Raw genomic sequence first — 46,162 nt, 5'->3', positions numbered from 1 at the left:
TTCTGCAGCTTCAGGATCTCAAGCGGGGAACAGCCGTCGATTTCGATCACGGTATTATTGGAAATCTTCTTGTGCTTTGTCAGCTTCCGTTTCCGGTTCTCCTCGATCACACGCCGGACTTTGTCCATGCCTTCCACCACAAACATCCTGGCATCCCCAAGATCGTATTTCGGTCCATACCCGTTTTCATGCAGAAGTGCATTGTAAGCTGCATAAAGGGCATCAATGGTGTCCAGAAGCCCCGCAAGATGGTAGTTTAAGCTTCCCCGCCAGACAAAGGTATAACGGTTGGCGTTTGCTTCTATTTTAGTGCCATCGATAAAAAGCTCTCTGAGTGTGAGCAGGCCTTCCTTTTTCAAACGGCGCAGGAACTGGTAATTCAGTTCATCCAGGATCTCACCGGTCAGTTTTTTCCCCTTAAAATCATAAAAAGCATCCCGCCTGGGTCTCTGGCCTTTGGTCAGCCAGATGAATGCCAGGTCCCGTTCACACAGTTCCACGATCCGGTCAACGGCCCGGATGCCACGCATGTTTGCGTAGGTAACAACAGCATACAGCATGATTGGATTGTACCCGGTTCTTCCCTGGTCTGAACAACAGGCCAGCAGGCCTGAAAAATCCAATTCCTCCATTACTTTTTTCAGGGTATAGACAGGATCGTCGTCGGGTAAATGCAATTCGAAGAAGCTGAAGTTAATTTTCTGTTGCCCAAAATCAAAAAAGTCGTTATAATACCTGACTTCCGTCGTTTCTCTCAAAACATAGTACTCAGGAGTCCAGGAGGATACAGTTCTGAAAAAGATTGTTGATTTCTTTTTCAGTGAGAAACAAAGCATCAAGATTCGTTAGGCCGGTAGCTTTTTTGACTTTTTCGTTTACTGTCTGGTTTCGGGAAATATTAATATAAGAGCCATCTCCTTTATTGACAACCCGGAAGTCCCGTATGAAATCAATCAGATCATAAGAATTAATCTGATTTTTAAAAACTTTAATCTCAAGCACTCTTAAAAGAAACAAGCTAAGGTAGCAGATTAAAAAATGCCCATAGATTGTTTCTTTTTTGTGCACGTAAACCGGGCGTGCATCCAGATAAGACTTTGTGATCCGGAAGGATTCTTCGATCTTCCATAAGCTGTGGTAGGTCTGATAGATTTGGAGCGGTTCCATATCCAGCTCTGAGGTGACCATAAGGTTGTATCCTGCATACTTCAGATCCTCATTAACCTTCTCTTTATCAATTCCTATCACAGGAGTTATCTTTTTCCCGTTCTCATCTTTGTTGGTAATCTTTACATATTTTGCAGAATCTCCCAGATNAGGAACTGGTAATTCAGTTCATCCAGGATCTCACCGGTCAGTTTTTTCCCCTTAAAATCATAAAAAGCATCCCGCCTGGGTCTCTGGCCTTTGGTCAGCCAGATGAATGCCAGGTCCCGTTCACACAGTTCCACGATCCGGTCAACGGCCCGGATGCCACGCATGTTTGCGTAGGTAACAACAGCATACAGCATGATTGGATTGTACCCGGTTCTTCCCTGGTCTGAACAACAGGCCAGCAGGCCTGAAAAATCCAATTCCTCCATTACTTTTTTCAGGGTATAGACAGGATCGTCGTCGGGTAAATGCAATTCGAAGAAGCTGAAGTTAATTTTCTGTTGCCCAAAATCAAAAAAGTCGTTATAATAATCTTGTTTAAGCATAGTTCCATTATAACATGGAACGGGGAAAAGATGGTTGTCGTTAGCCATCTTTTTCTCTTTTTTATGAAAAAATTTCAGGGTCGGTTGTGACTCACATAAGTCACAGCCGGCCCTGTTTTAGACTATCTATTTCCCGACAGCCCCATAATTTTTGCGGATGACGAGATCCATGAAAATGCAGTTATTCGAAAATTTTTAATAACTGCTGCTTGTGTCTACGCCAGCTCTTTCACCACCCGGGCCGCCAGGGTCCGCGGGAGAAGAACGGATTTTCCGGTGAGGGCCTGGACCTGTTCCTTCATTTCCACGGTGTAGCCGATGCAGTCCAGGACGATGAGATCGGCGTCGGAGGGGATGCTACGGGCAGCCGCAGCCACGGTCTCTACGCCATCATAGGGAGAGGCGGCCAGGCCATAGACAGAATCGGCGCAGCCGGCCCACTTGGTCTGCATCTGGGGCAGCTGCTCTTTTACTGGAGCAATGACGGCCAGACGGTGCGGATGGATGGCAGAAACGATGGATGTCAGAATCTTACTGGGGAAGATTAACGGCACGTCTGCCTGGAATGTATCGGGAAACTCCCCGGTGCAGAGGAAGAGGATCAGGGAGACCTGGTCCTTTTCCAGCTGATCCATACAGGCCTCAAGCCTTGGCAGGATATGGGACTCTCCAAAGGAAACGGAGCTTCCATCCTTTAAGCGGGATACGAGCACATGATCGCCGGGAGACGGAGTCATGGTCTGGATCTCCTCCTTTGTCAGTCCGTCCAGTCCGCCCATCTGGATGATCTCGATGGAGTCACCGAGGATGGGAGCAATTTCAGGGATCAGATCCGTGCGCGGCGTCTGGCCAACGGTGATGGCGCCTATTTTTTTCATGGGATACCTCCTTGTGGTTCTTTATTTATGATCTTTGATTCTGGCCTTCTGGCCTGCCAGCATCATTATACCATGTCCTCCGGACATGGTACCCCTCCGGGAGATTTGAGCGCCTGGATTTTCGCGGTGAACGCGAAAACCAGATGCGCCATGGTATAATGTCTGCTTTGCAGACATTATACCATGTCCTCCAGACATGGTATCCCTCCGGGGGAATTGGGCGCCTGGTTTTCTGCGGTGAACGCAGAAACCAGATGCGCGATGGTATAATGTCTGCTTTGCAGACATTATACCATGTCCTCCAGACATGGTATCCCTCCGGGGGAATTGGGCGCCTGGTTTTCTGCGGTGAACGCAGAAACCAGATGCGCGATGGTATAATGTCTGTTTTACAGACATTATACCACAGACAGCTGCGGATTGGCATGTATACAGACAGATTTTTCTTTCTTTCCTCCCGGTCCCCAGGCCTGTTCCGGGTCTGGCGGATCCACTTTTCCCCTTTTATCATAGAATAATCTTACAGAAACGAAAAAGGGGAGATTTTATGAATGAGAACAGAAAGGTCATCATCGACGCCGGTCATGGAGGACCGGAGCCGGGAGCCGTATATAATGGAAGGAAGGAAAAAAACGATACCTTAAGACTGGCCTTTGACCTGGGAAACGCTCTGGAGCGCCGGGGGATCCAGGTATCCTACACCCGGGTGGAGGATGTATACGACACCCCCTATGAGAAGGCCGCCATGGGAAACCAATCGGGCGCAGACTTTTTTGTGTCCATCCACAGGAATGCCATGCCGGTGCCGGGAACTGGCTCGGGGATCGAAAATCTGGTGTTTTCTGCTTCCGGCACAGCCGGACTGCTGGGAAAAAACATCGGTCGGCAGCTGGCGGCTGTGGGCTGGACAGATCTGGGTGTCAAGGAGAGACCAGGCCTGGTGGTCCTACGCCGGACGAAAATGCCGGCGGTGCTGGTGGAAGCCGGATTTCTTGATAATGAAAAGGACAACGCCTTTTTTGACGCCAATCTGGCGGCCACAGCCGATGCCATCGCCGACGGCATCCTTGAGACCTTTGAGGAGCTGGAGGCCCGGGAGGACCAGGCGGCCAGCGGGGAGGTCCCTGGATTTTATATGGTGCAGACCGGGGTATTCCGGCTGCGCTCCAATGCCGAGGCCCAGCTTCAGGAGCTGAAGGACCAGGGCTTTCCAGCCTTTATGACCGTAAAGGACGGCCTTTTCTATGTGCGGGCCGGGGCGTTCCGGGAGATGGACAACGCGGTGCAGATGGAGCGCCGTCTGAGGCGGCTGGGCTACGGGACTCTGATCACAAGATCCTGAAAAAGGGCTTAAAATCCAGTGGGGAATGTGGTATGATAAAGCTGTCAGAAACAGATGTAAACACGTTGAAATTTTCATGAAAAACAACAGAAGGGGGCGCTTTTATGGAAAAACAGAATCTGATCATCACCATCGGCCGCCAGTACGGCAGCGGCGGAGCGGAAGTCGGGAAGAAGCTGGGCCAGAGGATGGGCCTGGACGTTTATGACAAAGAGATACTGAAGATGACTTCCGATGAGAGCGGGATCCGGGAAAGCTATTTTCACCTGGCCGACGAGCGGGCGGGAAAAAAGCTGCTTTATAAGATCGTCCAGTCCCTGATCCCGGAAAATACGTCCCCTTCCACAGGCTCCGACCTGGTATCCGCCGACAATCTGTTCCGGTTCCAGTCCGCGGTCATCCGGCGTCTGGCCCAGGAGGAATCCTGTATTTTCATTGGCCGCTGCGCCGACCATGTGCTGGCGGGAACCGAGCGGCTGGTGAGGATCTTCATCTACGCGGACATGGAGGCCAGGATCCAGAGGATCCGGGAAAAGGGCTATTATGAGGAACATGAGATCGCCAGAAATATCCGGCGCATGGACCGGGAACGGCGGGATTATCACCGGTATTACACAGGAAAAGAATGGGAGAACGTGGAAAACTATGATATGATGCTGAATTCCGGGGTCCTGGGTACGGACGGCTGCGTGGAATGTATTTTGTCCTACCTTAAGATCCGCGGTCTGTATCCGGCATAGGCCGGGAAGGGCGGTTTTTTTGGAGGCCGGAAAGGCCGGGCTCCGGGAAACCCGCTCTTGCAGTTTGGCCTTCCAGTTGCTATAATATCGGAAGCCATCATAGTTGGAAACAAGGAGATAGAAAACAATGGAGCATAAGAAGATAAGCGCCGTGATCTTTGATATGGACGGCGTGATCGTGGACAGCGAGTTTGTATATATGGATTACCTTCTGGAGTTTGCCAGGAAAAAGAATCCGGAGGTGACTATGGACCAGTTAAACCCCATGGTGGGCCTCAGCCGGAAGGACAGCTGGACGGTAATGAAAAATGCAGTGGACAACGGCCAGACCTGGGAGGAGCTGCGGGATGAATTTGCGGTCCTGGATATTTACAGCCAGGTGGACTATAAAAAGATCTTCCGGCCCGAGGCCTACACGACGGCCATGGAATTAAAAAAACGCGGCTACAAGGTGGCCCTGGCCTCCTCCACAGGCCCGAAGCTGATCGCCCGGATCATGGAGGAGACGGGGATGCGTCCCGTATTTGATCTGATCGTCAGCGGCGGCCAGTTTAAGCAGAGCAAGCCCAATCCGGAGATCTATCATTATACGGCCAAGACCCTGGGGATCCCGGAAGAGGAGTGCTTTGTGGTGGAGGATTCCACGGTGGGGATCCAGGCAGGAAAGGCGGCCGGGATGACCGTGGCGGCCCTGGAGGATGACCGGTTCGGCTTTGACCAGAGCCAGGCGGATATCCAGATCCGGCAGATCTCTGAGATCTTAAAATTTCTTCCGGGGACAGAAAATATAGTCCTCTGCGGAGCCAGCTCCTATGAGCAGAAGTATTATTTCAACCAGGATTTTAAGGCGCTGCCGGAGCATATAAAAAAAGAGCTGCAGATCATGTGTGTGCTGTTCACCGAGGACATCGGCGGCGTCCTGACCATGGAGTTTACGCCGGAGGGGGAGCTGGAGTTTAAGGTCCAGGCCGACGATAAGGACTATTTATTTGATGAGATCGGCAGCGGCTTAAAGATCCGCCAGTACCAGAGGGAGAAAAAGGAACTTCTGGAGTCCCTGGAGCTGTATTACCGGGTGGTATTCCTGGGAGACAGCCTGGCGGACCTGGAAACAGAGGAGGAGACGGATGCGTGATCGGAAGAATGGAATGGGAAGGCAGGCGGTCCTGGCAGCGGTCCTTGCGGGGGCCCTGTCCATGGGGACCGTATCCGCCGATGCCCTTGCCTTTAATTTTGGTCCCGGCATGGAGGACCATGAGGTGATCATATATAACGGCCAGGCGGCCAACAATCCGGCCTATGACAACGGCTGGAGCGGCGGAGCCGGTCCCGGGGAGGTGGGAAATAATCCCATGGGAAACCAGGGACAGACAGAGGAAGAGGCCCTGTCCGGCGGCCCCAACTCCGAGGCGGCGAAAAAATATCTGGAGGACCAGGAACGGTCTCTTTATATATTCAGTACCTACCGGGGAGGGACCTGGGAAAAACTGGAGGATGGAAAATGGCGGCTGATGGCGTCTGATGGGCAGCCCGTTTCCAGCCAGTGGGGCTATGTGGACGGGAAAACGTATCTGCTGGACATGTACGGGATCATGCAGACGGGCTGGCAGATGGTCAATGGAAAATGGTATTATTTAAACAGTGTGGGAGCTATGCAGACGGGCTGGCTTCTGAAGGAGGGAAAATATTATTTTCTCAATGCAGACGGCAGTATGGCTGCCGGCTGGGTCAATTCCCAGGGGATCTGGTATTATTTTGACCAGCAGACTGGCGTCATGCAGACCAATACATATGTGGATGACGGCCGTTATGTGAACGCGGAAGGAGCCCTGGTACCATGAAGCTGACGATCGGAAATGTGACCCTGGACAACAATGTGATCCTGGCTCCCATGGCAGGGGTGACGGACCTTCCCTACCGGGTGCTGTGCCGGGAGCAGGGCTGCGGTCTGGTATGTATGGAGATGGTCAGCGCCAAGGCGGTGCTTTATAAAAACAGGAATACAAAGGAGCTTCTGGAGGTGGATCCCAGGGAACGGCCCGTATCCCTTCAGCTATTCGGGTCAGATCCGGAGATCCTGTCAAAGATCGCAGGAGAGCTGGAAGAGGGGCCCTACGATATTTTCGACATCAACATGGGCTGCCCGGTCCCAAAGATCGTTAAAAATGGAGAGGGCTCGGCGTTAATGAGGAACCCGAAGCTGGTGGAGGAGATCCTTTCCGCCATGGTGCGCACCCTTAAAAAACCAGTGACGGTGAAGATCCGCAAGGGCTTTGACGATTCATCCGTCAATGCTGTGGAGATCGCGAAGATCGCCGAGGGCTGTGGTGTTTCGGCCATTGCCGTCCATGGCCGCACCAGAGAGCAGTATTATTCGGGAAGGGCGGACTGGGACATCATCCGCCAGGTCAAGGAGGCGGTATCCATTCCGGTTATTGGAAACGGAGACGTGTTCACGCCGGAGAATGCGAAGCGGATGGTGGAGGAGACCGGATGCGACGGGATCATGGTGGCCCGGGGAGCCAAAGGGAATCCCTGGATCTTCCGGGAGATCGCAGAATACCTGGAAACAGGGAGGAAGCCTCCCAGGCCGTCGGCAGATGAGCTTAAGGCCATGATCATGCGCCACGGGCAGATGATGCTGGAATTTAAAGGCGAGACAGCGGGAATGCGGGAAATGAGAAAGCATGTGGCCTGGTATACGGCCGGATATCCCAATTCTGCGGCTTTGAGAAACGATATCAATACGGTGTCCACCATGGATGAGCTGACAGCTCTGATCGGAGAACGCCTTTAAGAACAGAAAAGAAAGAACGGGAAAGGCCGCAGGCCGGTCCGGGACAGCGAAGGCTGCCGGAGCAGGCTGCGGCCTTTTTGCGGTTGCGGGGTCGGAGGCGTCAGAATTTAATGGTGCCGTTGTCCATGCCATCGAAGATCAGCTGGAAGGTGGATTTTTTTGATTCCTTCAGGTGATACAGCATTTTTTCTGCAGCCTCGTCCCAGTTTTTCTGAAGGCAGGGGCGGATGATGTCCAGATGCTCTTTGAAGGTGTCCTCCAGACGGTTATTGGAAACGTTGCCTGTCATGTAGCGGAACCGGGCATTCTGGGTGAGAATCAGGCTGTAATTGTTCTGGATGTAAACGTTGGGGCAGGATCGGACGATCATCAAATGGAAATCAGAATCCAGTTCATAAAAATAGTCGTTGTTTTTAAAGCATTCGCTGTTGGAATCGGTGTGGAGGAAAATATCGTAAAATCCATGAAGCCGTTCCACAGGGAGAAGGGAGCCGTAATTTTTCAGGATATAGGGTTCGTACATATTTCGTACTTCAAAGATCATGTTGATGTCACTGACGGTTAAAGATTTAACGATAATTCCGCGTTTGGGACGGATCTCGATCAGCCCCTCCTGCTCCAGACGGCCTAAAGCGTCCCGGATGGGCGTGCGGCTTAAGCCCAGGGCCTCCGTCAGGATCTCTTCATTTAGAAAGGTGCCGGGAGCGTATTCGCAGGTGACGATTTTCTGGCGTATCTTATTGTATGCTAAGGTTTTCAGATTTGTTTTCGGCATATGGGACTCCTTATGATGAAAAATGACACGTAAATAAGCACTGATGTATATAACAGAAGTTTACCATAGAATCGGAGAATTTTCAAGGTGCTGAAATGTTAAAAGAATAACAAAATAGAACACAGCGGAATGCACAAAACACAGAAGAATGCTTTGTTAAAATGTACAGAACAGAAGAAAATAGTCGGTTCCATATTGACATATTGGCAGAAGGTGTCTATAATCTGATGTATACAACAAAGAATACAAAATGAAACCGATGAGGTATCAACATATCATTCACAGGAGGAATGAACCATGAAAGCAATGTACATTAACGCTCCCGGCCAGGTCGAGATCAAAGACGTGGAAATGCCGGTGAGAAAAGAAGGCGAAGTTTTACTGAAGCTTCTTTACGGCGGGATCTGCGGAAGTGATCTGGGCTCCTACCGCGGGACCTTCGCATACTTCGATTATCCCAGGATCCCGGGCCATGAGTTTTCCGCAGAGGTCATCGAGGCCGACGAGAACAATGCCTATGGGATCAGGAAGGGAATGATCGTGACCTGCAACCCGTACTTCAACTGCGGCCACTGCTATTCCTGCCAGCACGGCACCGTAAACGCCTGCATGGACAACCAGACCATGGGCTGCCAGAGAGACGGCGCCTTCCAGGAGTACATAACAATGCCCATTGAGCGTGTGTACGACGGTAAGGGCATGGATGCAAAGACACTGGCAGCCATCGAGCCCTTCTGCATCAGCTACCACGGCGTGAGCCGGGCCAACGTAAAAGAGGGAGATAAGGTCCTGGTAGTGGGAGCCGGAACCATCGGCGTTCTGGCGGCCATCGCAGCCAAGGCCAAGGGCGCGTCTGTTTACATTTCCGACGTATCTGCCGGAAAGCTGGAGATGGCAAAGGACTTTGGCGTAGACGGAACACTTTTAAATGATTCTCCGGAAAACTTCGAGAAGAGAGTGAACGAGATCACAGACGGCAACGGCTTTGACGTTACCATCGAGGCGGTGGGCCTTCCGTCCACCTTCCAGAACTGCATTGACGCCTGCTGCTTTGGCGGCCGTATGGTGCTCATTGGAGTTGGAAAGAAGAACCTGGACTTCAACTTCACGCTGATCCAGAAAAAGGAGCTGAACGTTTACGGCTCCAGAAACGCATTAAAGAAGGATTTCCTGGAGCTGATCGACATTGTGAACGCTGGAAAGGCTCCTCTGGAGAAGATCATCACCAACGTATATCCCTTTGATGAGGCTGCAAAGGCCTTTGAGGATTTTGCCAACAATCCGGGAGATATGTTAAAGGTCGTATTTGATTTCTCTGCTATCGGGAAATAAATACAGCCGGGCGGGACGGATCCCGCAAAGAAAAGGAACGTGAAGGCCCTGGAGGGCTTTACACATAAACCCAAAATATGCAGCGGCCCAGGCGGCCGGCGCAGAGGGCGCAAAGAACAGCCGGACCGCTGCAAAAAGCTAAAAACGGAGGGAAAACATTATGAAACTGAGAAAGGTTATGGCCCTGACACTGGCAGGAGCAATGGCAGCAGCAACTCTTACAGCCTGCGGCGGCGGAGCAGACGAGACGACTGCGGCAGCAGCCGGAGCTGACAAGGAAACAACAGCAGCAGCTGAGGACAAGGAGACGACCGCAGCAGCAGCTGATTCCGGCAGTGCAGACGCAGAGGTAGTTCTCCAGGTCGCATTCGAGAACTCCATCACTGAGCCCGTTGGCGAGGGCTGGACAAAGGCACAGGAGATCATCAAAGAGAAATCCGGCGGAAAGATGGCCATTGAGGTTTATCCGGACTCCCAGTTAGGAGACAAGTCCTCCCTGATCGACTCCATGCTCTTAGGAGAGAATGTCTGCACACTGGCAGACGGCGCTTTCTATGCAGACTACGGCGTACCGGATTTCGGTATCGTATTCGGACCGTTCCTGTTTGATAACTGGGATCAGTGCTGGACTCTGATCGAATCCGACTGGTATAAAGAGCAGTGCGGCAAGCTGGAGGAGAAAGGTCTTAAGATCATCGCTTCCAACTGGATCTACGGCGAGAGACATACATTAACAAACGTTCCGGTGAACACAGTTGAGGACTTAAAGGGCTTAAAGATCCGCGTTCCTTCCAATGAGATCCAGTCCAAGGGCTTCGACGTTTTAGGCGCAACCTCCACAGGTATGGCTTTAGGCGATGTTTACCAGGCTCTTCAGACCAAGACCATCGACGGCGCTGAGAACCCGTTGGCAACTCTTTATGGAAGAAAGCTCCATGAGGTTGCCAAGTACCTGATCCTTGACGGACATGTAAAGAACTTCACCACATGGGTGGTTTCTGCTGACTGGTTCAACAGCTTAACAGAAGAGCAGCAGACCTGGCTCTTAGAGACCGCTTCTGAGGCCGGTGAGTACAACAACGAAGTACAGCAGGCTGCTGAGGCCGATTACCTCCAGAAGATGAAGGACGAGGGCGTTACCGTTGTGGAGCCGTCCGAAGAGGTTCTTGCAGGCTTCAAGGAAAAGGCACAGCCCTTCTATGAGATGGACTTTGGCTGGACAGATGGTCTCTATGACACTGTAAGAGCAGCCATGGGCGCAAACGAATAAGACTGACGTGAAATGATCTTCTGCGGCGGACCGTTGCGGTCTGGCCGCAGAAGCCAATATTAGGAGCAAAGGTATGGAAAAGAAACAAAATAAAATTGCTTCTGTCCTGATGAACCTGGATATCGCAGTTGCATCTGCGATCCTGGCGATCCTGATCGTCCTTACCTTCCTGGGCGTGATCTGGCGTTATATTTTCGACGCTCCCTTCACATGGCTCGAGGAGGTGCAGACTTCCTGTTTAGTATGGATCGTATTTGCAGCGGCCGGCGCCGCTTTCAGGACCGGAAACCATGTGGCCATCGAAATGATCGTGGATCTGATGCCTGCGAAGGTGCAGAAGATCATGGAATGGTTCATTTCCATCGTGGTGGTGGCAGTTGTAGGCTATCTGTTCTTCCAGAGTATCGGCTTCATCCAGGTATTCATAAAGAGCGGCCGTTCCACCAGCATGTTAAAGATTCCTTATACAGCCGTATACGGAATTGCGATTTTTTCTTACATTGATATGATCTTCAGCTATTTTTACAGCATCATTAAAGGTGTAAAATCGGAAGCAAAGGAGGCGGCAAGCAGCAATGAGTGATGTTCTTATGTTATCAGCCATCGTAATGCTGGTCCTGTTATTCCTTAAGGTTCCGGTGTATATTGCCGTTCTTGGCGGCTCCATGGTGTATTTCGTATTGAATCCCGATATCAATGCCGTGGTATTTGCCCAGCAGGCCATCATCGGTACGGAGAAGATCTCCCTTATGGCCATCCCGTTCTTTATCTGTGCGGGTATCTTCATGAACTATACGGGCGTTACAAAGCGGATCATGGACTTCTGTGAGGTTGTCACTGGCCGTCTTCCCGGCGGTCTTGCCCAGGTAAACGTTCTCCTTTCCACCGTCATGGGCGGTCTGTCCGGCTCCAATATCGCCGACGCGGCCATGGAGTCCAAAATGATGGTGCCGGAGATGACAAAGAAGGGCTTCTCCCTGGAGTTTTCCAGCGTGGTTACGGCAGCTTCCTCTATGATCACTCCGCTGATCCCCCCGGGAATCGCCATGATCCTTTACGGATGTATTGCCAACGTATCCATCGGTAAGCTGTTCATTTCCGGCTTTGGCGTAGGCGGCCTCCTCTGCATCACCATGATGATCTTAGTGGGCTTTATTTCAAAAAAACGCGGATACGGAAACCTGACCACAGAAAAGCTCACCTGGCCCCGGTTCTGGAAGGCCTTTAAGCCGGCAGTCCTGCCCTTATTGCTTCCGATAATCATCATCGGAGGTATCCGTATCGGTATCTTCACCGCAACGGAGGCCGGAGCTGTGGCGATCCTTTACGCTGCCCTTTTAGGCATCATTTACCGTGAAATGCATGTGAAGGATATGGTGCAGGGCTTAAAGGAGACCGTGTGCTCCACAGCATCCATCATGCTCATCGTATCCGCGGCATCTGTATTCTCCTGGATCCTTACCAAGGAGCGGATCCCGCAGACGCTGACCGCATGGATGTTAGCCAATATCCACAGTAAATTCGTATTCCTGATCGTTGTGAACGTGTTCCTTCTCCTTGTGGGCATGTTCATTGAAGGAAACGCTTCCATGATCATTCTGGTTCCGTTACTGGCTCCCATTGCTGCCGAGTACGGGATCAACGAGATCCAGTTTGCAATGATCTATATCTTCAACAACGCCATCGGCGCATTATCTCCGCCAATGGGCACGCTGATGTTCGTTACCTGTTCCATTACCAAGTGTAAGACGGCGGCCTTCATTAAAGAGGCAGTTCCGTTCTACATCCTGCTGGTGGTCAACCTGATGCTCCTGACATGGTTCGAGCCGTTCACCACCTTCCTGGTAAATCTGTTCTATTAATAAAGAGCCCTGCTTCCAAATGGAGGTGGCTTCACCTGCCGGATGGATGGTCATGCATTCATCCGGCAGATTTTTTAAGAAAGTCGAGGAAAGCTTTATGGAACGTTTAAATTATGAAGTGTTAAAAAAATCCGGTTATGATGGATATGTATTAAAGGATGCGCCGGAGAAGGTGCTGCAGTTCGGCGAAGGAAACTTTTTACGGGCGTTCGTGGATTACTGGTTCGATCTGGCCAACGAGAAGGCCGGCTGGAACGGAAAGTGCTGCCTGGTACAGCCCATTGCTCCAGGCCTTGCCAATATGATCAATGATCAGGAGGGCCTTTATACCCTGTATCTGCGCGGCAGTGAAAACGGCCAGAAGGTGGATGCAAAGCGCGTGATCTCCAGCGTGAGCCGCTGCTTAAACCCCTATGAAGCCGACGACTACAAAAAAATGATGGATGTGGCTGCCAGCGACGATCTGGAGATCATCGTTTCCAACACCACAGAGGCAGGCATCCAGTATGATCCTTCCTGCAAAAAGGACGACTGCCCGCCGTCCAGCTTCCCGGCAAAGCTGACCCAGGTCTTATATCACCGCTATAAAGCCGGAAAGCCGGGGATCGTGATGTTAGCCTGCGAGCTCATCGACAACAACGGAAAAGAACTGTTAAAGTGCGTGAACCAGTACATTGACCAGTGGGAGCTGGAGGACAGCTTCAGAAAATATGTGAATGAGGACTGCACCTTCTGCGGCTCCCTGGTGGACCGGATCGTACCGGGCCGTATCCGGGATGAGAAGGAAGTGGCTGAATTAGAAGAAAAGCACGGCTATGCAGATCCCCTGCTGGACGTGGGAGAGGTGTTCGGCGTATGGGTCATCGAAGGCGACGAGAAGTTAAATGATGTGCTTCCCTTTAAGAAGGCCGGACTTCTGGATAAGGTATTCGTAACACCGGATATGAGCCCCTACAAAAAGAGAAAGGTGCGTATCTTAAACGGCGCCCACACAGGCTTTGTCCTCGGCGCATACCTGGCAGGTGAAAATATCGTCCGGGACTGCATGAACGATGAGACCATCAAGGGCTTCATGAACAAGATGCTCTACGATGAGGTGATCCCGACCCTTCCGCTGGATAAGGACGATCTGATGCAGTTTGCTGCCGCCGTGGAGGACCGGTTCAATAATCCCTTTGTAAACCATGAGCTCATGAGCATTTCCTTAAATTCCACCTCCAAGTGGAAAGCCCGGAATATGCCGTCCTTCTTAGGCTACATTGAGGAAAAGGGCTGCCTGCCCCAGTGCCTGACCATGTCCCTGGCTGCTTATATCGCATTTTACAGCAATGAGATCCAGTCCCTTACGGACGCCGGACTGGTATGCAGACGCCCGGCTGGAAATGAGTATACTGTAAGCGATGACCGCTGGGCCCTGGAATTTTACTATGCCCACAGAAACGACACTCCAGAGGCTCTGGTCCATGCCGTTCTTACCAACGAACAGATGTGGGATCAGGATCTTACAAAGATCGCCGGACTGGAAGAAACCGTTACTGCCGACTTAAAGATGATCCGCACGGAAGGAGCAAAGGCTGCGTTTGCAAGCTGCCTGTAATTTGAAATATGAAGACAATAAGGATTTCTGATCTGGACAACGTGGCAGTGGCTCTCCATCCCATCGCAGAAGGCGAGGAGATCACCGCCGGAGGGATCACTGTTAAAGCTCTTATGGACATCCCCCAGGGCCATAAGATCGCCCTTCTTCCCATCAAAAAGGGTGAAAATGTGGTAAAATATGGCTTTCCTATCGGTCATGCCACCGAGGATGCTGCTCCGGGAACCTGGATGCACACCCATAACGTAAAGACCAACCTGGAAGGTGAGATGGAGTACACCTATACCCCAAGCCTCACATTCCCTGAAAAGGTGGAGCCGGAGACTTTCCAGGGCTTCCGCAGAAAGGATGGCCGCGCCGCCATCCGCAATGAGATCTGGATCATTCCCACGGTGGGCTGCGTCAACGATGTGGCCAAGAAGATGGTGCGGGACAATCAGGATCTTGTGACAGGGACCATCGACGGTCTTTACACCTTCCCCCATCCCTTCGGATGCAGCCAGACCGGCGAGGACCATGCCCAGACAAGGAAGCTTCTGGCGGCCCTGGTGCGTCATCCCAACGCGGCGGCTGTGCTGGTGCTGGGACTGGGCTGTGAAAATCTGACCCACGAGCAGTTCTTAGAGGAGCTGGGCGATTACGATAAGGACCGGGTAAAATTCCTGATCTGCCAGGAAGCCGGGGATGAGTTTTCTGAGGGCCGGGAGCTGTTAAAGCAGTGTGCGGAATATGCGTCCCAGTTTAAGAGAGAGCCCATTCCTGTAAGCGAGCTGGTCATCGGCATGAAGTGCGGCGGCTCTGACGGCTTATCCGGGATCACGGCCAATCCGGCTGTGGGCCGCTTCAGCGACATGATGGCGGCCAGAGGCGGCTCCACCGTGCTCACAGAGGTGCCGGAGATGTTTGGCGCAGAGGGCTTCTTAATGAACCGCTGCGTCAATGAAGCGGTGTTTGAAAAGGCCGTGGACATGATCAATGGCTTTAAGAATTATTTTATCAGCCATAATGAGGTGGTTTATGACAACCCCAGTCCCGGAAACCGTCAGGGCGGGATCACCACCCTGGAGGACAAGTCCTGCGGCTGTGTCCAGAAGGGCGGTACGGCTCCCATCATGGACGTGATCGGCTACGGAGATCCGGTGACAGCCAAGGGGCTCAATATGCTGTATGGACCTGGAAACGATCTGGTCTCCGCCACAGCCATGACAGCGGCAGGAGCCCATATGATCCTGTTCACCACAGGAAGGGGAACCCCCTTCGGAGCTCCGGCCCCGACTCTTAAGCTGGCCACCAACAGCCAGCTTGCGGAAAAGAAAAAGGGCTGGATCGACTTTGACGCCGGCCCCATCGCCGATGGAGAATCCATCGACGACGCTGCAAAGAGACTGCTGCAGCTGGTGATCGAAACGGCAGACGGAAAGCAGACAAAGGCCGAGGAGAAGGGATTCAGAGAGATCTCCATCTTTAAGGACGGCGTTGTACTGTAAAACGTATGGGCGGCCCCAAAAGGGGCCGCCCATACGTTCTTTTTTTAAATTCACACAGTTTTTACAATCCCTTCCTATTACAGGGAAACCTCTGTCAGTTTCTGGGTAATGCGCTCAGTGACCTCCAGATAATACAGAAGCTCTGAGTTATTTAATTCCTGGTTATCCAGTCGGTTGAGGCTATCCATGGCTTCCTGGTACTTTGAGAGGAAAGCGACATAGTCTCCCATCATTTCGGGGCTGTAACCGGAATTGGAGTACCTGTTCATGAAGGCGCAGTACTCGTCGAAAAACTGCTCATATGTATCCAGCGCCTTTTTAAATTCGGACCGGATCCCATCTGTGGCTCCGGATTCCCTGGGGAAAGCCTTCACCTGGACCGTGCCATTTATGGTCCAGGCTCCATACTCGTTCACCGTGCTGCCGTCGGGGGTTACAGTATTCGTCATACAGTATCCCTGGCTGTCGAAGAAGTAACATTCGGCTGTTCCATCGCTGTTTCCGTCGATCCACTGCCAGGCATCTGCTGGATAGCTTCCATCCTCGTTTTGGTACCACCAGCCGTGGGCATCAGATCTCCACTGTCCTCCAAAGGCGGTGAGCCCCATGGAAATTGTCATGGCCGCAGCACAGACTCCTGCGAGAGCTGTTTTCTTCATGTTCATTATGATTCCTCCTAGTATAATGGTTTTTGGTAATTCCTGGGAACGTTCCTGCCGGCAGCGTATCATGAGAGCGAGTCCAGCAGCTTCAACGCTTTTTCTATCAGACGTTTCAGCTCATCCTGCTCCCTTTTTAACGCCTTGATCCTGTTTTTTAGGGCTTTGCGCTTCACTGGGATGGAAGCGTCAATAATCCCGGATATTTCGCGGACCGGAAACCCGATCTGCTGATAGAAACGGATGTTCCGGATCCGTTCCTCTGCCGCTTGGTCATAGAGCAGGTGGCCATATTTATTTTTACCGGAGGCAGAAACCAGCCCGGCTTTTTCATATCCCTGGATGGTACGCCTGGATACTCCGGTACCGGCGCATATTTCTCGCAACGTTTTCGCTTCCACATCATTACCTCATCTTCCTTTTCAGCGTAAGACTGCACGCCGCGTGCAGTCAATGATTTGTTTTTATGAGGCAGGACCGCTTCCCGCAAAAGACTTTGTGATTTTCGCGGATAGCGGACTGGAAGATGAGAAAAACAAAAATACGCCCTGCATCAGAGCATGTATGCTCTTACAGGACGTATTTGATATGATTTTTCAGTTGAAACTGATATTTTATATACGCCGGGGCGGACTATCCCCTTAATGGATCTCCCCGCCCACTGCCCGGATATCGCATGTGTTGCGGACGGCGGCCTCAATGGCGGCCTCCAGGGCTGCGGTGATGTCTGCAATGGCCATGGACGGCGTATTGGGTTTATTGACTGCCTGGGATGCGGCGTATGGTACATGGATAAAGCCGCCGCGGACATCCGGGAATTCCTTATGGATATAATAGAGGATCCCGTACATCACATGGTTGCAGATATAGGTTCCGGCGGAGTTGGACAGACTGGACGGATATCCGGCGTCCTTGATGGCCTGGACCATGGCCTTCACGGGAAGATTGCTGAAGTACGCGGCATCCCCATCCGCAAAAACTGGCTCGTCAATGGGCTGGTTTCCTTCGTTATCGGGGATCCTGGCGTCGGTGATGTTGATGGCTACCCGCTCCGGCGTTACGCCGAACCTGCCGCCTGCCTGGCCGACGCTTATGACCATATCCGGCTGGAGTTCCTTCATCTTTTCATGGATCCTTTCAATGGATCTGCCGACTACGGTTGGGATCTGCATGGTGACGATCTCTGCCCCGGCGATCTCATTTCTGATACATTTTACGGCCTCCCAGGCCGGATTTATGGATTCGCCGCCAAACGGATCGAACCCTGTGACTAATACCTTCATGACGTTTCCCCTTTCCTGCTGTACACCCCTGTGCAGAATGGTTTGACAAACCCATTCTGTGAATGTATGATAAGTGACGGGGACCCGGTCCGGAGCCGGAAATATCCAGTGCCGGAGCCGGAGCCCCGGGCCGCGGAGCGCGGCCCTCTGATATCCTCATTATACCGAAGGCTGGAAAAATATGCAAGGAGCGAAAACATCCGATGAAGATCATTATTTCCCCCGCAAAGAAAATGGAAGAATGCAGCGATCTGTTTGAACCCGGCGGTTTCCCGGTGTTTCTGGACCGGACAAAACGGCTGCATGAACGGCTCTGCTCCATGTCAGAAGAGGAGCTTAAGGAGCTGTTTAAGGCCAACGACCGGATCACCCGGGAAAATTTTGAGCGGTACCAGGCCATGGATCTGGACCGGGCTCTGACGCCGGCCCTTCTTTCCTATGTGGGGATCCAGTACCAGTATATGGCGCCTCACCTGTTTTCCCATGACCAGTGGGAATACGTAAAAAACCATCTGCGGATCCTGAGCGGTTTTTATGGGATCCTGCGGCCCGACGACCGGGTAACGCCCTACCGCCTGGAAATGCAGGCCAGGCTGGCGGTGGATGGAAAGAAGGATCTGTACGATTTCTGGGGGAGCAGTCTGTTTGAGGAGCTGACCGGAAAGACAGAAGAGGAGACAGCGCCGGGCAGCAGCGGGAAGGCAGAAAATACGCCTGTGATCATAAATCTGGCCTCCAGGGAATACAGCAAAGCCATCGAGCTGTTCCTGACGCCGGATATCCGGTTTGTTACCTGTGTCTTTGGCGTGTTGAAGGATGGAAAAGTAAAGGTAAAGGCCACGGAGGCCAAAATGGCCAGAGGAGAGATGGTCCGTTTTCTGGCAGAAAACAATGTTACAGATGTGGAAGCAGTCAAAGAGTTTTCCGTATCCGGCTACGGGTATTCTCCGGAGCATTCGGAGGAAAACAGCTTTGTGTTCATAAAAAATCATGGAAAAGAGGAAAAATAAATGTTAAAGAGAATCGGAAGCGGAGACCCATGCTGGTGCGGGAGCGGAAAGCCCTACGGCCAGTGTCACCAGGAATTCGACAGAAGGGTGAGCAGAGCCCGGTTCATGGGCCATGAGGTGCCGTCCCACAAGATCATAAAAACGCCGGAGCAGATCCAGGGGATCCGGGAGAGCGGAAAGCTTAATGTGGCGGTGCTGGACTACGTGGCAGAGCGGATCAGGGCCGGGATCACAACGGCGGAGATCGACCAGTGGGTGTATGATTATACAACAAAGCACGGAGGGATCCCGGCTCCTCTGGGCTATGAGGGTTTCCCCAAAAGCGTCTGCACCTCCATCGACGCCCAGGTGTGCCACGGTATCCCGTCGGAGGACGTGGTCTTAAAGGAGGGCGATATCATCAACGTGGACGTGTCCACCATCCTCCACGGCTATTATTCCGATTCCTCCCGTATGTTCATGATCGGGGATGTGGGACCGGAAAAGGAGAAGCTGGTGCGCGTCACCAGGGAAGCGGTGGAAAAGGGGCTCCAGGAGGTGAAGCCATGGGGATATCTGGGAGACATGGGCCAGGCCGTCCATGACCATGTGAAAAAGCACGGCTATACAGTGGTGGAGGATGTGGGAGGCCACGGCGTGGGACTGGAATTCCATGAGGATCCCTTTGTCAGCTATGTGACCCGCAGGGGAACGGAAATGCTTATGGCTCCGGGCATGATCTTTACCATTGAACCCATGGTCAATATGGGCGGCGACGAGATCTTTGTGGACGATGGAAACGGCTGGACCATTTATACGGAGGATGGGAAGCCGTCGGCCCAGTGGGAGATCATGGTGCTGGTGACCGAGGACGGTCATGAGGTGCTGGCCTGGTAAAGAAAATGGGAAAATAGTAACTCTATTTCAAAAAAATAGATAAAATGTGTAAATTTTTCTTGTGATACCTCGGAAGGTTTAGTATAATAGAGTCAGATATCTGAACGGCTATGTGCGTGAAACCCATAAAAAGGAGGCAGATCTATGGAGCTGAAGTACGAGAAAATTTATGCACCCGGAACGGACGTTGGCTTAAAGGTCACGAAAGGCCATTTTGCCACCAACCATGCCCACACCAATTATTATATCGATCTGACGACCATCAAGAGCCGCGTCAGTGAGGCCCAGGAGATCGCCAGGGCACTGGTACATATGTACCTGTATGACATGGTCGTGGATACCATCGTATGCATGGAAGGAACAGAGGTCATCGGAACGCTTCTGGCAGAGGAGCTGACAAAGGGCGGCTTCCTGTCCCTGAACGCCCATAAGACCATTTATATCATCAAGCCCGAATTCAACAGCAACAGCCAGATCATGTTCAAGGATAATTTCCGTCCCATGTTAAACGGGAAGAATGTGATCCTTCTGACTGCCACCGTGACCACGGGTCTTACCATCAACAAGGGCATCGAGGGAATCCAGTATTACGGCGGCATCATCCAGAGCGTATCGGCAGTGTTCAGCGCCCTGGACGAGATGAACGGGATCCCCATCAAATCCGTATTCGGAAAGCGGGAGCTGCCGGATTATATGTTCAGCGATTACCGCAACTGTCCGATCTGCAAGGAAGGAAAGAAGCTGGATGCGCTGATCAATCCATACGGATATTCAAAACTGTAAACGGGAAAACGAAAAACGGCGTCCTGCGGCTGTCTCTGGACGCCTTTTTTATGCCATAGGAAAAAGCGGCCGGCAGCCGGTCCTTCCGGGGTCCCCATTCCGTGAGAGAAAGCCGTACCATAAGAGAAAGGATAACAGAACATGGAATTAAATAAAAATATGATGCAGAAGACGGTCCTGGCCCTGGTGCTGCTTGCAGTGGCAGCGCTTTCGGCTTTTGTAGTATCGGAAAGAGTATCTGCGCCGGAATACCATAAGGCCTCCATGGAGGCCCTGGAGGAAAAGAAGATCACGGTCATGGAGATGACGGCGGCTGTGGCGGCCAGCTCCATCGCTGTGGCAGCCATTCCGGGGGATGCCACGACTCCCCTGGCGGACCAGATCGCAGAGCTTGGGAGCTATCTGATGATCGCCGCGGGGGCTGTGATGCTGGAGAAGTTCCTTTTGGCCATTACGGGCCATGCGGCCTTTTCTCTTCTGATCCCGGCTGCCTGCGTCCTGGGGATCCTGGGAATGTTTTTATCCTCCGGTGTTTTAAAACGTTTAGCCCTGCGCCTTGCTGTGACCGGCCTCGCCATATTTATGGTGATCCCCGCGAGCTTAAAGGTCAGCAGTCTGATCGAGGAGGCCTTTGAGGTCAGCCAGACCATTGAGGAGGCGGAAAAAGCCGCAGGAGCGGTGGAAGAGGAAGCGGCGGAGGCATCCGGAGAGGAAAAGGGACTGTCCGGCTGGATCTTAGGGGTAGGAGAGAAGCTCAATGGAGCAGTGGATCAGGCCAAAAAGGCGCTGGGCCGCTTTGTGGATGCAGTGGCGGTCCTGATCATCATTAACTGTGTGATACCGGTGCTGGTGCTGTGGTTCTTCCTCTGGCTTATAAAAACGGCGTTCAGCGTGGACATCCATGTGCCGGCAGACCGGTTCCTGCCGGGAAGATGACCGAAGGCCGGAGCACTGTGACTCTGCCGGGAAGACGACCGGCCGCCTGGCCCCGCAGCGGGGCGCACGGTTTCGCCGTACCATAACCAAGATTTATGGAAAATATGAAAATAAAGCACTTGCAATTTCAGATGAAATTTGTATAATATAAACTAACATTAAGGGAAGGAGACGCAGATACAATGATGATGGAACTGGTACTAATCGCAGTCGTGATCCGAATTATTGGCAGCATTATCGTCGTGGACGGGAATGCTTATTTGCGTTATGCTGAAACTTAAGGGATCTGACGGCAGTATACTCAAAGAAATTTGGGATAGAGAGAAACCTTACAGCACGACGCTGTAAGGTTTTTTTGTATCATGGGAAAGTACATCCTATGATATAAAAAACGCTTTCTGCGGGGACCGCCGTGCGGCGGAAGGGAAATTTTCTGTGGAGGCGGCCCGGAAGATCTGTTTCCATCAACCAGACAAGGGGAAGATTTTATGAAAATGAATGGTGCACGGATCCTGGTGGAGGAGCTGATCCATCAGGGAGTGGAAGTGATATTTGGATATCCGGGCGGCGCGGTCTTAAATATTTATGATGAGCTCTACCTGGCATCAGACCGGATCCGCCATGTATTATCGGCCCATGAACAGGGAGCGGCCCATGCGGCCGACGGCTATGCCAGGGCCAGCGGGAAAACAGGAGTGGTCCTGGCCACCAGCGGGCCCGGAGCCACCAACCTGGTGACCGGCATTGCCAACGCATACCTGGATTCAGTGCCCATGGTAGCCATCACAGGAAACGTGGCAGTCAGCAGCCTGGGGAAGGACTCCTTCCAGGAGGTGGATATCGTGGGGATCACCCAGCCCATCGTGAAGCACAATTTCATGGTGCGGGATATTAAGGATCTCCAGAGGACGATCCAGGAGGCCTTTGAGATCGCCAATGACGGGAGGAAGGGGCCGGTGCTCATCGATATCCCAAAAAACGTCCAGGCGGCGGAGTGGGAATACGATCCGGATATGAAGGCACCTTCTGTGAAGAAGGAGAGAAAGACCAGCATCAGCAGCCTGGACGAGCTGCTGGAAATGGTAAAGAAAGCAAAGCGGCCGTTTATTTATGCGGGCGGCGGCGTGATCGCCTCGGGTGCTGAAAAAGAAGTCCTGGAGCTTTCAAGGCGGTTAGATGCGGCAGTGGGACTCAGCATGATGGGCCTTACCTCAGTGCCGGCCTCTTATCCGCTGAACCTGGGCATGTGCGGCATGCACGGACAGTACGCCTCCATCATGGCCCAGTCCCAGTGCGATCTGCTGTTTGCTGTGGGCGTGCGGTTTTCGGACCGGGCCACCGGCGACCTGAATGAATATACCAGTAAATGCATGACGGTCCATATCGATATCGACCGGGCGGAGATCGGAAAGAATGTGAGTCCCGATATCAGCATGTGGGGAGATGTGAAGATGATCCTTCAAAGGATCCTGGATGTGCTCCCCCAGTGTGAGCATCCGGACTGGCTCCGCCAGATCGAAGAGTATAAGAGCGCGGAGGTCCTGCCGCCTGCAAAAGGCTTCAGTCCCAGGGCGATCATTGAAGAGGTGAACCGCCACGGGGACGCGGACACGGTGGTGGCCACCGACGTGGGACAGCACCAGATGTGGACCATGCAGTTCTATAAATTTGAAAAGCCCCAGAGGCTTCTGACCTCCGGCGGCCTGGGGACCATGGGCTACGGCCTGGGAGCTGCCATCGGAGGCTGCATCGCCAACGGAAGAAAGCGGACGGTGCTTTTTACCGGGGATGGAAGCTTCGGGATGAATTTAAACGAAATGGCCACGGCGGTGAGCCAGAACCTGCCCCTGACCATTGTGGTGATGAACAACGATGTTTTAGGCATGGTGAGACAGTGGCAGACGATCTTTTACGATTGCCATTACTCCCATACCACCCTGGACCGGAGGACGGATTTCCCGGCCCTGGCAGCAGCCTTCGGGGCAAAAGGAGTTTCTGCCCATACCATGGAGGAGCTGAAGAAAGCCCTGGACGAGGCGGATCAGAGCGACGGACCGGTGCTCATCGACTGCCATATCGGTATGGACGAAAAGGTGCTCCCCATGATCCCGCCGGGCCGGTCGGCCAGAGACATGATAGTGAAAGGATAAGCCTATGGAAGAGAGATTTGCCGTTGGCCTGATCGTCAACAACCGCTTTGGTGTCCTGGACCGGATCGCCGGACTTTACGCCAAGCGCTGCTATAACATCGACGCCATTTCCGCCGGACCTACAGAGAACCCGGAATACACCCGGCTCACCATCGTGTCCACGGGAGATGAGTATATGAAGGACCAGGTGGTACGCCAGCTTTATAAGCTTTATGATGTGAAGACTGTGGCCCTTCTGGAACAGGAGCATACATTATTTGCCCAGCATATGTTTGTAAAGATGCATCTGACCGGAACGGAGCGCGGCTCCTCCAAGCACCAGGTGCTGGAGCTGATCAATGAATACGGAGGGAAGGTGGTGGACTTTGGAGAAGAGCACCTGACTGCCGAGATCACAGGGACCAAGGAAAAGGTGGATTCCTTCGTGGAGAAGATCCGCAAGTTTGGGATCCTGGAGTTAAGCAGCTCCGGAGATATCGCCATTGGGATCGGCTGGGACAATACCTTAAGCGTCGCTCCCAGGGAGGCGGAGGAAGATCAGCCGGAACCGTAAGCGCGGATGAAAAAGGCTTTAACCAAATTTTATATATAAAAAAGGAGAAAAAACTATGGCTACAATGTATTATGAGAGAGACTGCAATTTATCACTTCTGGATGGAAAGAAGATCGCTGTGATCGGATACGGTTCCCAGGGGCATGCCCATGCGCTGAACTTAAGGGATTCCGGCTGTGACGTGGTGGTGGGTCTGTATGAGGGCTCTAAATCTGCCGTACAGGCAAAAGAGGACGGCTTTACTGTAATGAATACCGCTGACGCCGTAAAGGCCTCCGATATCATCATGATCCTGGTAAACGATGAAAAGCAGGCGGTTCTTTATAAAAACGATATCAGGGAAAATCTGACCGACGGAAAGACCCTGTGCTTTGCCCATGGTTTTAATATCCACTTTAAACAGATCATCCCGCCGGCCGGCGTGAACGTGATCATGATCGCTCCCAAGGGTCCGGGCCACACCGTCCGTTCCCAGTATGTGGCTGGAAAGGGCGTGCCCTGCCTGGTGGCCGTGGAGCAGGATCCCTCCGGAAATTCCATGGAGGTGGCAAAGGCCTATGCGGCAGGCATCGGCGGAGCCAGAGGCGGGATCTTAGAGACTACATTTAAAGAAGAGACAGAAACCGACCTCTTCGGTGAGCAGGCAGTCCTCTGCGGCGGCGTATGCGCCTTGATGGAGGCTGGCTTCAATACGCTGGTGGAGGCCGGATATAAGCCGGAGAACGCATATTTTGAGTGTATCCATGAGATGAAGCTGATCGTAGATCTGATCTTCAACGCCGGATTTGAGGGAATGCGCTATTCCATCTCCGATACGGCTGAGTACGGCGACTACATGACCGGAAAGCGGATCATCACCGATTCCGTAAAGGCAGAGATGAAGCAGGTGCTCACAGAGATCCAGGACGGCACCTTTGCCAAGAACTGGATCCTGGAAAACCAGGTAGGCCGCACCATGTTCAACGCAGCCAGAGCCGCTCATGCGGACACGCTGGCAGCAAAGACCGGCCGCGAGTTAAGGGCCAAGATGGGCTGGAAGCAGGCCCAGAACTTAGACGAGGCAAAATAATCTTAAGGAAGGACAGGAGTGCAGCATATGAATTCTGATCAGGTAAAATCCGGCGTGGAGCGTGCTCCCCACCGTTCCCTTTTAAAAGCCGACGGATACAGCGACGAGCAGATCCGCCGCCCCTTCGTGGGCGTGGTCAACTCATTCAATGAGATCGCCCCGGGCCACGTACACTTACAGACCATTGCCAGGGCCGTCAAGGACGGCGTTCTGGCGGCCGGCGGGACTCCCATGGAGTTTAATACCATCGGCGTCTGCGACGGCATCGCCATGGGCCACAAGGGCATGCATTTTTCCTTAAGCTCCAGGGAGCTGATCGCGGATACCATCGAATGCATGGTAAGCGGCCACTGCTTCGACGCCCTGGTGTTCATTCCCAACTGCGACAAGATCGTGCCGGGAATGCTCATGGCGGCCCTGCGCCTGAATCTCCCCTGTATTTTCGTATCCGGAGGCCCCATGCTCTCCATTGGACAAAGAGACTTAAACTCCGTGTTTGAGGCAGTGGGAGCCAGAAAGGCCGGTCTCATCGGCGACGGTGAGCTGGCTGAGATCGAGGGAAGCTCCTGTCCCGGCTGCGGCTCCTGCTCCGGTATGTTCACGGCCAACTCCATGAACTGCCTTACAGAGGTCCTGGGACTGGGCCTTCCAGGAAACGGAACCATCCCGGCGGTTTACGGCGAGCGGATCCGCCTGGCAAAGACGGCGGGGATGCAGGTCATGAAGCTTCTTGAGAACAACATCCGTCCCAGGGACATCGTGACGGAAAAGTCCTTTGAGAATGCCCTGACCGCGGACATGGCCCTGGGCTGCTCCACCAACTCAGCCCTCCATCTTCCGGCCATTGCCCATGAGGCGGGGATCTCCATCAATCTCCATATGATCAACGAGATCAGCGAGAAGACGCCCAACCTGTGCCATCTGGCTCCGGCGGGCCATCACCACATGCAGGATCTGATGCAGGCCGGAGGGATCTCCGCTGTGTTAAAGGAGCTGCTGGACGGCGGGATGATCGACGGAAGCTGTATGACCGTCACAGGAAAGACCCTGGGTGAGAACGTGGCTCATGCAGAGAACCGTGATCCGGAGGTGATCCGGCCACTGGACCGTCCGTATACAAAGACCGGAGGGCTGGCGGTGCTCTTTGGAAACCTGGCGCCCAACGGAGCCATTGTAAAGCGCTCTGCCGTAAAGCAGGAAATGCTGGTGAACACGGGGACTGCCCGGTGCTTCGACTCTGAGGAGGAGGCCATTGCAGCCATTTATGCCGGAAAGATCGTGCCTGGAGACGTGGTGGTGATCCGCTACGAGGGCCCGTCCGGCGGACCTGGAATGCGGGAAATGCTTTCCCCCACCTCCGCCATCGTGGGAATGAAGCTGGATACCACCGTGGCCCTTCTGACGGACGGAAGATTTTCCGGCGCGTCCTGCGGAGCCGCCATCGGCCATATTTCTCCAGAGGCAGCGGCCGGAGGCCCCATCGCCTATGTGAAGGATGGGGATCAGATCGCCATCGACATTCCCAATTACAGCATAAAGCTGCTGGTTTCCGATGAGGAGATGGAGGAGCGCAGAAGGACCATGAAGTTAAAGGAGCCGAAGCAGGTGACCGGATATCTGAAACGGTATGCCAGAATGGTATCCTCAGCAGACAGAGGAGCAATCGTAGAATAATGAACCAGATCGTATCCAATCTGCTGGTATACGGAAAACTGCCGGAGGACTCGATCCTCTGGCAGCTTTCTGATATCTGCATGAGATTAAAAGACGGGAGCCAGGACAGGGACGTGCTGCGCACCCGGGTATTCGGCCAGGTGAAAAACCTCCTTTCTGTATCCACTGATTATGCCTTTGATAAAAACCTCTGGCAGAATTACCTGACCTTTCTCCTGATCACCAGTGAGAATCCCTTCAGCCTTGTATGTGAAAAGGTGGGAGCCCAGGACGGAACGGTCAATATCTTTGTAAAACATGATCTTGAAATGTTCCGGCAGCTGTTCCATTACGATTTTTCCTGGATGGAGGAGGCGCTTTCCATCGACTGCTTTTACCATCTGACCCATTATAAGGCCATCCGGAAAAAGGAACTGATGTATAACAGGAACGTCAGTGAGAAGGTGCGGGCCCTGAGTGAAAAGCTGGCGGAGGCAGAGGATGCAGAGGCCTTTTTTTTCCATGTGACCGGGTTTTACCGGGATTACGGCGTGGGTATGTTCGGACTGAATAAGGCCTTCCGCATTGCCGGGAATGAGGACGGGACCGTCCGCTTCCTTCCCATCAACAATATGGATGCAGTGATGCTGGACGATCTCATTGGCTATGAGCTCCAGAAAAAGAAGCTGGTGGATAATACCAAGGCCTTCGTGGAGGGAAAGGCCGCCAACAATGTCCTTTTATTTGGAGATTCCGGTACAGGAAAATCCACCAGCATCAAGGCCATCGTGAACCAGTTTTACCCCGACGGCCTCAGGATGATCGAGATCTACAAGCACCAGTTCAAGGATCTTTCCGCCATCATCGCCCAGGTGAAGAACCGGAATTACCGGTTCATCATCTACATGGATGATCTGTCCTTCGAGGAATTTGAGATCGAGTATAAGTTCTTAAAGGCCGTCATCGAGGGAGGCGTGGAGACAAAGCCGGATAATGTGCTGATCTATGCCACCTCCAACCGCCGTCACCTTATAAAAGAGACCAGCCGCGACCGGGACGACATGGAGCACGGAGAGGACATGCACCGGTCCGATACCATGGAGGAAAAGCTGTCCCTGGTGAACCGGTTCGGCCTTACTATCTATTACGCCAAGCCGGATAAGAGCGGCTTCAATGCGATGGCTGTGGAGCTGGCACGCCGGGCCGGGATCACGCCGGAGGAGATGAGTGATGAGGAGATCGGTTATGAAGCCAACCGGTTTGAGATGCGGGGCGGCGGTCTTTCCGGCCGGACGGCCCAGCAGTTCGTCAATCATCTTGTGGCAGTGAAGCGGTAGCCTGGGGACAGGGGATCCAGAGGACACAAGGGAAAAACCGATAAAAGACATATTGTTACATTATGTTCAGAAAAAAGCATCGATCATGAAAAATGATAATGCTTTTTTTGCGTTCTATGCAAATTGTCAAACGTTGTCGAAAGTTGCGGACGAATTTCATTGCTTCTTTCTCGGTTAAAAGCCTATAATAAAACCGCTTGTTCCCCGTTTTTTAAAAGAAAATGGAAAATGCAGGGGGATAGACATTGATTATGACAGTTTAGGAGGGAATGCTATGGCAGAGGTTTCGGTTGCAATCGCAGATGATAACAGACAGACGTTAAATCTGTTGGGAGAGATACTTGAGAAGGAAGACGGGATCCATGTGGTGGGAAAGGCGGACAACGGTGAGGATGCGTATAACATGATCGTGGAGACGAACCCGGATATCGTTCTGATGGATGTGATCATGCCGAGACTGGATGGGATTTCTGTGATGGAGCGGGTCAGGAACAACAGCCAGATGAAGGGAACGCCGTCCTTCATTATGGTAACGGCTGCCAGCAGCCAGGATGTGACCGAGGACGCGTTCCGTCTGGGAGCCAATTACTACATAATGAAGCCGTTCAGCCGGGACGTGGTGTTGGATAAGATCCGCCGGGTCAGCCGGGGAAGGGTACGGGCTGCTGCGGCCGGCGACCACGGAGGCGTGCGGCGGGTACAGCCATATCTGGATAAGGCGGCGTACATGGAGCAGAACCTGGAGACCGATGTGACCCAGATGCTCCATGAGATCGGGATCCCTGCCCATATTAAGGGATATCAGTATCTGAGAGATGCCATCATCATGTCGGTGCAGGACGCGGAGATGCTGTCATCGGTGACAAAGATCTTATATCCCACCATTGCCAAGCGTCATCAGACCACGTCCAGCCGTGTGGAGCGGGCCATCCGCCACGCCATTGAGGTGGCCTGGAGCCGGGGAAAGATGGATACCCTGAATGAACTTTTTGGCTATACGGTCAACGGGGGCAAGGGAAAACCGACGAATTCAGAATTTGTGGCACTGATCGCAGATAAGATCCGCCTGGACTATAAGAGAATGTAACCGTCCAGCCATATATAAGAGAATCTAAAAAGTTTATGGACCTACTTTCTAAATCCCTGGGAATGTGGTATACTGAACCTAATGAAAATGAGCGAAAACTGTATTAGCGGAAGGATGGGTTCAGTATGAAAAACATATTATTTATCGCTTCGGAGGCTGTGCCTTTTATCAAGACCGGGGGCCTGGCGGACGTTGTGGGTTCTCTTCCCAAATGTTTTGACAAAAAATACTTTGACGTACGTGTGATGATACCCAAATATCTCTGTATAAAAGAAGTGCTCCGCAATGAAATGACCTATATAGACCATTTCTATATGGATTATCTGGGCCAGAGCCGTTATGTGGGGATCCTCCAGTATGTATATGAAGGGATCACATTTTATTTCATCGATAATGAAAGCTACTTCTGGGGGGAAAAGCCCTACGGCGACTGGTATTATGATCTGGAAAAGTTCTCCTTCTTCTCCCAGGCAGCCCTTTCGGCCCTTCCGGTGATCGGATGGAAGCCGGATATCGTCCACTGCCACGACTGGCAGACGGGACTGATCCCAGTCTATTTAAAGGACCGGTTCCGCGGCGGAGAATTCTTCCGCGATATGAAGACGGTCATGACGATCCACAATCTGAAATTCCAGGGTGTGTGGGATGTGAAGACCATCCAGAGATTTTCCGGCCTTCCGGATTACTATTTTACGCCGGATAAGCTGGAGGCCTACAAGGACGGCAATATGTTAAAGGGCGGCCTGGTATATGCGGACGCCATCACCACCGTGAGCAGCACCTACGCAGAGGAGATCAAGACCCCGTTTTACGGCGAGGGCCTGGACGGACTCATGAGAGCCCGGGCCAACGACCTGAGGGGGATCGTCAACGGCATCGATTACGATGATTTCAACCCGGAGACCGATCCCTATATCGCCCAGCAGTATAACGCGAAAAATTTCCGGAAGGAAAAGGCAAAGAATAAGCTGGCGCTCCAGGAGGAACTGGGACTGGCAAGAGATGACAAGAAATTCATGATCGGCATCGTTTCCCGTCTTACGGATCAGAAGGGCCTGGATCTGATCCAGTGCGTGATGGACGAGATCTGTACCGACGATGTGCAGCTGGTGGTCCTGGGAACGGGAGACGATAAATACGAGAACATGTTCCGTCATTATGACTGGAAATACCATGACCGGGTATCTGCCCAGATCTATTATTCGGAGCCCATGTCCCATAAGATCTACGCGGCCTGCGATGCCTTCCTGATGCCGTCCCTGTTTGAGCCCTGCGGCTTAAGCCAGCTGATGGCTCTCCGGTACGGCACTGTGCCCATTGTCCGGGAGACCGGCGGCTTAAAGGATACCGTATGGCCATACAATGAATACGAGGGGACCGGGACCGGCTTCTCCTTTGCCAATTACAATGCCCATGAGATGTTAAACATCATCCGCTACGCAAAATATATCTACTACAATAAAAAGCGTGAATGGAACAAGATCGTGGACCGGGATATGGCGGTGGATTTTTCCTGGAATACATCCGCAGGAAAATACCAGGAGCTGTACGACTGGCTGTTGGGGTACTAGGGAATGCAGTTTGGAGGAAACCATGGAGATTTGGAATGAGATACTAGGGAACCAGGTGCTGGTGTGTTCCGTGGCGGGCTGGACGGTGGCCCAGGTCTTAAAGATCATCATTGACGTGGTCTTAAACCGGTCGTTCAACCCGGAGCGGCTGTTCGGCTCTGGCGGGATGCCCAGTTCCCATTCGGCCACGGTATGCGCGCTGACCACGGCATCGGGGCTTAAATACGGCGTGGGCAGCTTTGAATTTGCCATCAGCTTTGTGGTGGCCATGGTCGTCATGTACGATGCCATGGGCGTCCGCCGGGAGACGGGAAAACAGGCGCAGCTTTTAAATAGTGTGTTTTTTGAAAATATACTGAACCTGGACGGAGTCCTGCTCCAGGAGAAACTGAAGGAGTATGTGGGCCATACGCCTCTCCAGGTGGCGGCAGGCGCGGTCCTGGGGATCGGCATGACTCTGGTCATCAGCAGTTTTTACTAGGATCCGCGGAAAAATGGGGATGAAAACCTCATAAGCTATATATTTTGGCGAAAAAATCATTAGGGGATATTGCAATATCTGGCAATATCCCTTATAATGTCAGCAGACCGTTTTCCGGCCTGCTGTTTTTGTGCGCAAATTTCCAAACCATATGTCCTGGCAGCGGACATGGGAAAACGCATGGCAGGAACCGGGAAATGGAGAAACTAGTCACGTAGAAGCTTTTCTACAAATTTGATAGGAGGAAGAAAAACTTATGGCAAAGTGGGTTTATAAGTTTGAAGAAGGTAATGCTTCGATGAGAAACCTTCTCGGCGGTAAAGGCTGCAACCTGGCTGAGATGACGATCCTTGGCATGCCGATCCCGCAGGGCTTTACTGTTACGACAGAGGCCTGCACCGATTACTACAACAGCGGCAAGCAGATCACAGAGGAGATCCAGAACCAGATCTTCGAGGCTATTACATGGTTAGAGGGTGTAAACGGAAAGAAATTCGGTGATACCGAAGATCCGTTGCTGGTTTCCGTTCGTTCCGGTGCAAGAGCATCCATGCCGGGTATGATGGATACCATCTTAAACCTTGGTTTAAACGACGTGGCTGTTGAGGGCTTCGCAAAGAAGACCGGCAATCCGCGTTTTGCATATGATTCTTACAGAAGATTCATCCAGATGTATTCTGACGTTGTTATGGAAGTTCCCAAGTCCTACTTCGAGAAGATCATCGACGAGATGAAAGAGGCAAAGGGCGTTCATTTCGATACAGAGCTGACCGCTGACGACTTAAAGGAATTAGCAGACAAGTTCAAAGCTGTTTACAAAGAGGCTATGAATGGGGAAGAGTTCCCGCAGGATCCCAAGGAGCAGCTGATGGGCGCCGTTAAGGCTGTATTCCGTTCCTGGGACAACCCGCGTGCCATCGTATACCGTCGTATGAACGATATTCCGGGCGACTGGGGTACCGCTGTAAACGTACAGACCATGGTATTCGGAAACAAGGGTGAGACATCTGGTACAGGCGTTGCCTTCACACGTAACCCCTCCACTGGCGAAAAGGGTATCTTCGGTGAGTACCTGATCAACGCCCAGGGTGAGGACGTGGTTGCAGGCGTTCGTACACCGCAGCCCATCACCCAGCTTGAAAAAGACCTTCCGGACTGCTACAAGCAGTTTATGGATCTTGCAATGAAGCTGGAGAACCATTTCCACGATATGCAGGATATGGAGTTCACCATCGAGGAAGGCAAATTATACTTCTTACAGACACGTAACGGTAAGAGAACTGCTCCGGCTGCGATCCAGATCGCCTGCGATCTCGTAGACGAGGGACAGATCACTCCCGAGGAGGCTGTATGCAGAATCGAGGCTAAGTCTCTTGACCAGTTATTACATCCCACCTTCGATCCGGCTGCATTAAAGGCTGGCGAGGTGATCGGACAGGCTCTTCCGGCTTCCCCGGGTGCAGCAGCAGGTAAGGTATGCTTCGACGCAGAGACTGCCAAGGCTGCAGGCATCGGCGGCAAGGGCGAGAGAGTGATCCTGGTTCGTCTGGAGACATCTCCGGAGGACATCGAGGGTATGCACGCTGCACAGGGTATCCTGACTGTACGCGGTGGTATGACCTCCCACGCAGCAGTAGTTGCCCGTGGTATGGGTACCTGCTGTGTATCCGGCTGCGGCGAGATCAAGATCGACGAAGAGAAGAAGGAATTCTCCCTTGGCGGATATACCTTCCACGAAGGCGATTACATCTCCTTAGACGGAACCACAGGTAAGATCTACAAAGGCGATATCCAGACTCAGGAGGCTTCCGTTGGCGGAAACTTCAAGAGGATCATGGACTGGGCCGACAGCTTCCGTAAGCTGGGCGTTCGTACCAACGCAGATACACCGGCTGATACTGCAAACGCAGTGAAGCTTGGCGCTGAGGGTATCGGCCTCTGCCGTACCGAGCATATGTTCTTCGAGCCCGAGAGAATCCACAGCTTAAGAAAGATGATCCTTTCTGATACCGTTGAGGCAAGAGAGGCTGCATTAAACGAGCTGATCCCGTTCCAGAAGGGCGACTTCAAGGGCATGTACAAGGCTCTGGAAGGAAGACCGATGACCGTTCGTTACTTAGATCCGCCGCTGCATGAGTTCACTCCGAAGACAACTGAGGAGATGGCTGAGCTCGCAAAGGATATGGGTCTGACTGTTGAAGTTGTTAAAGCAAAATGTGATGAGCTCCATGAGTTCAACCCGATGATGGGTCACCGTGGATGCCGTCTGGCTGTTACTTATCCGGAGATCGCAAAGATGCAGACCCGTGCCGTTATGGAGGCTGCCATCGAGGTTAAGGAAGAGTGCGGCTACGACATCGTTCCGGAGATCATGATCCCGCTGATCGGTGAGAAGAAAGAGCTGAAGTTCGTTAAGGACATCGTTGTTGAAGTTGCTGAGCAGGTTAAGAAAGAGAAAGGCTCCGACATCCAGTACCATATCGGTACCATGATCGAGATCCCGCGTGCGGCTCTGACAGCCGGACAGGTAGCTGAAGAGGCAGAGTTCTTCTCCTTCGGTACCAACGACCTGACACAGATGACCTTCGGCTTCTCCCGTGACGACGCCGGCAAGTTCTTAGATTCCTACTACAAGGCTAAGATCTACGAGTCCGATCCGTTTGCAAGACTTGACCAGACAGGTGTTGGCCGTCTTGTGGAAATGGCTGTAAAGGAAGGACGCGCAACCCGTCCGGAGCTTAAGTGCGGTATCTGCGGCGAGCACGGCGGAGATCCGTCTTCCGTAGAGTTCTGCCATAAGGTAGGCTTAAACTATGTATCCTGTTCTCCGTTCCGTGTGCCGATCGCAAGACTGGCTGCTGCCCAGGCTGCTATCAAGAACCCCCGCAAGTAAGAGTTCTGTCATTCACCATTGGATTTGATGAAGCGCAAACCTTCTATAAATCCCATGGATACGGCATAAAACCGTCAAAATGGCATGATTTGACCGTGGAGGTTTATATCTAATCACCAAAACCCCCGTACATTCCCAATTGGGCAATGTGCGGGGGTTTTTTGTTGTTATTTTGGGCTGTTTGTACAAATCTAAACGGGAACGCAAAAATGTATTCTGATTTCAAAAATACATTTTGTCCATGCTCGCTGCTATTTTCACAGCAGCCAATTCCGTAATTTTGGACGAATTCAGCTTTCAGTAAAGGAGGCCATTATGAGACGAGACGATCAAAGGCAAGCAGTAAAAAACATTCCCTTGGAACAACTGAAGCCATTTAAGAATCATCCCTTTCAGGTACGAGACGATGAGGAATTTCGGCGTCTTGTTGAGAGCATTGAAATTCACGGTGTAATTCATCCAGCGGTGGCTCGCCAGATTGGTGAGGATTGTTATGAACTAATTTCTGGTCATCGACGCAAAGCGGCTTGTGAAGTATTGGGTTACTCTGAGATGCCTGTTTTAGTCCAGTCTATGACGGATGATGAGGCAGTTGTAAACATGGTAGATGCAAACCTTCAGCGTGAAACGATTCTCCCAAGTGAAAGAGCCTTTGCATACAAAATGAAGTTGGTAGCTATGAGCCATCAGGGGCGTAAAGGATTTACTTCCGCCCAACTTGGGCGGAAGTGTGTCGGAAAAGAATCCAGAGAGTTAATTGCTGAACAAGTCGGTCAAAGTCGCAACCAAATTTCTCGCTATATCCGTCTTACTGAATTGATACCAGAAATCCTTGAAATGGTTGATAATCGAAAAATGGCATTGAATCCAGCAGTATCTATTTCCTACTTGGACAAGAAGCAACAGAAGCTACTATATAAGGTAATGGTAGCACTAAAAGCAACCCCATCTATTTCTCAGGCAAAAGCCATCCGAGAAAAGGCCAGTGAATCAGACTTTACAGAAGATTACTTGGTTTGTATCTTATCGGAAAAGAAACCAAACCAGAGAGAGCCGATGATTGTTGAAGAAGAAGAAATCAAGCAGTATTTCCCCTCGCATTACAATAGTGAACAGATGCACAACACGATTTTACTGTTGATTAGAAATTGGAGTAAAAAGCGTGGCTACACACAATAAAAGGTCATTATACCTTGTCACAACAGGGAGCAGAAAAATTTTCTGCTCCTTTTTTTATTTTTTGCGCAACAAACGGCCTCTGCCGTGGCCTACAAGTGAGAGTTACATCTCGTGGACCTTGAAAATTCAGAAGAACATCAGGTACAACCGTCCCTCGGAGAGCCACTCCGGTGATACGCCATGACGCCTACGGGTCGAGCGACTTCCCTATCGCCGGTAAAGAGCTTGATAACTTGAGGCCACGATCCAGGGACAGGGGGAAAACTTACACTCAGCCACAGTCCGAGCGTTAAAAGCGTCGCAGGCAATGGGAGTGTCCGGTACAGAACCGTGATAAATGAATCCTAAATCAAAAGGATGCCGAAATGTTCTTGATTTTAAGAAAACCCAAGGGGGTAGTTTACCCTCTTTACATTCCATCTTCTGTTCAAGACACAGGAGGAAACTGAAATGAACACACAAATTATCGCCATCGCCAACCAGAAAGGCGGCGTTGGCAAGACAACCACCTGCGCAAATCTGGGTATCGGGCTGGCGCAGACGGGGAAGAAAGTTCTGCTGATCGACGGAGACCCGCAGGGCAGCCTGACCATCAGCCTGGGCCATCCCCAGCCGGACAAGCTGCCCTTTACTCTGTCCGACGCGATGGGCCGTATCCTGATGGACGAGCCGATGCGCCCCGGCGAGGGCATCCTGCACCACCCGGAAGGCGTTGACCTGATGCCTGCCGACATCCAGCTCTCCGGCATGGAGGTCTCCCTGGTGAACGCCATGAGCCGTGAGACCATCTTGCGGCAATACCTGGACACGCTCAAGGGACAGTATTCCCATATCCTGATTGACTGTCAGCCCTCCCTGGGGATGCTTACGGTCAATGCGTTGGCGGCTGCCAACAGGGTCATAATCCCCGTCCAGGCGGAGTATCTGCCCGCCAAGGGCCTGGAACAGCTGCTCCAGACGGTCAATAAGGTGAAACGGCAGATCAACCCCAAGCTCCAGATCGACGGTATCCTGCTGACGATGGTGGACAACCGCACCAACTTTGCCAAGGAGATTGCGGCTCTGCTGCGAGAAACCTACGGCAGCAAAATCAAAGTGTTCGGAACTGAGATTCCCCATTCTGTCCGAGCAAAGGAAATCAGTGCCGAGGGCAAGAGTATTTTTGCCCATGACCCCAAGGGCAAAGTGGCCGAGGGTTACAAGAATCTGACCCAGGAGGTGATGAAACTTGAAAAGCAGCGCGAAAAAAATAGAGCTGGCCTCAGTAGATGACCTGTTTTCTACTGAAGAAAGTCGGCAAGACGAGCAACTGGAAAAAATCCAGGAAATTCCCCTATCTGAACTGCATCCGTTCAAGGATCACCCCTTCAAGGTCAAGGATGATGATGCAATGATAGAAACCGCAGACAGCATCAAAAAGTATGGCGTGTTGGTTCCTGCGATTGCCAGACCTCTGCCTGATGGCAGTTATGAGCTGGTAGCCGGACACAGACGCCGCAGAGCCAGCGAGTTGGCCGGAAAAGAAACCATGCCTGTCATTGTGCGCGACTTGGATGACGATGCTGCCACAATTATTATGGTTGACAGCAATTTGCAGCGAGAAAATCTGCTCCCCAGTGAAAGGGCCTTTGCCTACAAAATGAAGCTGGAAGCCATTAAACATCAGGGAGCAAGAACAGACCTGACTTCTGTTCAAGTTGAACAGAAGTTGAGCGCCAGAGACCAGGTGGCAAAAGAAGCCGGTGAACGAAGCGGTATCCAGGTAATGCGATATGTTCGTTTGACTGAGCTGATTCCAGAGCTTTTGGATATGGTGGATGAAAAGAAAATCGCATTTAATCCAGCCTATGAACTCTCTTTTTTGAAACCGGACGAACAGCAAATGCTGGTGGAAACAATGGACTATGAGCAGGCTACCCCTTCTCTCTCTCAGGCTCAGCGAATGAAAAAGTTCAGCCAGGATGGGAAATTGTCAGAAGATGTGATGCTTGCCATCATGTCAGAGGAAAAAAAGGGTGATCTGGATAAAGTGACCTTGAGCAGCGATACCTTGCGAAAGTATTTCCCCAAAAGCTATACACCGGCCAAAATGCAGGAAACCATTATTAAACTGCTGGAACAATGGCAGAAAAAACGCCAACGAGATCAGGAACGATGAAGGGAGAGCCTATGAAAGATATTGCAGCAAGGGAGCTGAAAGGCCACAACATTCTTGCAGTGGAGCGATTTTGGGACAGCACTTGCTGGATGATTGAGTTTACTGTCTTGCGTCCCAGCACTGCTTATGGAAGCCCCGGAGATGAAATGCGGCTGTTTTTGACTGAGGACGGTTATCAGGCCGCCCTGCAAAGCCAGCAGCGCCGGGAGATCAAGATCAAGCGTTACGCTCGTGTGATTGAGGGACATATCCTCGATTTCAAACCGGGAAAACGCCGCCGCTCATAAACCCATACAACGAAAGGAAAGGAATGAATATGTGTACTGTAAGAGAAATCCGAGAAGCTATTCAAGAAGATTGCCGCTCACAGCGTGATATGGAATCCACCTAGATTGACCGTGTTTTTCAAACCTTACCATTTTCTCAGGAAAGGGATCTGTTTGATAAACCACCAATGCCAAAACGCCCCTACCGACGCAAGAAAAAAGATACAGACAGACCCTAACCGCTGCCACAATTCTCTTATGAATTGCGGCTTTTTTCATACCTGAGAAATGAAAGGAGTGAAGTAAATGGCTGTTTTTCGTGTAGAACGCACTGGCGATTACACGGTTATGAGCAATTTCCATCTAAAGGATAAACGGCTTTCTTTGAAGGCAAAGGGTCTCTTGTCGCAGATGTTATCTCTGCCAGATGACTGGGATTATACGCTGTCAGGACTCAGCTATATCAATCGAGAAAGCAAAGATGCAATCCGCTCTGCTGTCAATGAGCTTGAAACAGCCGGATACATTCGGCGCAGACAGACAACTGATGCTTCTGGTAAATTCGCAGCCAATGAGTATACCATTTTTGAGCGTCCCATCGAGGGAGAACCGATGTTGGATAAGCCGTCGTCGGAAAACCCGATAACGGTAAACCCGTCAGCGGTAAATCCGTTACCGGAAAATCCAACACAATTAAATACTAAGAAATCAAATACCCAAAAACAAAATACTCATGGATCAAATACCGATTCCATTCCCTTCCGGGAAACAGCGGCGGCAATACCGCCGGAACGGAAAGGAAGGGATGCGATGTCTGTCACAGAGATAGAAAATTATCGGGAATTGATTTTGGAGAATATCGAGTATGACTGTCTGAAGCAGCGTTATCCTCTCTACCTGGATGACCTGAATGAGATTGTAGAGCTGTTGGTAGAAACGGTCTGTGCCAAACGAAAGACCACCCGGATCTCTGGTGCGGACTTTCCTCACGAGATTGTACGCTCCCGCTTTTTGAAGCTGGACAGCTCTCACATCGAGTTTGTCATGGACTGTCTGCAAAAGAACACCACTCAGGTACGCAACATCAAGCAGTACCTGCTCGCGGTGCTGTTCAATGCGCCTACCACCATGAACAATCACTTCACTTCATTGGTCAACCACGATATGCACGCAGGCGGCTGGTAATCGGCCGCTTTTGTATTACACCAAAGGAGGCACAGCATGAATCAGATTGAGATTTTCAATAGTCCAGAGTTTGGAAGCATTCGAGTAATCGAGGAAAATGGGAAATACCTGTTTTGCGGCGCTGATGTTGCAAAATCTCTGGGATACAAAGATACAGTAAATGCCCTAAAGACACATTGCAGAGAAGGTGGGGTGGCGTTTTACCACCTCACCGATAATTTGGGGCGTAAACAGAAAGCTAAATTCATCAGCGAAGGAAACCTGTATCGCTTGATTGTCCACAGCAAATTGCCATCGGCAGAACGATTTGAAAAATGGGTCTTTGACGAGGTTCTTCCTACCATTCGCAAGCATGGGTCCTATCTCACAAAAGAAAAGCTATGGGAAGTAGCCACTTCACCGGAGGCACTGCTCAAGCTCTGCTCAGATCTCCTGGCTGAACGAGAGGAGAATGTATCTCTGCGCATAGCAAACGCACAGCTGGAGGGTAAAGCCGCTTTCTATGACCTGTTTATTGATTTGGAGCATAGCACCAATCTCAGAACTACTGCCAAAGAGCTTGCTGTCCCGGAACGCCGCTTTGTCCGATTTCTTCTGGAAAAGCGTTTTGTGTACCGCACTGCGTCCGGCAATGTACTGCCCTATGCAAAGCCAGCCAATGAAGGGCTGTTTTGTGTAAAGGACTACTGCAATCACGGTCATACCGGTTCTTATACGCTGATAACTCCGCAAGGCAAGCTGTATTTTGCCCAGCTTCGGGAGATGATCTTGCTGGTCTCATAAGAACGGAAGGGAAGTGGGTTTTATGCAGGAAGGCAAAACAATCGGTCAGCTGATGGAGGAAATGCGCCAGAAGGCCGGGGCGCAGAACTACCACGGCCATGACTACATGGATCTTCAGCGATTTGCGGAGAATACCCGGCACATGGTTATTTTTGATGTGCTGACCGATGACTCCCCGGTGGGCTGGAAAGGAGAACGGACCCGCCTGTTTTTGTCAGATATAGGCTATGAAAAAGCGCTGGACAGTCAGGCAAAGGGGCAGATCAAAATTCTCAGCCATGCAAAGGTCAGAAATGGAGATTTGTTTTATGACCACAAAGAACAGATACGATAGGAGGTATCCGATATGAATGAGGAAAAGAAAGTACCCTTCAAGTGGGAATATGGGGAAGAAACCATATCGCTGCAACTTGGGATGTATGCGAATAATCAGCGGCTTTATATCGGCATGATTACCCATACAGAAGATGGGGCGGAACCGTTTGCAGATATGACGGTGAACCTTCCGGGGTATTCTCTGGACCCCGGAGAGGCGTTTATTTCCGGTGACATCAGCAAGGACCTGCTGCGATTCATCAAAGAGAACAAATTGGGGAAGGTGCTTCCCTACCAGGTGCAGTCCGGTTATGGAAAATATTCTGCTGTTGCCTTTGATCTGGAGAAGTTGAAGGCATTTGACCCCAAAGGTGTGGCAGAGTTTCGGAAAGAGTGGAATCTGCCGGATAAGAAGCCGGTAAAGAAAAAGAGCCGAGGGATGGAGCGATAAAGAAATATCTTCTCCGGCGGCTGGTGGTTCCGCCTTAGAAAGAAATGCACCACCCCTGCACACTCTGTGGAAAGGAGGCGATGAAAATGCAGGAAGAAGTGGAAAACAGGACTTTAACGCTGGTTGTCAGTGGAACAAAGTTCACCGGTCGGCTGCTTAAAGCTGCCATCAGCAAGTACATGGCCCACTGCAAGGAAAAGAAGCTGCAAAAGCAGAGAAGCCGTGACGCTCCTGTGACACCTCACGGCAAACAGACCGTCAAGCAGCTCATTGGTCAGAATCAGGGGATCTCCAATATTGAGATCACAGACCCTTCCATCAAGGAATTTGAGAAGATCGCCCGGAAATATGGTGTGGACTATGCGGTGAAGAAAGACCGCAGCAGCTCCCCACCCAAGTACCTGATCTTTTTCAAGGGCCGTGACGCCGATGCGCTGACCGCTGCATTTACCGAGTACACCAGCAAAAAGGTCAAGAAGGCCGAGAAAACGGAACGCCCGTCTGTGCTGGCAAAACTCAGTCAGTTCAAAGAGATGGTCAAAAATGCCGTGGTGGACCGCACCAAGCGAAAGGAGCTGGAACGATGAAAAAGCAGTTTGACATCAAAAAGCTCGTTTTGCTGAACCTGCCCTATCTTCTGATGGGGCTGTTTGCTACCAACTTCGGGGAGGCATGGCGACTGGCTCAGGGGGCAAATGCCTCAGAGAAATTCCTTTCCCTGTTTGCTGTCCTGCCTGGGGCGTTGCAAAGTTTCTGGCCCAGCCTGCACCCGTTGGATCTGCTGGTGGGGCTGTGCTGCGGTGCTGGCCTGCGTCTGGCGGTGTATCTCAAAAGTAAAAACGCCAAGAAGTACCGTCACGGCATGGAGTATGGTTCTGCCCGTTGGGGAACCCGTGAGGATATTGCTCCCTATATCGACTCGGTGTTCCAGAACAATGTCATTCTCACAAAAACCGAAAGCCTGACCATGAACAGCCGCCCCAAAGACCCAAAGACCGCCAGAAACAAAAATGTGCTGGTGATCGGCGGCTCCGGTTCCGGTAAGACCCGCTTCTGGCTCAAACCGAATTTGATGCAGATGCACAGTTCTTATGTGGTCACAGACCCGAAGGGAACCATTTTGGTGGAGTGCGGGAAAATGCTCCAAAGGGGCGCACCCAAACTGGGAAAGGACGGAAAGCCCATGAAGGATAAGCACGGTAAGGTCATCTATGAGCCTTACCGGATCAAGGTCCTAAATACCATCAACTTCCGAAAATCAATGCACTATAACCCTTTCGCCTATATCCATAGCGAAAAGGACATCTTGAAGCTGGTCACAACGCTGATCGCCAACACCAAAGGCGCGCGCCCAGATAGGGCGTAGTAAGAAGTAGAATCAGGCACTACCCACTCAGATAACAGTGGAAACGACCCGCCTAACCGATAGGCGAAAGCTGATGCGGGACCATAGCATGGCGGGAAAGCGATAAGTTGCTCTATACACAAGAGCACGACTGAATTGCTACGTTAAGCGGATATGAGGATAGAACTACTGAATGTTGAATGCGAGTTTCAAGTCCCCGTTGTGTTCGGGCGGAGGAATGTGTATGTAACCACCGTAGATACGGCGGCATCAACCTCTGACATGAATAACATTGCGTTTCGCCTTTGCGCGATGGGTTATCAATCAATTCATGTGACAAGCCAGAGAACTGGAAATAACGAAACGAAAGCGTATCCGACAATCCGCATTTGCCTACTTATTACGCTAACTGGGGATTGCCTAAGTCGGAATGCTCAAACGAGCTATGCGAAATGCCCCCTGTGGGTGATAAATCCCAAGCCCTCGAAAGGCAAGGGAGATGACGCTGAATATCCGATACGGCAACGGAGTTCTCATAGTAGTCCTGTGGGAAGTAACGACTCTCACGGAATATATCCTGTATTCCAGACGAAGGAGAACAGTTATTGCATTCCAAAATTGAAATTTGATTAGGGAGGAAAGCCTCAAATGCAACCAACAATCGAGATTTTGGATAGAATCAGAAAAAATTCAAGGGACAACAAAGAGGAAATCTTCACAAGGTTCTACCGCTATCTATTAAGACCCGACCTGTATTATCTTGCGTACAAAAACCTCTACGCCAACAAGGGCGCAGGAACAAAAGGCGTGAATGACGACACGGCTGACGGATTCAGCAAGGAAAAAGTTGACCGGATCATCCAATCTCTGGCTGACGGAACCTATACTCCGAATCCTGTTCGCCGCGAGTACATCCAGAAAAAGCAGAACAGCACAAAAAAACGTCCTCTTGGAATTCCTACCTTTACGGACAAGCTGGTGCAGGAAGTATTGAGAATGATATTGGAATCGGTCTACGAGCCAATCTTCTCAAACAATTCTCACGGCTTTCGTCCCAACAGGAGCTGCCACACTGCGCTGAAATCTTTGAAAAGAGAATTTTCAGGTGTGTCGTGGTTTATTGAGGGCGATATTAAAGGCTGTTTCGATAACATTGACCACCAAGTTTTAGCAAACGTCATAAACGCCAAGATTAAAGATGCTCGGTTGATTCAGCTCATCTGGAAATTCCTAAAAGCCGGTTATATGGAGGACTGGCAATACCATGCTACCTACTCAGGCTGCCCGCAGGGCGGCATCGTTTCGCCCATACTCGCAAATATCTACCTGAATGAGCTGGACAAGTTCGTAGAAAAAACCGCCAAAGAGTTCTATAAAAGCAGGGACAGGCACCATACCCCGGAATACGATAAGGTCACATGGCAGATAAAAAAGGCTCAGAAACAGCTGAAAACTGCAGCGGGTCAGGAAAAAACAGCTTTGTTGCAGAAAATCGCTCAATTAAAAGCAGTCATGCATAAAACGCCCTGTATGTCCAAAACGGACAAAGTCATCAAATACATCCGTTATGCTGACGACTTCATTCTTGGCGTGAAGGGCGATAAAGCGGACTGTGAGCGTATCAAGAGACAGCTGTCCGACTTCATCAGCCAAACCCTGAAAATGGAGCTTTCAGAGCAAAAGACACTCATTACGCACAGTAACCAGTATGCAAGATTTTTGGGTTATGACATCCGTGTGAGGAGAGACCAGAAGCTAAAGCCGCACGGAAACCACGTTTCCCGCACGCTCAACGGGTCTGTTGAGCTGTGCATTCCGTTTGCGGACAAAATTATGCCTTTCCTGTTTGGGAAGTCGGTCATTCGGCAACTACGCGACGGGACAATAGAGCCTACCGCAAGAAAATATATCTTTCGGTGTACGGACTTGGAGATTGTATCAACGTACAACTCTGAGCTGCGCGGTATTTGCAACTATTACAGCATAGCCAGCAATTTCAACAAGCTTCAATATTTTGAATATTTGATGGAATACAGCTGCCTGAAAACTCTCGCTGGAAAGCATGAGAGCACCAGCAGAAAAATGATGCGCAAATACCGTGATGGAAACGGCAGCTGGGGTGTGCCCTACCAAACAAAAGCAGGCATAAAACGCCGCAGTTTCGCAAGGTTTATGGATTGCAAAAATACAGACCTCTGGACAGATAAAATCATAGACTTTGCAATCGCACACATCGGTTCCAGAACGTCATTTGACGATAGGCTGTCCGCCCGCGTGTGTGAGCTGTGCGGAAAGACCAATGTGCCGCTGGAAATACACCATGTAAATAAGGTGAAGAACCTCAAAGGAAAACAACTGTGGGAGCTTGCGATGATAGCGAAAAAGCGAAAAACACTTGCGGTGTGCAAGGACTGTCATCACAAGATTCACCACCCTTGAACGACACTGATTTGAAGCAATAATGGCGAGCCGGATACATCGAGAGGTGTACGTCCGGTTCTGGGAGGGGTTTGGGCAAACCTACGGCAGTAATGCCGCAAGGCGGCTCATTCCTACTCTACGAGGGCAAGGCCGGAGACGATTTTTGGGTCAAAGCGGAGACGCTGTTGTACTGCGCGCTCATTGGCTATATCCACTATGAGGCTCCGGTGGAGGAGCAGAACTTCTCCACCCTCATTGAGTTCATCAACGCCATGGAAGTCCGTGAGGATGACGAGGAGTTCAAAAACCCCGTAGACCTGATGTTTGATGCACTGGAAGCCGAGAAGCCAAACCACTTTGCGGTGCGCCAGTATAAGAAATATAAGCTGGCCGCCGGCAAAACAGCCAAGTCGATCCTGATTTCCTGTGGTGCGCGCCTCGCGGTATTCGACATTGCAGAGCTGCGTGAGGTCACAGCCTATGATGAGCTGGAGCTGGACACTCTGGGCGACCGGAAAACTGCCTTGTTCCTCATCATGAGTGATACTGACGACAGCTTTAATTTTCTTATATCCATGTGTTATACCCAACTTTTCAACCTGCTCTGCGAAAAAGCCGACGATGTGTATGGCGGCAGGCTCCCGGTCCATGTGCGCTGTCTCATTGATGAAGCCGCCAATATCGGGCAGATTCCCCGTTTGGAAAAGCTGGTAGCAACCATCCGAAGCCGTGAGATCTCCGCCTGTCTGGTGTTGCAGGCGCAGAGTCAGCTCAAGGCGATCTATAAGGACAATGCGGATACCATCATCGGCAACATGGATACTTCCATTTTTCTGGGCGGTAAGGAGCCAACCACCCTCAAGGAGCTGGCTGCCGTGCTGGGCAAGGAAACCATCGACACCTACAACACCGGAGAGAGCCGTGGCCGGGAAACTTCCCATTCTCTCAACTATCAAAAATTGGGGAAAGAGCTGATGAGCCAGGATGAGCTTGCAACGATGGACGGAAACAAGTGCATCCTCCAGCTGCGCGGTGTGCGTCCTTTCCTTTCGGATAAGTACGACATCACCAAGCACCCCAATTTCAAGTACACTGCCGACGCGGATGACAAGAACGCTTTTGACATTGAAGCATTCCTGTCCGCAAGGCTGAAACTCAAGCCCAATGAGGTCTGCGATGTATATGAAGTAGACACAAAGGGCGCTTAACTTCGTTCCGCTTTTGAAAGGAGTGATCTTATCTATTCGCCGCACCTGCCCTCTATGGGCCATTGGCGTACAAAGCGGACAATCGCAAGAAAAAATAATGAAAAAGGAGGACAGCCGGAATCATGCCCCGGAAATCGGGTGGCAGATTGTTCCGGCTTTTGTATGCCTATGAAACATGACAAACCTATTTTTTAATCAGATTCCGGCTAACAAACTATATGGCATTTTTTGAACAGGCAATCACCGTTCTTCAGACCCTCGTTATCGCGCTCGGTGCCGGTCTCGGTATCTGGGGCGTTATCAACCTCTTGGAGGGCTACGGAAATGATAATCCGGGCGCAAAAAGCCAGGGCATGAAGCAGCTCATGGCCGGCGCTGGTGTAGCCGTAGTCGGCATGGTCCTTGTACCTCTGCTCTCCGGGCTTTTCTCTGTCTAAGCGTCTCTGCATGAAATCCTTGCCGCTCCCGCAGTTTTGCGGGGGCGGCGGAAAGGAGGTTGACACCGTATGGATTTCTTACTTGAAGCCCTGACAAATTGGCTGAAAGAAATGCTGGTGGGCGGTATTATGAGCAACCTTTCGGGGATGTTTGACAGCGTAAACCAACAGGTCGCGGATATATCCGTACAGGTAGGACAGACCCCACAGGGATGGAATGGCAGTATTTTCAGCATGATTGAGAATCTGTCCAACTCCATCATGGTGCCGATTGCAGGCGTGATCCTGGCTAT

The 46,162-nt window shown here is 51.5% G+C and carries 42 protein-coding genes and 5 pseudogenes; 39 read left to right on the top strand and 8 right to left on the bottom strand.

The window, feature by feature from the left end; translation table 11 throughout:
* From OCV69_RS12330 to OCV69_RS12315, 4 genes and pseudogenes are all read right to left on the bottom strand, one after another.
* On the bottom strand, window positions 1-758 hold a 758-nt coding region (locus OCV69_RS12330), incomplete at its 3' end, for a transposase (RefSeq protein WP_158360320.1).
* A gap of 10 nt (window positions 759-768) precedes the next feature.
* Window positions 769-1,314, bottom strand: a pseudogene (locus OCV69_RS12325) (IS1634 family transposase); the annotation flags it as partial.
* A gap of 5 nt (window positions 1,315-1,319) precedes the next feature.
* Window positions 1,320-1,700, bottom strand: a pseudogene (locus tag OCV69_RS12320) (transposase); the annotation flags it as partial.
* A gap of 215 nt (window positions 1,701-1,915) precedes the next feature.
* The gene (locus OCV69_RS12315; protein WP_158359439.1) at window positions 1,916-2,578 is read right to left on the bottom strand and encodes an AroM family protein; all 663 of its coding nucleotides are present in this window, start codon (window positions 2,576-2,578) and stop codon (window positions 1,916-1,918) included.
* Between the two features lie 547 nt (window positions 2,579-3,125).
* Here OCV69_RS12315 and OCV69_RS12310 point away from each other — a divergent pair.
* The 6 genes and pseudogenes from OCV69_RS12310 to dusB all read left to right on the top strand — a co-directional run bounded on the left by OCV69_RS12310 (window position 3,126) and on the right by dusB (window position 7,457).
* Window positions 3,126-3,920, top strand: coding sequence for an N-acetylmuramoyl-L-alanine amidase (locus OCV69_RS12310; RefSeq protein ID WP_158359440.1), 795 nt, complete (start codon window positions 3,126-3,128; stop codon window positions 3,918-3,920).
* Between the two features lie 104 nt (window positions 3,921-4,024).
* Window positions 4,025-4,660, top strand: coding sequence for a cytidylate kinase-like family protein (locus tag OCV69_RS12305; protein WP_158359442.1), 636 nt, complete (start codon window positions 4,025-4,027; stop codon window positions 4,658-4,660).
* A 127-nt stretch (window positions 4,661-4,787) separates the two neighbouring features.
* Window positions 4,788-5,345 (top strand): annotated as a pseudogene (locus OCV69_RS17030) (HAD family hydrolase); the annotation flags it as partial.
* A gap of 72 nt (window positions 5,346-5,417) precedes the next feature.
* Window positions 5,418-5,795, top strand: a complete 378-nt coding sequence (locus OCV69_RS17025; RefSeq protein WP_262563125.1) for a DUF6145 family protein — start codon at window positions 5,418-5,420, stop codon at window positions 5,793-5,795.
* Window positions 5,788-6,501, top strand: a complete 714-nt coding sequence (locus tag OCV69_RS12290; RefSeq protein ID WP_158359444.1) for a hypothetical protein — start codon at window positions 5,788-5,790, stop codon at window positions 6,499-6,501. The genes OCV69_RS17025 and OCV69_RS12290 overlap by 8 nt, the downstream gene beginning before the upstream one ends.
* On the top strand, window positions 6,498-7,457 hold the full coding sequence (gene dusB, locus OCV69_RS12285; RefSeq protein ID WP_158359445.1) for a tRNA dihydrouridine synthase DusB: 960 nt from the start codon (window positions 6,498-6,500) through the stop codon (window positions 7,455-7,457). The genes OCV69_RS12290 and dusB overlap by 4 nt, the downstream gene beginning before the upstream one ends.
* Before the next feature lie 100 nt (window positions 7,458-7,557).
* Here dusB and OCV69_RS12280 read toward each other — a convergent pair whose 3' ends face one another.
* Complete coding sequence (locus OCV69_RS12280) at window positions 7,558-8,232, bottom strand: GntR family transcriptional regulator (RefSeq protein WP_158359447.1); 675 nt, start codon at window positions 8,230-8,232, stop codon at window positions 7,558-7,560.
* 297 nt (window positions 8,233-8,529) lie between these two features.
* Here OCV69_RS12280 and OCV69_RS12275 point away from each other — a divergent pair, with 297 nt between their 5' ends.
* From OCV69_RS12275 to OCV69_RS12250, 6 genes are all read left to right on the top strand, one after another.
* A complete protein-coding gene (locus OCV69_RS12275; RefSeq protein WP_158359449.1) occupies window positions 8,530-9,564 on the top strand; it encodes a zinc-binding alcohol dehydrogenase family protein in 1,035 nt (344 codons plus the stop codon).
* Window positions 9,565-9,724: 160 nt separating this feature from the next.
* Complete coding sequence (locus OCV69_RS12270; protein WP_022273251.1) at window positions 9,725-10,834, top strand: C4-dicarboxylate TRAP transporter substrate-binding protein; 1,110 nt, start codon at window positions 9,725-9,727, stop codon at window positions 10,832-10,834.
* A 73-nt stretch (window positions 10,835-10,907) separates the two neighbouring features.
* Window positions 10,908-11,417 (top strand): TRAP transporter small permease, encoded by a 510-nt coding sequence (locus OCV69_RS12265; protein WP_022273250.1) that lies wholly within the window; start codon window positions 10,908-10,910, stop codon window positions 11,415-11,417.
* The gene (locus tag OCV69_RS12260) at window positions 11,410-12,696 is read left to right on the top strand and encodes a TRAP transporter large permease (RefSeq protein WP_022273249.1); all 1,287 of its coding nucleotides are present in this window, start codon (window positions 11,410-11,412) and stop codon (window positions 12,694-12,696) included. Before OCV69_RS12265 ends, OCV69_RS12260 begins: the two co-directional genes overlap by 8 nt.
* 97 nt (window positions 12,697-12,793) lie before the next feature.
* A complete protein-coding gene (locus tag OCV69_RS12255) occupies window positions 12,794-14,293 on the top strand; it encodes a tagaturonate reductase (protein ID WP_158359450.1) in 1,500 nt (499 codons plus the stop codon).
* 8 nt (window positions 14,294-14,301) lie between these two features.
* The gene (locus tag OCV69_RS12250) at window positions 14,302-15,780 is read left to right on the top strand and encodes a UxaA family hydrolase (RefSeq protein ID WP_022273247.1); all 1,479 of its coding nucleotides are present in this window, start codon (window positions 14,302-14,304) and stop codon (window positions 15,778-15,780) included.
* A 77-nt stretch (window positions 15,781-15,857) separates the two neighbouring features.
* Here OCV69_RS12250 and OCV69_RS12245 read toward each other — a convergent pair whose 3' ends face one another.
* The 3 genes from OCV69_RS12245 to pcp form a co-directional block, all read right to left on the bottom strand.
* Entirely contained in the window at window positions 15,858-16,445 is a 588-nt protein-coding gene (locus OCV69_RS12245) for a DUF6591 domain-containing protein (RefSeq protein WP_158359452.1), read from the bottom strand.
* 62 nt (window positions 16,446-16,507) lie between these two features.
* On the bottom strand, window positions 16,508-16,840 hold the full coding sequence (locus OCV69_RS12240) for a MerR family transcriptional regulator (protein WP_158359454.1): 333 nt from the start codon (window positions 16,838-16,840) through the stop codon (window positions 16,508-16,510).
* A gap of 240 nt (window positions 16,841-17,080) precedes the next feature.
* Window positions 17,081-17,722, bottom strand: a complete 642-nt coding sequence (gene pcp / locus OCV69_RS12235) for a pyroglutamyl-peptidase I (protein ID WP_022273239.1) — start codon at window positions 17,720-17,722, stop codon at window positions 17,081-17,083.
* Between the two features lie 203 nt (window positions 17,723-17,925).
* On the opposite strand from pcp, the gene yaaA reads away from it, so the two are divergent.
* The 27 genes and pseudogenes from yaaA to OCV69_RS12095 form a co-directional block, all read left to right on the top strand.
* Window positions 17,926-18,732 (top strand): peroxide stress protein YaaA, encoded by an 807-nt coding sequence (gene yaaA / locus OCV69_RS12230; protein WP_158359456.1) that lies wholly within the window; start codon window positions 17,926-17,928, stop codon window positions 18,730-18,732.
* Window positions 18,733-19,608, top strand: a complete 876-nt coding sequence (locus tag OCV69_RS12225) for a methionyl aminopeptidase (protein ID WP_158359458.1) — start codon at window positions 18,733-18,735, stop codon at window positions 19,606-19,608. It begins immediately after the preceding gene.
* Window positions 19,609-19,752: 144 nt separating this feature from the next.
* Window positions 19,753-20,391: a type I phosphoribosyltransferase gene (locus OCV69_RS12220; protein WP_022273236.1), complete on the top strand. Its 639-nt coding sequence runs from the start codon at window positions 19,753-19,755 to the stop codon at window positions 20,389-20,391.
* A 141-nt stretch (window positions 20,392-20,532) separates the two neighbouring features.
* A complete protein-coding gene (locus tag OCV69_RS12215; protein WP_022273235.1) occupies window positions 20,533-21,327 on the top strand; it encodes a hypothetical protein in 795 nt (264 codons plus the stop codon).
* Between the two features lie 488 nt (window positions 21,328-21,815).
* A complete protein-coding gene (gene ilvB, locus OCV69_RS12210; protein WP_158359459.1) occupies window positions 21,816-23,477 on the top strand; it encodes a biosynthetic-type acetolactate synthase large subunit in 1,662 nt (553 codons plus the stop codon).
* Window positions 23,478-23,481: 4 nt separating this feature from the next.
* Window positions 23,482-24,030: an acetolactate synthase small subunit gene (gene ilvN / locus OCV69_RS12205; protein WP_022273232.1), complete on the top strand. Its 549-nt coding sequence runs from the start codon at window positions 23,482-23,484 to the stop codon at window positions 24,028-24,030.
* Between the two features lie 55 nt (window positions 24,031-24,085).
* Window positions 24,086-25,099: a ketol-acid reductoisomerase gene (ilvC, locus tag OCV69_RS12200; RefSeq protein ID WP_022273231.1), complete on the top strand. Its 1,014-nt coding sequence runs from the start codon at window positions 24,086-24,088 to the stop codon at window positions 25,097-25,099.
* 27 nt (window positions 25,100-25,126) lie between these two features.
* Window positions 25,127-26,773: a dihydroxy-acid dehydratase gene (ilvD, locus tag OCV69_RS12195; RefSeq protein WP_158359461.1), complete on the top strand. Its 1,647-nt coding sequence runs from the start codon at window positions 25,127-25,129 to the stop codon at window positions 26,771-26,773.
* Window positions 26,773-28,089, top strand: coding sequence for an ATP-binding protein (locus OCV69_RS12190; RefSeq protein WP_158359463.1), 1,317 nt, complete (start codon window positions 26,773-26,775; stop codon window positions 28,087-28,089). Before ilvD ends, OCV69_RS12190 begins: the two co-directional genes overlap by 1 nt.
* Window positions 28,090-28,363: 274 nt before the next feature.
* Entirely contained in the window at window positions 28,364-29,176 is an 813-nt protein-coding gene (gene spo0A, locus OCV69_RS12185; RefSeq protein WP_022273228.1) for a sporulation transcription factor Spo0A, read from the top strand.
* A 125-nt stretch (window positions 29,177-29,301) separates the two neighbouring features.
* Window positions 29,302-30,747: a glycogen synthase GlgA gene (gene glgA, locus OCV69_RS12180; RefSeq protein ID WP_022273227.1), complete on the top strand. Its 1,446-nt coding sequence runs from the start codon at window positions 29,302-29,304 to the stop codon at window positions 30,745-30,747.
* Between the two features lie 22 nt (window positions 30,748-30,769).
* Window positions 30,770-31,228: a divergent PAP2 family protein gene (locus OCV69_RS12175; RefSeq protein WP_158359465.1), complete on the top strand. Its 459-nt coding sequence runs from the start codon at window positions 30,770-30,772 to the stop codon at window positions 31,226-31,228.
* A 256-nt stretch (window positions 31,229-31,484) separates the two neighbouring features.
* The gene (gene ppdK, locus OCV69_RS12170; protein ID WP_158359466.1) at window positions 31,485-34,121 is read left to right on the top strand and encodes a pyruvate, phosphate dikinase; all 2,637 of its coding nucleotides are present in this window, start codon (window positions 31,485-31,487) and stop codon (window positions 34,119-34,121) included.
* A 315-nt stretch (window positions 34,122-34,436) separates the two neighbouring features.
* Window positions 34,437-35,300 carry a ParB/RepB/Spo0J family partition protein gene (locus OCV69_RS12165; RefSeq protein WP_154040595.1) on the top strand — a complete coding sequence of 288 codons (864 nt, stop codon included), beginning with the start codon at window positions 34,437-34,439 and terminating at the stop codon, window positions 35,298-35,300.
* A gap of 450 nt (window positions 35,301-35,750) precedes the next feature.
* Window positions 35,751-36,572: a ParA family protein gene (locus OCV69_RS12160; RefSeq protein WP_148337531.1), complete on the top strand. Its 822-nt coding sequence runs from the start codon at window positions 35,751-35,753 to the stop codon at window positions 36,570-36,572.
* Entirely contained in the window at window positions 36,529-37,458 is a 930-nt protein-coding gene (locus OCV69_RS12155) for a ParB/RepB/Spo0J family partition protein (protein ID WP_154040596.1), read from the top strand. Before OCV69_RS12160 ends, OCV69_RS12155 begins: the two co-directional genes overlap by 44 nt.
* 11 nt (window positions 37,459-37,469) lie before the next feature.
* On the top strand, window positions 37,470-37,745 hold the full coding sequence (locus tag OCV69_RS12150) for a DUF5720 family protein (RefSeq protein ID WP_154040597.1): 276 nt from the start codon (window positions 37,470-37,472) through the stop codon (window positions 37,743-37,745).
* Window positions 37,746-38,030: 285 nt separating this feature from the next.
* Window positions 38,031-38,909 carry a DUF6017 domain-containing protein gene (locus OCV69_RS12140; protein ID WP_154250773.1) on the top strand — a complete coding sequence of 293 codons (879 nt, stop codon included), beginning with the start codon at window positions 38,031-38,033 and terminating at the stop codon, window positions 38,907-38,909.
* A gap of 36 nt (window positions 38,910-38,945) precedes the next feature.
* Entirely contained in the window at window positions 38,946-39,692 is a 747-nt protein-coding gene (locus OCV69_RS12135; RefSeq protein WP_154042122.1) for a BRO family protein, read from the top strand.
* A gap of 22 nt (window positions 39,693-39,714) precedes the next feature.
* Window positions 39,715-40,026 (top strand): DUF5720 family protein, encoded by a 312-nt coding sequence (locus OCV69_RS12130; RefSeq protein ID WP_057571462.1) that lies wholly within the window; start codon window positions 39,715-39,717, stop codon window positions 40,024-40,026.
* A gap of 12 nt (window positions 40,027-40,038) precedes the next feature.
* On the top strand, window positions 40,039-40,458 hold the full coding sequence (locus tag OCV69_RS12125) for a DUF4313 domain-containing protein (RefSeq protein WP_057571461.1): 420 nt from the start codon (window positions 40,039-40,041) through the stop codon (window positions 40,456-40,458).
* An 86-nt stretch (window positions 40,459-40,544) separates the two neighbouring features.
* Window positions 40,545-41,045 (top strand): PcfB family protein, encoded by a 501-nt coding sequence (locus OCV69_RS12120; protein WP_002570687.1) that lies wholly within the window; start codon window positions 40,545-40,547, stop codon window positions 41,043-41,045.
* A pseudogene (locus OCV69_RS12115) lies at window positions 41,042-41,803 on the top strand (type IV secretory system conjugative DNA transfer family protein); the annotation flags it as partial. The gene OCV69_RS12120 and the pseudogene OCV69_RS12115, both read left to right, overlap by 4 nt.
* A gap of 648 nt (window positions 41,804-42,451) precedes the next feature.
* Complete coding sequence (locus tag OCV69_RS12110; protein ID WP_158359470.1) at window positions 42,452-44,242, top strand: reverse transcriptase domain-containing protein; 1,791 nt, start codon at window positions 42,452-42,454, stop codon at window positions 44,240-44,242.
* A 122-nt stretch (window positions 44,243-44,364) separates the two neighbouring features.
* Window positions 44,365-45,432: pseudogene (locus OCV69_RS12105) on the top strand (VirD4-like conjugal transfer protein, CD1115 family); the annotation flags it as partial.
* Between the two features lie 218 nt (window positions 45,433-45,650).
* A complete protein-coding gene (locus OCV69_RS12100; RefSeq protein WP_003525154.1) occupies window positions 45,651-45,869 on the top strand; it encodes a Maff2 family mobile element protein in 219 nt (72 codons plus the stop codon).
* 69 nt (window positions 45,870-45,938) lie between these two features.
* A partial coding sequence (locus tag OCV69_RS12095; protein WP_262563123.1) for a VirB6/TrbL-like conjugal transfer protein, CD1112 family occupies window positions 45,939-46,162 on the top strand: 224 nt, incomplete at its 3' end.

The sequence above is a fragment of the Alitiscatomonas aceti genome (assembly GCF_025567195.1).
In the GTDB taxonomy this organism is placed as follows: Bacteria; Bacillota; Clostridia; order Lachnospirales; family Lachnospiraceae; genus Alitiscatomonas; species Alitiscatomonas aceti.
This window is presented reverse-complemented; position numbering and strand designations above follow the sequence as displayed.

Coding starts and splice junctions, on each gene's coding strand:
- OCV69_RS12315 (WP_158359439.1), bottom strand. CDS start 2,578: ATGAAAAAAATAGGCGCCATCACCGTTGGCCAGACGCCGCGCACGGAT.
- OCV69_RS12310 (WP_158359440.1), top strand. CDS start 3,126: ATGAATGAGAACAGAAAGGTCATCATCGACGCCGGTCATGGAGGACCG.
- OCV69_RS12305 (WP_158359442.1), top strand. CDS start 4,025: ATGGAAAAACAGAATCTGATCATCACCATCGGCCGCCAGTACGGCAGC.
- OCV69_RS12290 (WP_158359444.1), top strand. CDS start 5,788: ATGCGTGATCGGAAGAATGGAATGGGAAGGCAGGCGGTCCTGGCAGCG.
- dusB (WP_158359445.1), top strand. CDS start 6,498: ATGAAGCTGACGATCGGAAATGTGACCCTGGACAACAATGTGATCCTG.
- OCV69_RS12280 (WP_158359447.1), bottom strand. CDS start 8,232: ATGCCGAAAACAAATCTGAAAACCTTAGCATACAATAAGATACGCCAG.
- OCV69_RS12275 (WP_158359449.1), top strand. CDS start 8,530: ATGAAAGCAATGTACATTAACGCTCCCGGCCAGGTCGAGATCAAAGAC.
- OCV69_RS12270 (WP_022273251.1), top strand. CDS start 9,725: ATGAAACTGAGAAAGGTTATGGCCCTGACACTGGCAGGAGCAATGGCA.
- OCV69_RS12265 (WP_022273250.1), top strand. CDS start 10,908: ATGGAAAAGAAACAAAATAAAATTGCTTCTGTCCTGATGAACCTGGAT.
- OCV69_RS12260 (WP_022273249.1), top strand. CDS start 11,410: ATGAGTGATGTTCTTATGTTATCAGCCATCGTAATGCTGGTCCTGTTA.
- OCV69_RS12255 (WP_158359450.1), top strand. CDS start 12,794: ATGGAACGTTTAAATTATGAAGTGTTAAAAAAATCCGGTTATGATGGA.
- OCV69_RS12250 (WP_022273247.1), top strand. CDS start 14,302: ATGAAGACAATAAGGATTTCTGATCTGGACAACGTGGCAGTGGCTCTC.
- OCV69_RS12245 (WP_158359452.1), bottom strand. CDS start 16,445: ATGAACATGAAGAAAACAGCTCTCGCAGGAGTCTGTGCTGCGGCCATG.
- pcp (WP_022273239.1), bottom strand. CDS start 17,722: ATGAAGGTATTAGTCACAGGGTTCGATCCGTTTGGCGGCGAATCCATA.
- yaaA (WP_158359456.1), top strand. CDS start 17,926: ATGAAGATCATTATTTCCCCCGCAAAGAAAATGGAAGAATGCAGCGAT.
- OCV69_RS12225 (WP_158359458.1), top strand. CDS start 18,733: ATGTTAAAGAGAATCGGAAGCGGAGACCCATGCTGGTGCGGGAGCGGA.
- OCV69_RS12220 (WP_022273236.1), top strand. CDS start 19,753: ATGGAGCTGAAGTACGAGAAAATTTATGCACCCGGAACGGACGTTGGC.
- OCV69_RS12215 (WP_022273235.1), top strand. CDS start 20,533: ATGGAATTAAATAAAAATATGATGCAGAAGACGGTCCTGGCCCTGGTG.
- ilvB (WP_158359459.1), top strand. CDS start 21,816: ATGAAAATGAATGGTGCACGGATCCTGGTGGAGGAGCTGATCCATCAG.
- ilvN (WP_022273232.1), top strand. CDS start 23,482: ATGGAAGAGAGATTTGCCGTTGGCCTGATCGTCAACAACCGCTTTGGT.
- ilvC (WP_022273231.1), top strand. CDS start 24,086: ATGGCTACAATGTATTATGAGAGAGACTGCAATTTATCACTTCTGGAT.
- ilvD (WP_158359461.1), top strand. CDS start 25,127: ATGAATTCTGATCAGGTAAAATCCGGCGTGGAGCGTGCTCCCCACCGT.
- OCV69_RS12190 (WP_158359463.1), top strand. CDS start 26,773: ATGAACCAGATCGTATCCAATCTGCTGGTATACGGAAAACTGCCGGAG.
- spo0A (WP_022273228.1), top strand. CDS start 28,364: ATGGCAGAGGTTTCGGTTGCAATCGCAGATGATAACAGACAGACGTTA.
- glgA (WP_022273227.1), top strand. CDS start 29,302: ATGAAAAACATATTATTTATCGCTTCGGAGGCTGTGCCTTTTATCAAG.
- OCV69_RS12175 (WP_158359465.1), top strand. CDS start 30,770: ATGGAGATTTGGAATGAGATACTAGGGAACCAGGTGCTGGTGTGTTCC.
- ppdK (WP_158359466.1), top strand. CDS start 31,485: ATGGCAAAGTGGGTTTATAAGTTTGAAGAAGGTAATGCTTCGATGAGA.
- OCV69_RS12165 (WP_154040595.1), top strand. CDS start 34,437: ATGAGACGAGACGATCAAAGGCAAGCAGTAAAAAACATTCCCTTGGAA.
- OCV69_RS12160 (WP_148337531.1), top strand. CDS start 35,751: ATGAACACACAAATTATCGCCATCGCCAACCAGAAAGGCGGCGTTGGC.
- OCV69_RS12150 (WP_154040597.1), top strand. CDS start 37,470: ATGAAAGATATTGCAGCAAGGGAGCTGAAAGGCCACAACATTCTTGCA.
- OCV69_RS12140 (WP_154250773.1), top strand. CDS start 38,031: ATGGCTGTTTTTCGTGTAGAACGCACTGGCGATTACACGGTTATGAGC.
- OCV69_RS12135 (WP_154042122.1), top strand. CDS start 38,946: ATGAATCAGATTGAGATTTTCAATAGTCCAGAGTTTGGAAGCATTCGA.
- OCV69_RS12130 (WP_057571462.1), top strand. CDS start 39,715: ATGCAGGAAGGCAAAACAATCGGTCAGCTGATGGAGGAAATGCGCCAG.
- OCV69_RS12125 (WP_057571461.1), top strand. CDS start 40,039: ATGAATGAGGAAAAGAAAGTACCCTTCAAGTGGGAATATGGGGAAGAA.
- OCV69_RS12120 (WP_002570687.1), top strand. CDS start 40,545: ATGCAGGAAGAAGTGGAAAACAGGACTTTAACGCTGGTTGTCAGTGGA.
- OCV69_RS12110 (WP_158359470.1), top strand. CDS start 42,452: ATGCAACCAACAATCGAGATTTTGGATAGAATCAGAAAAAATTCAAGG.
- OCV69_RS12100 (WP_003525154.1), top strand. CDS start 45,651: ATGGCATTTTTTGAACAGGCAATCACCGTTCTTCAGACCCTCGTTATC.